This window comes from Sporocytophaga myxococcoides, assembly GCF_000775915.1.
In the GTDB taxonomy this organism is placed as follows: Bacteria; Bacteroidota; Bacteroidia; order Cytophagales; family Cytophagaceae; genus Sporocytophaga; species Sporocytophaga myxococcoides_A.
In genome coordinates, this window is the sequence record NZ_BBLT01000011.1 from 1 (window position 1) to 57,671 (window position 57,671).

41 protein-coding genes and 1 tRNA gene (1 of these 42 running past the window's edge) are annotated in these 57,671 nt (G+C 36.3%); 35 read left to right on the top strand and 7 right to left on the bottom strand.

The window, feature by feature from the left end:
- From MYP_RS20765 to MYP_RS20880, 23 genes are all read left to right on the top strand, one after another.
- Positions 1-2,560: HET-C-related protein (locus tag MYP_RS20765; protein WP_045467828.1), on the top strand; the 2,560-nt coding region annotated here is incomplete at its 5' end.
- A gap of 132 nt (positions 2,561-2,692) precedes the next feature.
- Positions 2,693-4,027, top strand: coding sequence for a WG repeat-containing protein (locus MYP_RS20770; RefSeq protein WP_045467831.1), 1,335 nt, complete (start codon positions 2,693-2,695; stop codon positions 4,025-4,027).
- Positions 4,028-4,368: 341 nt separating this feature from the next.
- Positions 4,369-7,230 (top strand): eCIS core domain-containing protein, encoded by a 2,862-nt coding sequence (locus MYP_RS26225; RefSeq protein WP_052430403.1) that lies wholly within the window; start codon positions 4,369-4,371, stop codon positions 7,228-7,230.
- A 4-nt stretch (positions 7,231-7,234) separates the two neighbouring features.
- Positions 7,235-7,957, top strand: coding sequence for a hypothetical protein (locus tag MYP_RS20785; protein ID WP_045467834.1), 723 nt, complete (start codon positions 7,235-7,237; stop codon positions 7,955-7,957).
- Positions 7,958-7,996: 39 nt separating this feature from the next.
- Positions 7,997-8,692, top strand: coding sequence for a hypothetical protein (locus tag MYP_RS20790; RefSeq protein ID WP_156140765.1), 696 nt, complete (start codon positions 7,997-7,999; stop codon positions 8,690-8,692).
- A 149-nt stretch (positions 8,693-8,841) separates the two neighbouring features.
- The gene (locus MYP_RS20795; RefSeq protein ID WP_156140766.1) at positions 8,842-9,354 is read left to right on the top strand and encodes a hypothetical protein; all 513 of its coding nucleotides are present in this window, start codon (positions 8,842-8,844) and stop codon (positions 9,352-9,354) included.
- Between the two features lie 719 nt (positions 9,355-10,073).
- Positions 10,074-10,688 carry an FISUMP domain-containing protein gene (locus tag MYP_RS20800; RefSeq protein ID WP_045467843.1) on the top strand — a complete coding sequence of 205 codons (615 nt, stop codon included), beginning with the start codon at positions 10,074-10,076 and terminating at the stop codon, positions 10,686-10,688.
- Positions 10,689-10,835: 147 nt separating this feature from the next.
- Positions 10,836-13,289 (top strand): T9SS type A sorting domain-containing protein, encoded by a 2,454-nt coding sequence (locus MYP_RS20805; protein WP_045467847.1) that lies wholly within the window; start codon positions 10,836-10,838, stop codon positions 13,287-13,289.
- Positions 13,290-13,709: 420 nt separating this feature from the next.
- Complete coding sequence (locus MYP_RS25470; RefSeq protein WP_052430404.1) at positions 13,710-17,183, top strand: eCIS core domain-containing protein; 3,474 nt, start codon at positions 13,710-13,712, stop codon at positions 17,181-17,183.
- Between the two features lie 6 nt (positions 17,184-17,189).
- A complete protein-coding gene (locus tag MYP_RS20815; RefSeq protein ID WP_045467850.1) occupies positions 17,190-17,645 on the top strand; it encodes a hypothetical protein in 456 nt (151 codons plus the stop codon).
- 261 nt (positions 17,646-17,906) lie between these two features.
- Positions 17,907-18,575 (top strand): hypothetical protein, encoded by a 669-nt coding sequence (locus tag MYP_RS20820; RefSeq protein ID WP_045467854.1) that lies wholly within the window; start codon positions 17,907-17,909, stop codon positions 18,573-18,575.
- A gap of 391 nt (positions 18,576-18,966) precedes the next feature.
- Positions 18,967-22,830 carry an eCIS core domain-containing protein gene (locus tag MYP_RS25475; RefSeq protein ID WP_052430405.1) on the top strand — a complete coding sequence of 1,288 codons (3,864 nt, stop codon included), beginning with the start codon at positions 18,967-18,969 and terminating at the stop codon, positions 22,828-22,830.
- A 51-nt stretch (positions 22,831-22,881) separates the two neighbouring features.
- Positions 22,882-23,541: a hypothetical protein gene (locus tag MYP_RS20830; RefSeq protein WP_156140767.1), complete on the top strand. Its 660-nt coding sequence runs from the start codon at positions 22,882-22,884 to the stop codon at positions 23,539-23,541.
- Between the two features lie 88 nt (positions 23,542-23,629).
- Positions 23,630-23,854, top strand: coding sequence for a hypothetical protein (locus MYP_RS20835; protein WP_045467859.1), 225 nt, complete (start codon positions 23,630-23,632; stop codon positions 23,852-23,854).
- A 60-nt stretch (positions 23,855-23,914) separates the two neighbouring features.
- A complete protein-coding gene (locus tag MYP_RS26810) occupies positions 23,915-24,040 on the top strand; it encodes a hypothetical protein (protein WP_262506809.1) in 126 nt (41 codons plus the stop codon).
- Positions 24,041-24,552: 512 nt separating this feature from the next.
- The gene (locus MYP_RS20840) at positions 24,553-25,158 is read left to right on the top strand and encodes an FISUMP domain-containing protein (protein WP_045467861.1); all 606 of its coding nucleotides are present in this window, start codon (positions 24,553-24,555) and stop codon (positions 25,156-25,158) included.
- Positions 25,159-25,230: 72 nt separating this feature from the next.
- Positions 25,231-29,061, top strand: coding sequence for a T9SS type A sorting domain-containing protein (locus MYP_RS20845; protein ID WP_045467864.1), 3,831 nt, complete (start codon positions 25,231-25,233; stop codon positions 29,059-29,061).
- Between the two features lie 11 nt (positions 29,062-29,072).
- Complete coding sequence (locus MYP_RS20850) at positions 29,073-30,287, top strand: hypothetical protein (RefSeq protein WP_045467867.1); 1,215 nt, start codon at positions 29,073-29,075, stop codon at positions 30,285-30,287.
- A 228-nt stretch (positions 30,288-30,515) separates the two neighbouring features.
- The gene (locus MYP_RS25480) at positions 30,516-32,993 is read left to right on the top strand and encodes an eCIS core domain-containing protein (protein ID WP_052430406.1); all 2,478 of its coding nucleotides are present in this window, start codon (positions 30,516-30,518) and stop codon (positions 32,991-32,993) included.
- Positions 32,994-33,004: 11 nt separating this feature from the next.
- Positions 33,005-33,997, top strand: coding sequence for a hypothetical protein (locus MYP_RS20865; RefSeq protein ID WP_045467869.1), 993 nt, complete (start codon positions 33,005-33,007; stop codon positions 33,995-33,997).
- 457 nt (positions 33,998-34,454) lie between these two features.
- Positions 34,455-37,220, top strand: a complete 2,766-nt coding sequence (locus MYP_RS25485; protein WP_052430407.1) for an eCIS core domain-containing protein — start codon at positions 34,455-34,457, stop codon at positions 37,218-37,220.
- A 283-nt stretch (positions 37,221-37,503) separates the two neighbouring features.
- Positions 37,504-38,010, top strand: coding sequence for a hypothetical protein (locus tag MYP_RS20875; protein ID WP_156140768.1), 507 nt, complete (start codon positions 37,504-37,506; stop codon positions 38,008-38,010).
- 485 nt (positions 38,011-38,495) lie between these two features.
- Positions 38,496-40,208, top strand: coding sequence for a PP2C family protein-serine/threonine phosphatase (locus MYP_RS20880; protein ID WP_045467874.1), 1,713 nt, complete (start codon positions 38,496-38,498; stop codon positions 40,206-40,208).
- 88 nt (positions 40,209-40,296) lie between these two features.
- Here MYP_RS20880 and MYP_RS20885 read toward each other — a convergent pair whose 3' ends face one another.
- The 4 genes from MYP_RS20885 to MYP_RS20900 form a co-directional block, all read right to left on the bottom strand.
- On the bottom strand, positions 40,297-40,644 hold the full coding sequence (locus tag MYP_RS20885) for a hypothetical protein (protein ID WP_045467877.1): 348 nt from the start codon (positions 40,642-40,644) through the stop codon (positions 40,297-40,299).
- A 212-nt stretch (positions 40,645-40,856) separates the two neighbouring features.
- Positions 40,857-41,414: a dihydrofolate reductase family protein gene (locus MYP_RS20890; protein ID WP_045467880.1), complete on the bottom strand. Its 558-nt coding sequence runs from the start codon at positions 41,412-41,414 to the stop codon at positions 40,857-40,859.
- Positions 41,415-41,479: 65 nt separating this feature from the next.
- Positions 41,480-42,214 (bottom strand): helix-turn-helix transcriptional regulator, encoded by a 735-nt coding sequence (locus MYP_RS20895; protein WP_045467883.1) that lies wholly within the window; start codon positions 42,212-42,214, stop codon positions 41,480-41,482.
- A gap of 160 nt (positions 42,215-42,374) precedes the next feature.
- Positions 42,375-42,716 carry a helix-turn-helix domain-containing protein gene (locus MYP_RS20900; RefSeq protein WP_045467885.1) on the bottom strand — a complete coding sequence of 114 codons (342 nt, stop codon included), beginning with the start codon at positions 42,714-42,716 and terminating at the stop codon, positions 42,375-42,377.
- Positions 42,717-42,853: 137 nt separating this feature from the next.
- Here MYP_RS20900 and MYP_RS20905 point away from each other — a divergent pair, with 137 nt between their 5' ends.
- Positions 42,854-43,198, top strand: coding sequence for a hypothetical protein (locus MYP_RS20905; protein ID WP_045467888.1), 345 nt, complete (start codon positions 42,854-42,856; stop codon positions 43,196-43,198).
- A gap of 253 nt (positions 43,199-43,451) precedes the next feature.
- Here the strand turns inward: MYP_RS20905 and MYP_RS20910 are convergent.
- The 3 genes from MYP_RS20910 to MYP_RS25490 all read right to left on the bottom strand — a co-directional run bounded on the left by MYP_RS20910 (position 43,452) and on the right by MYP_RS25490 (position 45,491).
- A tRNA-Arg gene (locus MYP_RS20910) sits at positions 43,452-43,523 on the bottom strand.
- Between the two features lie 33 nt (positions 43,524-43,556).
- Positions 43,557-44,768 (bottom strand): GTPase HflX, encoded by a 1,212-nt coding sequence (gene hflX, locus MYP_RS20915; RefSeq protein WP_197060149.1) that lies wholly within the window; start codon positions 44,766-44,768, stop codon positions 43,557-43,559.
- Between the two features lie 51 nt (positions 44,769-44,819).
- The gene (locus MYP_RS25490; RefSeq protein WP_052430408.1) at positions 44,820-45,491 is read right to left on the bottom strand and encodes a SirB2 family protein; all 672 of its coding nucleotides are present in this window, start codon (positions 45,489-45,491) and stop codon (positions 44,820-44,822) included.
- Between the two features lie 73 nt (positions 45,492-45,564).
- Here MYP_RS25490 and MYP_RS20925 point away from each other — a divergent pair, with 73 nt between their 5' ends.
- From MYP_RS20925 to uvrB, 11 genes are all read left to right on the top strand, one after another.
- Positions 45,565-46,698 (top strand): glycosyltransferase family 4 protein, encoded by a 1,134-nt coding sequence (locus MYP_RS20925; protein ID WP_045467894.1) that lies wholly within the window; start codon positions 45,565-45,567, stop codon positions 46,696-46,698.
- Between the two features lie 92 nt (positions 46,699-46,790).
- Positions 46,791-47,336 carry a dTDP-4-dehydrorhamnose 3,5-epimerase gene (gene rfbC / locus MYP_RS20930; RefSeq protein ID WP_045467897.1) on the top strand — a complete coding sequence of 182 codons (546 nt, stop codon included), beginning with the start codon at positions 46,791-46,793 and terminating at the stop codon, positions 47,334-47,336.
- A gap of 129 nt (positions 47,337-47,465) precedes the next feature.
- Positions 47,466-48,161: a polysaccharide biosynthesis/export family protein gene (locus MYP_RS20935; protein WP_052430410.1), complete on the top strand. Its 696-nt coding sequence runs from the start codon at positions 47,466-47,468 to the stop codon at positions 48,159-48,161.
- A 15-nt stretch (positions 48,162-48,176) separates the two neighbouring features.
- Positions 48,177-50,621, top strand: a complete 2,445-nt coding sequence (locus tag MYP_RS20940; protein ID WP_045467903.1) for a polysaccharide biosynthesis tyrosine autokinase — start codon at positions 48,177-48,179, stop codon at positions 50,619-50,621.
- Positions 50,618-51,355, top strand: coding sequence for a tyrosine-protein phosphatase (locus MYP_RS20945; protein WP_304627172.1), 738 nt, complete (start codon positions 50,618-50,620; stop codon positions 51,353-51,355). The genes MYP_RS20940 and MYP_RS20945 overlap by 4 nt, the downstream gene beginning before the upstream one ends.
- Positions 51,352-52,332, top strand: a complete 981-nt coding sequence (locus MYP_RS20950; protein WP_045467906.1) for an SDR family NAD(P)-dependent oxidoreductase — start codon at positions 51,352-51,354, stop codon at positions 52,330-52,332. The genes MYP_RS20945 and MYP_RS20950 overlap by 4 nt, the downstream gene beginning before the upstream one ends.
- A 139-nt stretch (positions 52,333-52,471) precedes the next feature.
- On the top strand, positions 52,472-53,878 hold the full coding sequence (locus MYP_RS20955; RefSeq protein ID WP_045467909.1) for a tetratricopeptide repeat protein: 1,407 nt from the start codon (positions 52,472-52,474) through the stop codon (positions 53,876-53,878).
- Positions 53,871-54,641: a phosphosulfolactate synthase gene (locus tag MYP_RS20960; RefSeq protein ID WP_045467912.1), complete on the top strand. Its 771-nt coding sequence runs from the start codon at positions 53,871-53,873 to the stop codon at positions 54,639-54,641. Before MYP_RS20955 ends, MYP_RS20960 begins: the two co-directional genes overlap by 8 nt.
- Before the next feature lie 2 nt (positions 54,642-54,643).
- Positions 54,644-55,294, top strand: a complete 651-nt coding sequence (locus MYP_RS20965; protein WP_045467915.1) for a DedA family protein — start codon at positions 54,644-54,646, stop codon at positions 55,292-55,294.
- On the top strand, positions 55,294-56,037 hold the full coding sequence (locus tag MYP_RS20970) for a shikimate dehydrogenase family protein (RefSeq protein ID WP_045467918.1): 744 nt from the start codon (positions 55,294-55,296) through the stop codon (positions 56,035-56,037). The genes MYP_RS20965 and MYP_RS20970 overlap by 1 nt, the downstream gene beginning before the upstream one ends.
- Positions 56,038-56,100: 63 nt before the next feature.
- Positions 56,101-57,671: the 5' portion of an excinuclease ABC subunit UvrB gene (uvrB, locus tag MYP_RS20975; protein ID WP_081990625.1), read on the top strand. The gene runs 517 nt beyond the window's last position; 1,571 of the gene's 2,088 nt are visible here — the first part of the coding sequence; the start codon lies at positions 56,101-56,103; its stop codon lies off the right edge, out of view.

A 57,671-nucleotide genomic window follows, 5' to 3' on the forward strand; every position in this document is an offset into this window, starting at 1 on the left:
GGGAGAAAAAATCGGAGCTTCTGGAGCTGTGGGTTCAGGCTCATCCTCTGAAGATAATCCGATACAAAGGTTTGAAGCACCAGGCCATGAAGCTGCAGAAAGAAAAGCTTTAACGGAGAAGAGGGCAGATGGGCAGGAGTTTAGCAGTGAAGAAGCGTCTATGACTTATTTCGGAAACTGGATGAGAGATATGAATCAGATCATGGTGCCAGCTTTTGCTGATGCCATTGGGAATGATGGAGCCTTTGCCCTTATCAAGATTCTGGCACTTAAAAAGTTTGGAAGAGAAATTAATCCTGAGTTATTCGGATATTATATTCCATCAGAGCATATAGATAACCCTGCAGGTCAGGTTCCGGGAGCAGATTATTTTACCTCTGCACCAACAGTAAGTCCTGACCTTAACAATGCAAAGGAAAAAGACAGATTCAATACTCAGGATTATCCTGCCCGGCCATCTCAATATGCAACATCACAGGAGAACACAGATCCGCTTACTGGTAGTGTGTTAGGGGCAAATATATTCTCTGTGGATGATAGCGGAGTAATGGCATATATAAGAAGAACCAATCTTCATGTAGAAAAAAGACTAGAGCTGGCCGCGCTGAAAGGAAGAACTTCTGAAGGGCTCGTACACTTTGGAGCAGCTATGCACGCTGTAGAAGATTTGTTCTCGCACTCCAACTATGTTGAGATTGCACTCAATAAAATCCTTCAGGAAAATCCTGCTTTAAAGTCAGATGGAAGTCCGGGCTTATTGCCGGAGCTTACTGGAGATAACAGGCAGGTACAGACACTTTCATCTAAGACATCAGATGGAAGGCCAACTCTGGTGACAGGTACATTTACCAGTCTTGATACACTTGAGTCTGTCGGGAGTGAAGGTGTTAAAATGCTGCGGATGGGGCTGGCTCCAACGGGAAACAAAGAGGAGAAGAAAGCCCAGGAAGCTCTTGTTAGTGCTTCATTAAAAAAAATGGAAACACTTAAGTCAAATCCTGTTTTAAGGACAAAAATGGTTAAAGCTATAAAGGAACAGCAGATCCCGATTGTTTCCGGTTTTGATAATAATACTATTGATACTGCAATTCAATATGGCAACGTCAGTGATTTGTACAATTCAATTCGTGAAATCAACAAATTGTTTCCTTTTTTAAACATACTTGGCCCTGTTCACGACCTTATAGTTTTGGCAATTAATGACACGGTTTTAAAACCTACCGCAGACAGAATTGAATCACAAATGTTGGGTGTAAAGGTTCAGGACACCCCTCTTTATAAAGGAAAGAAGGAGGTGGATGAAATTGTAAACAGTGGAGGAAATAAGTTTTCTCCCGTTCAGGAAATGACTGCTTCAATAACAGGAGTGGCGCCAGATCCAAAGAAAAACCTTGCAGATGCACAGAAACGACAAGCACTTCTTAATAATACACCATCAAAAGTTCTTGCTAATGCATCACATTCACAATTGGCAAAAGATCACACCAACAGTATATTTTTCGGTCTTGCTTTCAAGCTAGCTGTTGAAGCAGATAAAAAGCTCAGGGATAAAATGCTGTCGGTATGGGCCGGATCACCGCAGGTAAAAGACCCTCATGTTGAAGAAGCAAAGGCTTTCAGAGAGGAAGAAGCAAAGATAGCAAAAGACAATGGTATCCTCAATTCGGTGAAAAACTGGCTTGCTCCCGAGCCCAGTGATAACGTCAAGATGGCAGAAGCCAGATCTAAACAGGAATCAGAATCCTTAAAATTTGGTAAAGAAGTCTATGCAGAAGGTAAAAAACCAGGTCAGGAGTATAATCTTCAGGAGATGCGTGATGATTCTGCCAATAGGATTTTAGCCATTTCTGCTACAATAAAAGGAATTGCAAATGCCCCTGGAAATGCTAGTCAGTCGATAGGTGAACTTAAAAAAGCAATGGGTAATAATAAGATTGATAACGAGGAAGCTAATAAGGTTCTTGATAGGTCAATGAAAGAGACTAACAAGGGTCAGGAATTAATGGATAAGGATAAACTGATGCTAAAACTAAAAGAAGTGGCGGGAGATTTTGACAGAAATGCTGTATTAGTGAGAAATGCGGATACTTTAACTAAACGAGAGTTTGCTTATAATGAGTTGAATATAACTAAGAAAAAGCTTTTTAATGCTATAAAAGCAATTTCTTTGATGGATGCTAGCAAACGAGCGATTGATCTTTCATCTCTTGCCTCTTTAATTGTGTTATTAGACAGAGAAATGGCGATATTAGCTCCAGCCTACACTTCTGAACAACTCCAACTATTAAACGATCCAAGTCCAGCCAAAGCATTGCCAAGGTCAACTATAGTCCTTCCATCGCTTTCTCGAGTGGATTCATTGGCAGTGGATGATAGTAAAAAACAAGCAATCAAAGATTTGTTGCAAACATCAAGAGAAATAATAGATCATCCTTTCGATTCTACCTGGTGGAGGCAGCATGTCATAAGTTTTATAAATCAGCATCATGATCAGATACTAGAAGAAATTAAAGCAAGGAATGCTGGTTATGCCAATTTTGGAGGAGAGCATCATCATTAATAATTTGTAAAAGAGTTTGTGAGAAATTTGACGTTCCTGTATTTAATAGATCAAGTCTTGTTGGAAAAGGTAGAATTAGAAATTCAGCATCTGCTAATTCTGTGGTGAACACAATCATTTATTTTAATCTGTATGAGTAAAAAATTGGTTATTCTTTTTTTAATCTTCACCTTTTCTATAAAAGGTTTTTGTCAGGTGGTGCAATATGATAGTATTGCTTATTATACTATAAATAAAGAGAAATTCCTTATCAGCAACAGGGGTAACCAGATTTCAATTAATAGCTATAACTTCATCATTTTTAACTTTGGAAGCAAACTTATTTCAGTAACTAAGGATGGGAAAAGTGGATACATAGACAGGATGGGGAAAGTAGTTATTCCATTAGTATTTGAATATGCCTGGAGATTTTACAATGGATTGGCATTAGTAAGTGATTTTAATGGTAATGATGGATTTATAAATGAGGAGGGCAATGTATTAATTCCGATTAATAGTTCATCTTCTTTTGATTCGTTTACAGGTATTTATTCCGATGGCTTAATCCTTAAAAGTGATAACTTCATTTATGGATATGTTGACAGTATCAATAATACAAAAATACCTTTCGAATATGATGAGGCTGAAATTTTCATCGATGGGTCATCAATAGTAGGAAAGAAGGACCAGTGGACAATCGTTCTCTATGGCACTATAGACAAGAATAACAATGTTCAGATACCTTTAGAGTACAACTATCTTGAATACCAGTATAATGATCTTTATTATGCGGGTAAGTTTTTCAACTTCGGTCAACCGGATTATCATTATGCTATGGGATGTGTGAATAGCAGGAGTGAAATAGTTGTTCCCTTTAAATACGATTCCATTCAGTTAAGACAAAAGCATTTGTATATCAAAGAAAATGAATGTTATGAGCTGAAGCTTGAAAACTACATAGTGTGTGACATCAGAGAAGAAGGCTGGCGTATTGTAGATACTAAAAATGGAAAGGAGACTGCATGCTGTTATGTTGATGTGGGAGAAGTTAGTGGCGGGTATCTTGAAGTGAAGAAAGATAAATGGGGTTTGGTGGATAGCCTTGGCAATGTAAAAATTCCTTTGACTTATGATTTTGTTGAAATTTATGGTGATGATATTGTTGCAGTTAAGAAGAATAGCAAATGGGCTTACTTTAAAACAGATGGAACGCAGATAACGGATTTTGTTTATGATTATGTAACGGAGTTCAGGTTAGGTTATGCCCTTATCAAGCAAAATGGGAAGTATCATTTGATAGATAAGAAAGGAAAAGTAAAACTTGCAAATTTTCCTGTGAATGACAAAGAAGGAGCATATATTCATCACCCCGTTCAAGGTACCAATACTTTATTGTTTTGGAAGAAAGGCAAGTATGGTTTAATGAATATGAATGGAAAGATAATATTTCCTGCAAAGTCAGAAGAGGCAATACTTTTTGTGAGATGATTTGATAGATGGAAGAATTTTGAGAGATATGATTATGGAGGAAATTCTAAATCATTATAAAAAAAAGACAATGAAGACAAGGAGAGAAAGATCTTTGTAAGAAATAACTCTTGCATAAATTTTACTATGAAATTCCCTGCTTATAGTATTCATACTTATAAAGCCAGAGCCCATAATATTTTAAGTTCAATTAAATAGAATAGATTCTGACAAATGCAGCTTTTTCTGTAAGAATAATTTTAGTATGTTTCCCAATGAATCCTTTGGTTTGAGATGTCGTACTAAAAGGGTTAAACAGTAATCAGTTTTTTTCATATAGCTTTTATAGGAGTGAGTTAGCCATGGGAGAATTTTTACAAAATCGCCGTCAGGAAAATAAATCCAAGAATGCCCACCAGTCTCAGAATTCAAAACAAGGAGCAAAGGATAATCAGATTCAAAAGAAGGAAGCAGAGAATGAGCAGGACAATTCTGCGGAATCTCCGGTTTCGGAGGTATTTCAAAGGAAATGGGATAATTCTGATAGCAGTGAGGATAATAACATTCGAAGAGGTCCTGTTCCTACCATGTCTGAGGTTTCAGAAAATACTATTCAACGCAAGGGGCCCATACCATTACAGTTTTATGCTACAGATATAGAAGAAGAACCTGTTCAGAAAAAAGGACCTGTTCCAATTCAGCTTCAGGAATCTGAAGAGGATGAAGAACCGATTCAGCGCAAAGGACCTATACAAGCGATGGTGGAGGAGAAAGTAGAGGAGCCCATTCAGCGTAAAGGCCCTGTCCCTGCTATGGCAATGGAACCTGAAGTCCAATATGATATTGGCAATGATACAGCTTCAGATAAAATGCCTTCAACTGTCCAGGCCAAAATGGAAACTTCATTCGGAGAAGATTTCTCTGATGTCAGCATTCATAAGGACTCAACGCAATCTAAAAACCTTAATGCATTGGCCTATACACAAGGCAGCAACATTCATTTTGCTCCTGGTCAATACAATCCTGAATCGCAAAAGGGACAAGAGCTACTTGGTCACGAACTCACTCATGTGGTCCAGCAGCGGGAAGGCAGAGTTCTGCCTAAAGTACAAAAGGAAGGCTTTGGTATCAATGACGATAAAGGACTGGAAAAGGAAGCCGATGAGATGGGGGAGAAGGCTGCAAGGGGAATTGTACAATCATTTAGGTCAACCTCTCAGTCAACAAAACCTGCTGGTTCTATTGTACAAAAGCAAGCGGCTAATGATCCCCTGAAAGTAGACAAAGGACAAATAACATTTGATGCTGAAGGTAACAATGACTCTCAAAGCAAGTATTATTCAAGAAGAGCACACTGGCCGGGCGGGCCTTCTGGAGTAACTATAGGCAGAGGATACGATCTTGCACATAGAGGATCAAAACAACTTATAAAAGATGAATTTACATCTATAGGAATTGATTACTCTAAGTTTTCAGGCGCAATTGGACTACAAGGGGAAGAAGCCAAAGAGTGGCTTGATGACCATAAAGATAGTCTCCCGGAAATTTCGCTGGAGCAGCAGGAGAAATTATTTAACCTGAGCTATACAAGTATTGAGAACGATGTAAAAAGAATTTCAACAAAAGCAGATGTAGTTGAAAAGTATGGAGAAGTAGATTTTGAAAAACTTGATCCTACCATTCGCGACATTATTGTAGATTTGAGATTCCGTGGAGATTATTATGGGGCAACAAGGAAGTATGTTCAGGAACCGATGGTGAAGAATGACCTTCAGGCACTATACAAAGTGATGAAGGACAAATCGAAATGGAAGAATGTTCCGGAAGACAGATTTAATCGCCGTGTGAAAGCCATAGAAGCTGGGCTTGGCCTAAATGGTAATTCAAGCAAAACAACTCCAGCAGCTACTGCAATAGTTCCAGCTTCATCCGGTAATCAGTTGGGTGATGGCGAATATGTGGTTAAAAGCGGAGAATCTCTCGAAATTATTGCTGCCAAGTTCAAGACAGATGAGACAGCTATAAAGAATCTGAACAAGGACAAATTAAAACAATGGCCAACTAAATCAGGAAAGGTGGTAGAAGGTTTTGCTGCCGGAGATAAGATTAAGGTTCCTAAAATACAGGAGCCATCAGAGACAATTACCAAGTCACCATTGGCAGAAGACAAAGGAATTGTGGAAAGCTCATTTGATTTATTGAATGATGTCATTGAAACAACAAAGGATTATGTAGAAGACAGCTGGGATTCTTTTACAAAAAGTGTGGGAAGTCTCTTCAGTTCCAGTGCAAGCGTAGATAAATCAAATACGCCGATAAAAACACAGGAGACAAAATCAAGCTCTGTTTCAGCAGAGAAAACAGAAATTAAAACTGCTGCTCCTGCCCCTGCTACTCAGGAAACGGAAAAGAAAAGTATCTATTCAAGCCAAAGAGATAACAAGTATAGCGGCACTGATATTTACGGAGCTGGAACAAAGGGTGGAAATGTCTCTGCAGATAATATGTGTAACGTGACATCTCTTGCTATGACGCTAAAAAGTCATGCATCAGAACACGACCTGAAGACGAACACAATCAATATCTTAATTAACGGAGGCGGTTATGATGAAACGAAGCGTGCTGAGCTAATGGGATTTGATCTGGAAGATCTTATTATAAGAAGGTTTGTACAATTGGGTGCTGATTACTTCAAGAAAAATGTAATGGGCAAAGATTTTGAATTTGATAAAAATCCTCCTCATCAGTTTGGAGCTTGCCTTTCACATGTTGGAAAACAGATTATTTCCGGAGTTCAGAAAACCCTGGATTATTATGATGTATTTGATAAAACAAAATACGAGAAAATTGCTCCTGAGCTTGATAAAGGTAACACAGGTTTTGGAGGAACTTATCTAACAGGGGGTCATGTGGTAAACCTGGTAAAAGTCGTAGCAGACGGACTTATTATAAACGATCCATATGGATTGATACTGGGAGTTAAGGGAAGTTATTTAAAGAACGGAGCAAAGATCGCTGATAACAAACAAAAGATTACGGATAATTTAACTACAATAGAAAAACGCTTAAAATATAACTCAGCATTACTGACCCAGACGAAAGCCTATCTGACATCAACGGAAAAATTATTCCCTCATAATATGGGTGAAAATGTTTTCGTAGATTGGGATGATGTAAAAACTTTCTCCATATTCAGATGGCTTGTAATTTTAAAAGTAAAATAGAAAGATGAAAAAATATACACCATTATTCATGGCTATTTTTGTAGCCTGCTCAACTCCTTCAGAAAAGACTGAAATGAAAGACACCACAGCTTATTCAATTAAAGATACATCAGCGCCTTCTGCGATTACGGAAAATAATATTGCAAATGATCATATGACTATCCTGGCTTTTCATAAACAACTTCAGGCAACTCCTCTAAGACTTAATCATAATGTCTCATACACTTTACCGGATATTAAAGAGGAAGATGGTAAATATGCAGTATATGATCCCGCCTATGAAGAACCTGTTGACCAGGCTGTCGTTTCAACTTCCCATGATAGTATTGCATATACTTCCGGTGATTATTCAGTAAGAGCAGTCGAGTTGAAATCTTGTAAAGGACAATCCTATGCAGCACTTCTGATTTCAGAACTGATGGGAAACTTTGAATCTTATACACTCAAAGTATTCAGACTTAATAATGAAAAATTTATCGACGTGACTGATGAAGTGTTGAATCAAAGCGATTTGAATGCAATTACCACAGCAAATATTTCAAAAGATGACTTTCACTATCATATTGATAAGAATTCAATTAATGTAAAGCTGAATCCTTCTAAGCTTGGTCCATCCTTTAAAGAGTCCAATGGAGAAGACCCGATACTAAAAACAACGGAGGATGAGAGGAAAAAAAGAGTTAGACTGGAGTGGTCTTCCGATGCATGCAAATTTATCGTGAAATAAAATCTTGTCAAAATTTTATAATCAAATAACCTTAGTAAAATGTTACGTATTTCAATCCTTTTATTGCTTTCAATAATGATTTATTCATGCTCCAATGAAAAGAAAAATGATCAGCAAGAAGTAAAGACAGACAGCTCAGCTGTTATTAAAACGGCTCCCCAAAAGATGGAGGAAACCTCGACTGATTCTCCTTCAACGGGTGAAGTAGATACTTACACTTCCTTTATTTCTAAATTTAAAGAACTACCTACACCTGTGGAATTGGTCCCTAGAGACCTTGAAGAGGATCAGCTTATTGGCATTGATACAAACTATCAAATTAAATTCATAAAACCATTTACGAGTAAAATATCAGAAAACGACTATCCGTTTAATTTCAATTATCCGGATTTTAATAGCAGCAATTATAAAGCTATAGGAAAACTGACGTTAAGTGAGAACGTTACTCTTGCGGTATTTTCATTATTTTATGAGAGTTATACTTTTATTGGAGTTATAGCTTATGACAAAGACGGAAATATCCTTGACGGGAAAATGGCAGCTGAAGAAGAAGGCGGATCTCAGGTAAGAATGATATTGACGGGTACCCTAGAGAAGTCAGAGAATACAGCTGTTCTGAATACGGATTACGTTGAAAAGCATTACGATGATAAAGGAAAAGTTACAAAAAAGAATCCTATAAACACTAAATATAAATTTGATCTGAATTCAGGAAAGTTTGTAGCTGAGAAATAGTTTAAAGATCAGGTCTTGGTTAGAGAGAGGTTATTTCAAGAAGGAGGTAACCTCTTTTTATATTATATTTATTTGATTGTGCGGTTAAAGTATGGAAGGAAAGTACATTCTTATGAACTAGTTTGACAATTAGAAATTTTAAACAAGAGATGATGAGGTTTATAATCATAATAAGTGCAAGTATTATATACTTGCAAGGTTGTCACAATAAAGAAAAGAAACTATCGGATTTTCAATACCTGACTGATTCTTTATCTCAGGAAAATAACTTTTTAAAAGCAAAGCTCAATGCATCTGAGGATAGCAAGACTGGCATTGAGAGTCTGCAAGCAAACAAAAGCAGGAGTGATTCTTCTTTACAGGTTTACACCCTTGTCGGATCCTTCGTTGGTGCATCGCTTTATGATTGTTTTCATTTATCTTTCAAAGATACGAGTGGAGCTATAAGAGACTTTGATAGTCCCGATAATACCTATGGTATGGATATTTTTGATCGATCGTCATCTTTACGATTAAAGAAAGAGATTCCCAAAAAGAGATTCAGGATTTGGTGTGCGACTTTAAAAGGTATAGACTGTAGAGATGCTGACAGCTACCATCCCGATAGTCCTAAAGCTTATATTGATATGCCTACAATTATTAAGATGCAGGAACTTAGATAAGTTGAGGTGAAAAGATTTTTCTTTGCTAATTTTTAACAAAAGAATCTAATCTGAACTCAGTATAATTTGCATCAAATATATAATCTGTTTGGGTGCCTGATTTTTATTTGCATTGTTATCAGAATAAAAATTTATTCATTTAAGTTTTATTTTTTTTCTAACTCCTTGACTTTTAAATAAAACTTTTTACTTTTGATACTCATTTTCATGTACAGATTTTTTTGTACAAAATTTTTGAGTACAAGTTTGTAATTATACTACCAGCTGTTGGATAATCTGCAAGCTCACGAGTTTAACTAAAAACTCTTTCTTTATTAATTCCGGTTTTTTGAATGAGTTTTTAATGTTGGTTCCGGAAGATTAAACAGCTTTTTCATTTAACTTTTATTCAAATAGCTATGGGAGAATTATCATATAAGAACGATCAAGGTTCAAATAAGCATCAGAAATTTCAGCACATACAGCCTAAGTCATCAAAACAAGAAAGAAGCAGAACATGGTAGAGTTTTGCAATGAATTCAGTATTTCAAGGGTGGGAAAAACCTTGCAAGTGATAATGGATCTTATAAACTGGATTGCTATAGGTTTTTAGTATACATAATTATTTTGAGTTGGCGGAGCCAATTTTTAGTTTTTGAACAATAGTTCAACCATAAAATAGCTATGATGAGAATACACATTGTAAAATAAATTTTTAACCCAAACAACTTTTAATAAAAATGAAAAAACGACTCTTTTCATGGTCCATAGTTTATGCTATGGCTAGTATTCTTTTTTTGTCTTGTAAAAAGGATAAGGATAATAAACCTCAGCAATCAGCAGAATTAACATTTAAGGATCCGAGAGATGATAAGATATATAAAACGATTAGGATTGGAAATCAGACATGGTTTGCAGAGAATTTAGCTTATGAAGGAACATTTGATGTTGGCTCTTTTTCTTATCCTTATTCCAGTTTGGATTCGGTAAAGATGTATGGCATGATGTATACAGGAGATGCGGCAAATATTGCGTGTCCTGATCGTTGGCATTTGCCTTCAGATGAAGAGTGGAAAGAACTTGAAAAATATTTGGGGATGTCAGAAGAAGATTTAGGCAAAGTTAGTTTTTCTCACCTAAGGGGAAAAGATAAAAATGTGGCTTTGAAGCTACATAAAGGAGGATCTTCTAAGTTTGAATCAATGAATATATATGGATTTGGATTTTATTGGACATCCACAGTTGTTGATTCAGATCAATTTTTAAGGTCAATTAATATCCAAGCACCTGCAGTGTTTAGATCTCTAGAACCTATTTCTCGTGAAGCGTGTGTTCGTTGTCTTCAGAATAATTAAAGAGATTACTTGAATGGCATAACCTATTTAACATTAATTGGCAAATGATTATATGTAGATTTAATCTTATTAAAACGAATGCGTCTATTGCTAATTTTTATTTACCTCAATTTTTATAAAATTTTTCAACCATATAAATAACAAAATATGAAAAAACTCTTTATTACTATACTTTGTGTTTTTTCCATCACTCAAGCTTTTTGTCAATTGGGAAAGCTTGACTCAACCTTTCAGTCTTATGGCTATTCTGTTTTCCGAATTAAAGCAGCCAAAGAATTACCAGATGGAAAGATAGTTATAGCAACTGATAGGGGACTAAGGCGTTTCAATACGGATGGAACAATGGATAATACATTTTTATATGCATTTAGTTTATCCAGTAATTTATATGCAATGGAGGTTCTGCCAGATGGAAAGATATTAGTTAGTGGATACCTAAAAAATATAGATGATTCATTTTATGGTCGATTTGTTAGGTTAAATAGTGATGGTACTATAGATCTAACATTTAAAGGTGACAGGAATGCAAACTCAATTTCAATTATTAAGATAAGACAAGATGGTAAAATTTTAATTACAGGAAATTTCCAAGAATATAGTAAAATTTCCATAACAGGAATAGCACTTTTAAATAGTGATGGAACACTTGATGATTCTTTTAGAAGCCAGTTTACTCTAGAGGAAGTTTCTTTAGACAATTGTGTTGTTCAAAATGATAACAAAGTTATTCTTAGTGGAAACCTAAAATTTGAAGATGGTTATACAAAAAGAATAGCAAGACTTAATTCAAATGGATCTCTAGACAATGGCTTCAATGGCGGAGAAGGACCAAATGGTCGAATATCTAAATTGATTATTTTATCATCAGGTAAAGTACTTATAGCAGGAGATTTCTCAGAATATGATGGCCAAGAAATAAATAATTATGCTCGACTTAATTTGGATGGAACATTAGATAAAGAATTCAATCCAGGAAGTGGGTCTACTTATCCTTACTTTACTTCAGTCCATGTTTCGAGTTTAAATGAACTCCCGGATGGTAAAATTATTGTTTCATGCTTTTCTCCAGCCTATAATAATAAGAGAGCTTTAGGTCTTTTCCAGATTAAATCGGATGGAGCTTTTGATAAAAATATTACTACTGCTTCCATTAGTTATATAGAAGGAACTGAATTACTAAAAAATGGGAAATTATTAGTTTATGGTTCTTTTCAATCTGTCAATGATAAACCGAGGAACAGAATATTTCTTCTAAATACTGATTACAGTCTTGATATTGATTTTAATCCTGGAGATGGTGCTGATGCCGGGATTAGTGACTTTGTTTTACTTCCTAACGGGAAGATTGTTATTGTTGGATCATTTACTTCATATAATCAGGTCAGGACCTGGGGAATTGCTCGAATATTAAATAATGGTTCTCTTGATCCGTCTTTTAATATCGGAACTGCTTTTGAGGGCATTGGTAGTGAAACTTCTGTAAGTGCGATAGAAAGACAACCTGATGGAAAGTTTCTTATAGTAGGAGGGTTTAGCATTTTTAACGGTAAGCCAGCAAATAAAATAATAAGACTTCTTTCAGACGGTTCATTAGATGAAACCTTTAAAGAAGGAACAGGACCTGATCAAAATATAAGTTGTGTCAAAGTTCAATCTGATGGTAAAATTGTGGTTGCTGGTATATTCACTTCTTATAATGGGAAAAGTGCAAATAATATAGCGAGGTTAAATTCAGATGGTAGCCTTGATGAAAGCTTCAACCCGGGAAAGGGGCCTGATTTAGATATTTATGATATTGAAGTTATGCCCGATAATAAAGTGCTTGTAGTAGGTAGATTTAATTATTTTGATTATAATCTAGTCAATCGCATTGTTCTGTTAAATGATGATGGTAGTATAAATTCAGAATTTAAATCTGGTATTGGTGCTGCTGATGAGATTTATTGTATAACTCTGGATAAGGATAAAATATATTTGGGAGGCAATTTTGATTCCTTCAATGGCCATTCAACTAATGGGGTCGTTCGTTTGAATAAAGATGGAAGTGTAGATAAAGAATTCGGTGCTCAGTTTTTTCAGGGGAATATTTATGTTAGAGATATCACGCTACAGCCCAATGGAAAAATAATAACTACTTCTCCATTTAAAAGATTAAATTATGATGGGTCTATTGATAATGACTTTAACCTGGATAAGGTCGAGTATATTAATAAGCTTATTATCCAACCTGACGGAAAATTTTTAATAGCAGGAGCCTTCCATTATTATAAAAACACAATGATAGGTAATATCTGCAGAATTGAAGGTGGTGACATAACAACCCCTAGTGGTATTTTCTCAACAGTAGAGTTTCAGTCTTTTTCATCTGTCTATCCTAATCCTGCAACTGATATTTTAAACTTTAATGTTGACGGAACGAGTAACAGGTTCAGTCTATCAATCTATTCAATGACAGGACTGGAAATTCTTAATACTGAAATCCCTTCAGGACAATCTGTAATTAATACAGAAAAATTTCCAATGGGTATATATATTTATAAAATCAGTAATGAAGATGGAGAGTACAATACAGGGAGGATAATAATCAATAAGCAGAAGTAATAGAGTATATAATATTAATTAGGGGCCATTAGTTTATTATGGCCTCTGATTTCAATTCAAAGGTTGTTTTGAATTTTTTTGGTTAAAGATTATTTGGCCAAACGCGAGTTAGAAGATGTTCAACTTAATCGAAGGATTAACTTCATAACCTATCTTCTCAATGATTTCTTTTCCGTTATGTTTACAGCATACTTGAATTATTCTGTCAATCACTCAATAAATTTGCTTTCAATAAAATAATTATCAAAAAAATTTCAAAATTTTTCAACCTCAGTATCTCAGTTCAAACAATTTTTCCCTATTTTGGCATTCACGAAAAACCTGATTAAGTGTATTAATATTTTTGCTGGAGTGATTATTAGTTTTTCGTGGGTATACCAGTTTTTTTAGAGAATAACTTTTTATCAAATTCGCTAAGCTATGGGAGAATTTTTTCATAGGAGTCGTCAGAGTTCGGACAAGAATCAAAATCTTCATCAGTCTCAACAAACGCAATTAAAGCCATCTGAAAATAAGACAGAAGCACAACCAGAAGAAAAGTCTTCCAATGAATCCTCTTTTGAATCGGTAATGCAGAGAAAGTGGGATAGCTCTGGAGGAGAAGATGAAAGTAGGAATCAACGTAGGGGGCCAGTTCCACCAATGGAGGTAGAAGATAATGAACAGCCAATACAACGTCGTGGTCCTGTTCCGATAGAGGATACAGAGGAGGAAGAACCAATTCAAAGACTTGGTCCAGTTCCTTTACAATTCCATTCAGCGGAAGAACCTATCCAAAGGAAGGGCCCTGTGCCACCAATATCTATAGATTCAGATGATCATCCTGAACCAGCCTCTTCATCATCCGACCGAATGCCATTTTCAGTACAAAGGAAAATGGAATCATCCTTTGGGGAAGATTTTTCAGACGTGAACATTCACAAGGATTCCTCTCAATCAATGGAACTTAATGCACATGCATTTGCAAAGGGCAATGATATACACTTTGCTCCAGGCATGTACAATCCGGAATCACAAAAGGGACAAGAACTACTCGGTCATGAGCTGACTCATGTAGTGCAGCAGCGAGAAGGAAGAGTTCAGGCAACTGTTCAGAAGAAGGGAATAAACATCAATGATGACGAAGGATTGGAGAAGGAAGCGGATGAGATGGGTGCGAGGGTGGCGAATGGAGAAGTTGTTACGGAGGATTCGAATACACCATCTGAAGACAATAATGAAACTCCAAATGCAGATGAGCGACAAAGTGAATCTGGAACGACAATAATTGTCGGAGTTAATGGCAATATGCCTGTTGGAAGTCGAGAAGGAATTATGAAAATACAGTCTTCTCTTAAAGCTTTGGGATTTTATCAAGGTTCGGAGGATGGCTATATCACAAGGAAAGACGGAAATGAAAGTGACACTGTAAAAGCGATCAAGAATTTTCAACGGGAACATCAGTTAGCCGAAACAGGGAATGTTGATGCATCAACTAATTCTTTGATTGATAATCTTGTGTCTGCATTGCCTCAGGCTGATAATATTAAGGAAGTTCCGACAAGTTCTGATCAAAAGAATGATCCTAAATCTTTAGAAGTTTTTTTTGTGAATTATGAAAATTTCGCAAGAATAGAACTCAATCATTGGTATTCCAAAGACAACAGTGTCCCTAAAGACAAGAGAATTGACGCTTCCTATTTTTCTAAAGAAGCAAGAAGAATATATAGGGAGAAGGGAGATCTTAGCTATGTAGTACCAGTACAGTATGCCTTGGCGCAATTAAAACTTGAAGGAGGTTTAAAGGGAGCGCAAAGATCTGCATCTAATGTATTCAATGTTCATGCTTATGATAGTGGGGTTACTAAAGAAGAGAAAGAGATTGATACCCTCGAAAAAGGATTTTCAGCATATTATAGCCTTATGGCTGAAAGATTTTTAACTGATAAAGGAGCAGATTCCCTGCTTGAAAACGGCAAATTTCTTAATAAAGATGGAGGTGTTTATGCAACCAATCCTTTTTATGAGATTGAAATAAAATCAGAAATAGGCTTCATGTATTATAGGGCATCAGAATTTATTCTATCTGCCAGCGTGGGAGCTGGAGGAATGAATAAATCTGGTGATGTAAAAATAGTAGGGTCCTTGTTGAATAAGGCCGGTTTTCTTAGCGAAGATAAAATTGAAAATTTGCAAGCTGTCATTTCAGCTATATTGGCTTATCAGAAGCAAGAAATGGTTCCAAAGGATGAAAAATGGTTTAAAGACCGGGAGAAAGAAGTAAAAGATCAAAATGATAAGGACAATGTAGAAACTAAAAAGAATAAATTTGCTGATGGTTGCATTGGTACAAAAGGACAGACTATTGGGCTGCTCTATTATCAGACGATATTGAATAATAAAATTCCGGATTTAACTCTTGAACGAGATAAAGAGAAATTGGAAAATGGAGCTAAAAAGGAAATTGCTCATATAAATAAGGCATCTAAAAATAAGACCCCTGTTTCAAAAGAAGAAATAAAGAAGCAAACGGAGAATTCTACCAAGCCAGAGGAAAAGAGAAATCAAGGGGAAGCAGGACGAAAGTTTGAATTGCCGAAGGTATTATTTGAAAAATATGATAAGGGAGAAATAAGTTTAATTGCACTGGGTAAAGGGCTTATGCCACACACTGTAAATAATGGCAGCTTGGTTTTACAGGTATTTGAGCAGATGGGGTATTGGCAACGAGACAATCTTGCATATGTGATGACTATTTCAAGCTCTGATAGTTTTCTTGGCAGATACAATCGTGAGTTGTTGGGGAGAATGGCAGAATATTTAAGTGGCTACTTTAATACCCATAGCTGGGGAGAAAACGCAGAACAAGCGGCTAGGATAAACAAGATATTAAAGCCGGAGGTGAAGGTGTCGGAATCAAAAGTTGCTGAAGGAAGTGGTAAAACTTTAGTAAGCAGTTCTGAAGGAAGTTGGAAAGGAAAAACGTTTAAGATAAATAATACAGATGCAAGAATAAGGGATGAAAACATGTTGGAAATTAAAGATGAAAAGGGTAATCCCAAAGTAATTCCTAACGGAACAGAGATAACTATTTCAGCTGCAAAAGTAGTTTCTGGAAGTGGATATGTATTAGCGCAAGGATTTGGTTGGACCTCACGTACAAATGTTGAGGGCCAAATGGCAAACGAAACTTTTGGGGTAGAAAAAGCCAAGTATGATTCATTAGATGCGATTCATAAAACTGTTGGTAGTGCTGATGCAAGAATTAGAAAGGCTGGCCCCAAATATGAGGAGGAGAAAGGAAAGAAGATTCCTCAGGGTTCTTATGTAGTATTAAAGGAGGAGTCACAGGATACGGATCCGAAAGGAAAATTTGTTAAAGTTAGTGCGGTGGTTAAGAATTCAAATGGTACATTTACTGAAGGCGGACCTTTAGGCTGGACGTCCAAAAGTAACCTTGTTGATGGTTGGGCGGATTTTAAAGGTGAAAATGCGGAGTGGCAAAAAGGAAGCTATATTGGCCAGACAGATGTTGTTAATGTTGCAGGAACAGAAGGAATTGAGCAGATATCTTCCAAGACGTTAGAGCAATTTTTTATATTAAGAAACGCAGCAAAATTAGATGGAATAGAATTAAAGATTGGTGACGGTTTTAGGGAGTATCATAAACAGGAAAAACTTTGGAATGCAAATCCTAATCCTGAGGAAGTCGCTAGACCCGGAAGATCAAACCATCAGCATGGTCAAGCATTGGATTTAAATACTGGAGGATTTAATACAAAGGTTTACCACTGGTTAAAAGAAAAAGGACCAGAGTTTGGTTGGATAAGGACCGTGAACAATGAGCATTGGCACTGGGAGTATAGGCCAAGTGATGCAAAAGAATATGGATACAGAATGCCTAAAATAAATTAATGTAATATGAAGATTAATGTAATTAAGTTGTTTTATCTAGGAATGCTCTTAACTGCTTGTGTTGAAACTCCAGAGAGTGGAACTAAGTCCACAGAAAATTTAAATGTGGAAGATGTGTCTATTGAGGCAAAAACGGCCCAAGCAAATGATGATCATGAAACTGATGACAAAGAGTACATTTTTAAAGGTAAAAATGGCATTGTAGAAGGCACATTGGTAATAGCGCAGCAGGGAGATTATCGACATATAGCTATTAGAGACAGCCTTGGTTACTTGGCATCTTTCTATATTGGGAAAAACTCAAATATTACAGAGCAAAAGTTTTATGATATGGAAGATGGTTTGTATGATAATGAAAAAGTGAGAGTTTTCTGGTCTTATGAAGATAGATTTATTAAACAAGTTGGAAAGAACGAAAAAATTGTAGTTGTTGATAAGATAGAGTTTTTAAATAGGGAATAAAAAGGATTGGGCTCTATTTTCAATCGTCGTTATAATATTCAGGATTCCACGTTTAAAGAATAGTTATGCATAAAATTTATATTCGCAGTTTTGACAGAAGCAACAGTATTTGGCTGTATGCTTTAAGGATAGTAGATGCTAATTGTTTTTAATTTTAGTCTCGTAAGATCTGCACCTCGATTGGCAATTGCATTTTGAATAAACAGGTTAGAGTGTCCTCAAGTTTGCAAGAGGTTATAGAACAAGAAAAACGATAAATTCATGAATAAGATTGTAATTGTTATAGCAATTTTAGTTGCAGTTGCGTGTTCAAATATTAAAGAGACAAATGAAAATGTTGTTCACCAAAATGTTAAGTCGGAGGAAGGAAAAAGAAGTGATACCTTACTGGTAGAGGAAGTGATCATTATTGATACCCTAAATGCTATGGCAATAGTGCATGAATTACTTCAATCAAGCGCATGGTTTTATAATGAAAGAGAATTGTGGATTCTAAATTGGCAATCAAAAGGAGATACTATGAAATCAATTGTCCTAAACAAGGCATTAAGTTCAGATTTATTCTCAAATGATATGTATAAAACGATTTGTCTAAATGCTGAGAAAAAGGAAAATATTGAAAATTTGGCATTGCATTTTGGAAATTATTTTCATAGCACAAAACTTTTAGGAAGACTTTTAAAGTCATTTTGTAAAAAGGATACAAATGAAATAATCAAGAATCTGGAAATAAAAGGGGATTCGGCAAGATATACTACGGAGTTTTACAATGTATTAAATGAAGCTCCCTATAATGTAGATGGGTTCGAATGGATGTCAGAAGTTGGTGAGCAAGGTGAAAAGTGGCTTTTTGCAGTACATTTAGTTAAAGAAGATGGAGAATGGAAGATAGACAAGGTAGATAAGCACTTTGGGCTATATAAGGAATAGGCAATAAGCAACAATCAGTTTGTAAATAGAAGGCAAAGAGAATTTTTCAAAACTAAGAGATTCTAACATTGTAGGTTAGGAGCTAATAAGGTTTGTTATAGGTGATTATTATTTATTGATGAGACAATTGGAATCTTCTCCCGACCACACACCCCTAACCCCTTTGCTTTCAAAAAATTAATTTATCAGAAAATTCTCAGAATTTTTCATCCTGAGCATAGGCGCTCGGATATTTTTCACGTTAAGCTGTTGATTTTTAGAAACTATTCCCTATTTTGGCATTCCGAAAAACTTGATCAAGTGTATTAATATTTTTGCTGGAATTGATTATTTGTTTTTCGAGGGTATACCAGTTTTTTAAAGATTAACTTTTTATCAGATTCGCTTAGCTATGGGAGAATTTTTACACAGGAGTCGTCAGAGTTCAGACAAGAATCAGAATCTTCATCAGTCAAATAATATACAAAGCAAGGGTGTAGCGCAAAAGCATAAAACCCAGGAAGCACAGACTGACGAAAATATTTCAACAGAATCCACAACCACCGAAGTATTGCAGAGAAAATGGGATAGCGCTGAAAGTGGTGGTGATGAAAGAAATAAGCGTAGCGGTCCTGTTCTTCCTATTGAAGAGGAGGAAGAAGAACCTGTTCAGCGAAAGGGACCTGAGCCATTGCAGTTGTTTGAAGCAGAAACGGAGGAAGAGCCGGTACAGAGAATGGGCCCTGTTCCAATACAGTTTCATGCAAGTGAAGAGGAAGAGCCGATTCAAAGACTTGGTCCAGTTCCTTCGATGGTAGCAGAGGACCATGAAGAAGAACCAATTCAAAGAAGAAGCCCTATACCATTGCAGTTTTATGCAACCGAAACAGAAGAAGAGCCAGTTCAGCGTAAAGGGCCTGTTCCGCCGATGTCAGAGGAGTTTGAAATAAGCAATGAACAAAGTCATGAAATAGCCTCAGATAAACTTCCACCGACAGTACAAGCTAAAATGGAGAACTCATTCGGTGAAGATTTCTCAGATATAAGTATACATAAAGATTCATCACAGTCCAAAGACCTCAATGCGTATGCCTATACACAAGGCACCAATATTCACTTTGCCCCAGGTCAATACAATCCGGAATCGCAGAAAGGCCAGGAGCTTATTGGACACGAACTGACTCATGTGGTGCAACAGAAGGCAGGTAGGGTTCAGCCAACCGTACAGAAGAAGGGAGTTGGAATAAACGATGATGAAGCTTTAGAGAAGGAGGCGGATGAGATGGGAGCGAAGGCGGCGAAGGGACATATTGTAGCTACATCTGGAAATACCTTAGGAGGTAATTCATTTCCCGGAACGATCCAGCAGTCAGAAGATGATGATCTTATAAATGAAAAGATAAAGATTTACAATGAACAGATAACTGAAGCCAGTTTGTTATATGGAATCTCTGAGGATCAAATTCGATTACTAATAGCACAGTGTTCAAAAGGAGAAAAAGATTTTACGGATGGTCAATCTTTCGGACTGTTGGGCCTTACTGAGCCTTTATGGAGTGAAACCAAAGTTAAATTCCCGGAACTTGCAAACTATGAATTCGGGAGCTCCTGGAATGATGCAAGAGCAAACATTTTATTGGGCGTAGCTGCGTATAAACTTCAATTAGCCAATACACCTAGTGCAGAAGCTCCTGTTGCAGAAAAGCAGACAAGTGACACAAGTACTTCAATTCTTGCAAATCCAACTGACTCCCAGAATGACAGTACATCTGCTAGTGATTCTTCACCTGCTCAGGATAATTTAAATGAGCAAGGGCTAAATTCAGGGCAACCAATTGCTGCATCTGGTGATCCTACGAAAATTATTGTGGGTGTTATTGACGATCTCCCAATAGGGAGCAAAGAGGAGATCATTAAGATTCAAAGCGCATTAAAAGCACTTGGCTATTATTCTGGTAATGCAGATGGAATGATAACCCGAAAGGATAAAACGGAAAGCGGTACAGTAAAAGCAATAGAGGATTATCAGAAAGACAACCACCTTCCTCAAACCGGTAATGTCGATGTTTCTACAAACGAACTTTTAATAACTGCAGTTTCTGTGCTACCTGCTCCTCCTGCTGAATCACCTGTCGTGCATAAACCAAAAGCTCCAACAAAACCTAAAAAGGTGGATGCTGAAAAGATTCCTCAAAGCCCTAAAGCAGCTGTAAAGGCAGTCTCCGCTCCTACTCTAACGTCAGAGCAGATCTATGCTAAGCACAGGGGTGAAATGCTTGCCATAGGGAGAGAACTATTACCTTATGCAAAGTCACATCCGGATGCGATAATAAAAATGCTCGATTACCTGACCTGGAGTGGCGACAATCTTGCTTATAATATCAGCTCCCATCTTTCAGAGGCAGATCTTCCAGGCTTGAGCAAAGATCTTATCCAACGTCTTTATGATGAACTTGATTCAGGTTATACATCAGATCTCGAGCAATTGCAAATGCAGAAACTGAATAAGTTTTTGTCAGTGAATATTGAAACCCTTTCAGAGTCAAAGCTTCCGACAAATCCCAAAGACATAGAAGAATACTTTGTTCAGTATGAAAAATTGGCTAAGAGAGAATTGGACTATTGGTATTCAAGTTCAAATAAAGGTGTGCCCGAGAGTGACAGAGTGAAGCCTGATCTGTTTGTGAAAGAGGCTCGCAGAATTTATGCAGAGAAGCATGATCTTAAGTATATAGTTCCGGTGCAATTTGCTCTTGCCCAATTAAAGATAGAAGGAGGTTTGGTAGGAGGGCAAAGAACGGGGGGAAATGTTTTTAATGTTGGTGCAAAGGATAGTGGAGTTACAAATTATGAAAAGAGTATTACCACAATGGAAAAAGGATTTAAAGCATATTACTCAATTATGGCAGACAAATATTTGTCTGGCAAAGGGGCTAATGAGTTGCTTAACAAGGATTCCTTTAGGCATGATACAGGAGTATATGCTACAAATCCATACTATGAAATGGAGATAAAGTCGGAAATTGGCCTGATGTATTACCGTACCTCACAATATGCATTATCAGGTACTGTGGGGAATAAAGGAAATAATAATGCTAAGGACATCGCTATTGTGGGTTCTCTGCTTAATAAAGTGGGTTATCTTAAAAAGGAAGATATAAGCGATTTAAATAAAGTGACAGAAGGAATAAGGAAATTTCAACAAATTGAAATGTCTCCTAAAGATGAAAAGTGGTTTAAAGAAAGGTTAAGTCATGTAGAAAGGGCAGATGACAAGAAGAGCATAACAAGTAAATCTGAAAAATTTGTAGATGGAAATGTATTGTCAAATGGACAAACAATAGGGTTGCTTTATTATATGGCAGTTTTGAATGGTAAGATTCCAAATGGTGGTGTAATAGTAGATAATAAGGGTGAATCAGCTTCAAATTCTAAAAGTGAGAGTAATATGAATAATCATAAAGGGAATGGTGATCTTATATCCATAGGTGACGAGATATTCAGAGCTATAGATGGATTTGGAACAGATGAGGAAGCTATATTTGTTGCCCTAGCCAAATTGAATCATAATCAAGGAATGATTGATGAATTAAAAAAATCTTATTCTTCAAAGTATAAAGTTTCTTTAATTGAGGATTTAAAAGGGGACTTGTCGGGGAGTGATCTTAAAAAGGCAATGCAATATTTAAATATTATGGATAAAGATGCCAAAGAGGGAGAATTTGAAGATAAATCTAAGAATGCTTCCTATTACATAAGTAAAGTCAAGTTTTCAGGAAATGCTGATCCATCAATTGTAAAAGACGATATAAGGTATATACTTGGATGTTTGGCTGACGCTGCAGGGTTATCCAATGTCGTAGTTACAGGTACAGCCAGAACAGCTTTAAAACAAGCTCAAGTGATGTATTATTATCTTAGTATAGGTGATGATATGGGTTATAAAGCTCCTGGTGAACGTGTTCAACAAGTTTATTATAAGATGAAAAAGGAAGGAAAAAAGGAAGAAGAAATTATAAATTCAATGTATCAAAAAATTCTTGAAGAAGGGCCTGAGAATGTTTCTGCTCATTGTGCAGATTATTCAAAAAAAGTTACTGTTGATTTAGGTTATGGATCGAACGAAATGACAGCAGACCAAGAGAAAAAATTTATAGCAAAAGTAGGAGAGTTAATGAAGAAAGGAATAATTTTGGACATTCAATGGAAAGCTAACAATAAAAAGGAGCAGGCATATCATTTAGTTATTGATGTAGCTAAAAGCAAGAGGGATTAAATAGTAATTATTAGATCAGATATGTAAAAACTGACTTTTGTCATAGATATTATGAGGGCATTTATTTTATATTGTTGTTTTGTTTCATGTTCAATTATGTTTCCCATTTTATTGGGTTGTACTAGTGGAAGTATTTCAAAACTTGAAACTAATATTGATTCATCTGATTCAAAGATTGCTAGTTATGGTCATTTGGATATGTTAGGTTCTGAAGCTGTTGCTAATGAAAAGTTGTTTGTTTCACGTAAAATTTTTGATATATCCACACATGAGAAGGACAAAGAGTTTAAATCTTTCAAAATATTAAAGGATACAAATGGTGAAATTTACTATACCGCAGTAACTCAGAGAGATGATTCAATTAATGCTGAAATTTTTAGTGAAGAGGATCTTCATACATTCCATGCTTCTATTATTTGCAGAAGCATGATCGATGCTAATGTTAGGCAGGACAGTGTTTCATACTATATGGATGAGATTTTATATTTAACAAAAATTTTTTTTAAAGATACTATCCCATATAACCTAATAAAATGTTCCGATAATAAGGAATTTAAATCTGTTAATGGCCAGAATAAATTTAAAGTATTCGCATTTGGAGGAAATTTGAATGAAATTTCTGTGGTGGTAAATTCGTCATCCGATCATCAAAAAATCGAATATGCGGTACGTGATATTGGAGATCTAGCTCCGTATAGAGATTGTGAATAGATGCCTTTGTATTTAAGGAGGCTAAAAACAAAAGGTAAACCTTAATTAAAGAAATACTTTTATGAAAATTAAATTTTCCTTTTGCTTTATGCTACGTATAATTTCTAGTTGTCAGAAGGTTCAGAAAAAAAGTGATTATTCTTTATCAAAGAATTATGAAAATGGTGCTAAAGGAATCACTAGGAATTTTGCTGGAACAAATGATGCTGATTCTATAATTAAATTAGATACTTCTGGAATCGTTTTTGGGTCATTTGATGATGCTGATCAAGGAGACGAAGGTGGATACATTTTCGTTATTGACACAACTTGAAATATTAAATCATATTCTCTTGGACTTAAAACTCCTATCGGAGAAAATGCATGGAATGATATGCTTAACGGAAGGTATAAAGGTAAAGAGATTAAGGTGCATTGGAAAATGAAAAGAACTTATATTGAATCTATAGGTGAATACAGAGATTTTGAAACAGCTGAAGAGATTGAGTTTATTAAATAATAGTATTGGATTTAAGTTCTATTTAGTAAAATTTCCAGATCCGGTTCATGGCAATATGTTTGGCTAGTATCTTTTTAGTTGGAATCTAATCGATTAGATGAGACAAAATCTAAAAATCTACTTATGCAAGCAAAGGATCTATTTTTGTTGAATGTCTGCTAAGCTAAGGAATCCGTTTTTTGATGCTAAAGATCAGAAGCCATTGTAATTGATACGAGAAAAGGAATCTCCTATCCATCCCCTAACCCCTTTGCTTTCAAAAATTTAATTTATCAGAAAATTCCCAGCATTTTTCATCCTGAGCATCCTAATTCAGATATTTTTCCTCATAATCACTTGATTTTTAGAAACTATTCCCTATTTTGGCATTCCCGAAAAATTTTAGAGTTGAAGATTACTATTTTTACTAAAATTGGTACATTTGGGGAGTTCATTAAGTTGAATATCTTTTGAGTTTAAACATCTATTTTAATCGACCAATATATTTTTGAAATAAAAACTTCTTATAGAAAATGAAAAAACTAATGCTTTCCTGGACCCTGGTTTTAGCTGTTGCGGGTCTTTCTTTAATGTCTTGTGGAAAAGATAAAGATGATAATAAACCTGAAGATCCTGCAGAGTCTACTTTTAAAGATCCAAGAGATAATAAGGTATACAAGACAATTAGAATTGGTAATCAGACTTGGTTTGCTGAAAATTTAAATTACGATCTCCCATCAAATATTGGAAGTTCTGCATGCGCAAGTGATAGTTGTGATAAATATGGTAAAATGTATCCCGCAGATGCAGCACTTTTAGCCTGTCCAAAAGGTTGGCATTTGCCAAGTGATGCTGAATGGAAATTACTTGAACATAACTTAGGTATGACGGATGCAGATACAGCAAAATCTGGAAGTGAATCACGAGGTGTAGCTGAAGGTGTTTTAAAGAAAATGACAATAGGGGGGACTTCAAAGTTTGACATTGTTTTAAATGCTGACAAAATTGCTGAATATTGGACCTCAACAAAGCTTAATGGAAGTCAATATTCAAGGTTCTTTAGTGGAAATAGCAAAAATATATATAGGGAGCTTCAAGGACCTGGTGCTTATAAGTCTGTCCGTTGTTTGAAGGACTAACTTTTAAAAATCTTGGCAAAAGCATTGTATGCTTTTGCCAGAATTGCCTTACAAAACTTTTAGGAGATAAATATGAAAAAATTTTTATTTTTGCTTTTTATAATCGGTGCAGTTCAAAAGGTTTCGTTTGCACTGGTGACGTTATCTGACCCAACGCCTCCACCTCCAACTTTATCTCTTTCTCTTAATCAATCAAGCGGATGTATACATAATGGAAATAGTAAGGTTACAGTTTCTTTTTCAATTGCAAATAAGGAATCGGGTAAAGAATATGAAGCTATAATTCACTATGTAAGCAATGGAAATGATATCGTTGTACAAAAATTAGGAAGTGGAAATTGTGATCATTGGACATCTCAGTCTGGATATTTTTATGGAGAACTTGTGATTAAAAATACAGCAACCCCAATCCTTCACACAACAGGTCATTATGACTATACAGTGAATTTGGTCGAAAAACCAAACTTACAAAAAAATTACTATGATGTATGTGTGGGAATCGGTAATGACATCACTTTTGATATAACTATAACAAATGCAAGTAATAAAGTAGACTATAGTTTACAGGGCGGCTCTAGCGGAAGTACATTTACGTATGTTGGAAACGGGGGAAATCCTAACAATGCAGTCTATTCGTACAAAGGAAAGACCACAGTGGATGACAATACAGACATTAAGTTTAAAGTCATTGCAAAAAGTAAAGCAGATCCGAGTTGCGATATTGAGTCGGATGAAATAACAGCTAAGGTACATAGACCACAGACACTTCAGGAGATTGGTGGTTCGTATACAATTTACCTTTCTTCACCGACTCCGAAAAAGCTAAAGGAGTTGTTTGTAAATCTTCCCAGTAATGTAAATTTAACTTTTGATACAAAAAAGGCTAAAAAATATGTCTATAAAAATAGTTCGAACGAATATGTTTTTGATCCATCCGTAGCAGCTCCTTATACAGGAAGTTTCAAAGACTCAATCGTATATACAGTTGATTATGGGACATGCGGTAAAGTTACTAACATAGATCTTAAGACAGAGATCATAATTGTAAACGATAAGGAAAGCTTACCTTCCTTTCTAAAGTCAGTGGAACCTCTCCCTATCTGTAATAATTCAGAAAATTTTTCATTTATTGCACTTATTAAAGATGAATGCCAGGATCCAGACCCTTGGCTTCCAACCATTTCAGTTATTGCAGATAATGGAACATTTCCAGCGAAAGATATTAAGAGTGAAGGAAGGGATGATTTGACTGGCGCTTATAGATATAGGTTTACCATTGAACCTCACAAGTATAAAGTTAGCAACAATGGTGTAGTGAAAGTAGAAATAAGTTCTATTTGTGATCTTAAAATACTGCCAATTATTGATTACATGCCCTATAGGACAGATCTTACATTAACAGTACCTCCAAAAACTTTTATCAGCGGATTTCCTTCAGAAGTGAATGGTATTGTAAGTTTATGTAGTTCTTCCTCAGATACAATTTCTATTCGTGGCATTCCATCAGGAAGTTCGGGTAAGTATGTAATTGAAAAAGGTATTTCACTAGGAGGCAATAATTATAAATTTGAGCCTACTGAACCAACTGCTTTGAGGTATGCTGGGTTTGCATCGCCAGAGAGCGATCCCACTCTTGAAAGGTTTGTTCCAGCACAGGTTTTTAATAATGTTATATCATCAAAGTATGATAGTGTAATAAGGATTACGTATTGGTCTCCCAAGCCTTGTTCTGATTCTACGTCGATCATCCTTAAGTTTTTACCTCCTGCTGATATTAAATTTACATATCCAAATGATACTATATGTTTTGGAGATGAGTTAATGCTTAACGTTAAAGGTAAAATTAATATAGGGGATAATTTTTTGTGGAAATTTGGAGATGGGGGAAGTTTATCATCACCAGATTCAAATTTATCTTACGTTTATGAGAGACCCGGAAGGTATTTTCTGAGATTTCAGACAAATATTAAGGATCTGAACGAAGTTGAGATGTGCAATAATGACATTATTGATACCATTTATGTCGGCGCTAAACCAACCGCATCCTTTGACATATACAACAATTATTTAGGGGAATCAGTCCGTTTAGAATCAAATTCTAAAATTCTGGTTCCAAATACACCAGAAGCAAAAGATACAATCTTCGCATGGAATTGGAAGTTTAGCGGAGGCCTGACAGATTTGCAAGGGGATTCAGTTTCTTTTGGTTCCCCTGGTGTAGAAATAGACCCATATCAAGTCCTTCATATCACGACTGCATCATGGGGTTGTTCGGACACGGCTATTTTAAGTATGCCAATTTTTCCCGTTCATACTGTTTCACCTGATGAATTCGATAAGGAACAATTCAATACATCATCAAAAAATGGCTGGTATCACACCGGTCAATATTATAATGATGAAACTCTTTCGAGCTGGAGGAATGTGCCTCCAAACGGAGCCCATATAAAAGCAATTTCTCCTGGGGACGCAGCATGGTTTACCAGCGTTTCTGGCAAAGGTGGATATAATGCAGGTGAAAAGTCCTGGGTTGAAAGTCCAGTTTATGAAATAGGAAACTTGCAACTTCCAATGTTATCTATGGATACCTGGACTGACATGAATTACCCATTTGATGGGGCTTCTGTTCAGTTTGCTTTTGTCGATACCACAGCATTTGGAAAGGAGAAATGGCAAACTCTGGGAGAAATGGATGGTGAAGGACTTAACTGGTATAATTTTAATTCGGTTAGCGGAAAACCTGGCAATGAAGAACAAGGCTGGACAGATAATAAATCCGGTAGGTGGTCCTTATCAGCCTATAGGCTTGATACAATCCTTAAATTATCTGCTCAGGATCCTGTTAACAGAAAGCGCGTCCGTTTCCGGATTGTTCTTGGTACTACAACGATAGGACAAAATATGGATGGCTTTGCTTTCGATAATTTCTTTGTAGGTCAAAGAAACAGAAAGATCATTGTAGAAGAATTTTGTGATCATGAAAATAAAATTGAGAACCCTGATGAACTCTTTATAGATCCTCAGGCTTTGAGGGTTCAATATCACCTAGCCGATCTTGTTGACGATGATGAGATCAATATTCAGAATCCCTACGAACCAAGTGCGAGAGCGTTGTTGTATGGTATTGGCAAGACTCTTCCAAGAATTGTGCTTGATGGTATCTTCTTTGAAAATGATAAAGCGTTTGGAACTGAATATGTAAAATGGTCTCAGAAGTCATTGCTTGAGCGTTCATTGATTACATCACCTTATAATATCAAACTGAACTCTAATAATAATGGAGATAGTCTTAAGATTGAAGCCACAATTGAGAAATCTTCAACAGTTACAGAGGACAAAAATTATGTAGTACAAGTTGCCATAATTGAAAAAGTTGTGCAAGGTAATGGTAAAGAGTTTACCAATGTGCTTCGCAAGATGCTTCCTAACTCTGCTGGTCACCGCATAGATAAGAATTCTGTATGGACCTCTACCACTATCAACACTAGTTGGAAGCCTACGATAAAGCCTACAAGCGATATTTATATTATGGCTTACCTCCAGGATGAGGATACAAAAGAGATTTATCAGTCGGACTACTTACCAGTGGCATTGGCAGACTATCAAAATCTTTATTCGGGAGCCCGTCCGGGAAGTCCTTCTGCTAAGGGCTCTTTCAGTGATCTGACTTTAAGTCCGAATCCTACCTCTCACGACCTGATGGTAAGATTCGACGGAGTCCTTAAGGATGATTATACCTGGTCCATCATAGATGTTCTGGGCAATCAGAGAAACGCAGGCTTAATGCTTTATGGTACAGAAGCTAAAATACTCAGTACCGAACAACTAGGTACAGGCATGTATTACCTGAAGCTCGAAGGAGAGGGTCGCAGCTTTATTAAGAAATTTTCAGTAGTTAAGTAAGGAAAGCAACAATGAAACACTTTTTATCCACTACATTTTTGGTCCTTATCGGATTGTTATTTCTGTTGCCGGGCTGTAACAAAAATGAGAATGTAAAACCTGATGAATCAGGGATGTTTGTGAAGTTTTATGGAGGCAGCTATGACGATCATGGCTACTCTGTAGTTGAAGCTCCAGATGGCGGTTTTTATGTTTCCGGAAGTACTTATCGTGCAAATCAACCCGGAGCGGATACAAACATATTTGTCGTGAAAGCAGATCGCAATGGAAATGCTATATGGACAAGATACTACAATCTTGGAGATGGATTTGATGAGATTGCCCGCGATATGATCATCGATAAAGATGGTAATGTTGTGATTGCAGGATACAAACGTAATAAGAACAAAACAACGGATGTATTACTGTTCAAACTGAAAAATGGAAATCCCCTTGATACATCGTTTGTTACCTTTGGTGACACTGCTACAGATGAGAAGGGATATAATCTGGTGCAAACATCGGACGGAAATTATATTGTATATGGAAGTGCAGAAACAAAATCAGCACTTTTAGATATGTACTTGTTGAAAACAGATTTAACAACTGCCCTTTGGAAAAGACAAATGGGTACATTAGACAGAAATGATTTAATTGGCTCGTTTGATATCGTGGATAATAAGCGTCTTGTATGGTGCGGAACAACAGAAAGAAATGGTGAAAGAAATATAGCAGTTACAACTGCAGATGATTATGGAAACTTCCTGTGGAACCTAACCTATGTCCCACATAATGGAATCAATGAGTATGGAAGAAGTATTGTAAAGACAACAGAAGGATATGTTATTGCAGGCAGTAAGAACAGGACAACGGATGCTACAAGTTTAAAGGATGTTTATATTGTAAAGACCGACTTTAATGGTATATCAGGTGTTAATGATAAATTTGTTGTGCCGGGCAATTATAGCTCAGAGGCTAATTCTATAGTAGCATTAGGCAATGGTGTTTATGGAGTTACTGGTTATATCAGAACAGCAGCAGGAGACAAGAATATCTATGTAGCCAAAGTCACTGAAGAAGGAAAAGTGCTGGCATCAGCAGAGTTTGGAGGAGCAGGAGATGATGAAGGTAAACACATCATCTATACTAAAGATGGAGGTTTCCTTGTTATAGGTTCTATCTATGCAGTTAATAACTCCATGATGGCTGCCTACAAGATGAGCTCTGATTTGAAGCTTGTCAAATAAGAAAGCATACAAATATATCAAAGGCAGCCAGCAAATGGCTGTCTTTTTTTACATCATTTTTTTAGTTAAAAGATTATTTAAAACAGCTATGGAACATGCACTCAAATTAATGCTAAAACTTTTTTTTGATTTATAGAAATCTATTGGATATAGAGATTGTACAATAGTAGAAAGGCTATTTGTGCAGGTAGTTTTTTGTTTTATCTTTTTAATTATACTGATTTAGCTATGGGAGAATTTTTAAATAAAAGTCGTCAAGGGGGTGGCACCAAACCAAACCTTCACCAGTCACAACACTCGCAATTAAAAGCAAATGATCAAAAATCGTCTCAAAGCATAGAGGAAAAATCAGAAGATAAATTTTCTAAAGATTCTTCATTGGCAAAAGTATTACAAGGAAAATGGGATAGCTCAGAAGGAGGAGAGGAAAATAATCAGAAGGGAGGCCCTGTACCTCCCATGCTGATGGAAGAAGATGAAGAGCCTGTTCAGAGAAAAGGACCGGTGCCATTGCAGTTTCACGCAGCAGAAGAGGAAGATATTCCTGTTCAGAGAAAAGGTCCAGTGCCTCCTATGTCAATTGAGAACGAGGAGGAACAACCAATTCAAAGAAAGGGGCCAATTCCTTTACAGTTTTATGCGATTGAAGAAGAAGAAGAACCGGTTCAACGGAAGGGCCCAGTTCCTCCTATAAGTTTTGATCAAGAAGAACTGTCTCAAAGTGGTTCTTCATCATCTGATAAGATGCCTCCATTTGTTCAAAGGAAAATGGAATCGTCATTCGGGGAAGATTTTTCTGATGTTAATATTCATGCCAACTCATCCCAATCAAAGGATCTTAATGCCCATGCTTTTGCCAAAGGCAATGACATACATTTCGCTCCGGGTAGGTACAATCCTGAGTCGCAAAAAGGGCAGGAACTTTTAGGTCACGAACTGACCCACGTTGTTCAGCAACGGCAGGGAAGAGTGCAGTCAACTGCTCAGAAGAAGGGCGTGGGGATTAATGATGATGTGGGATTGGAGAAGGAGGCGGATTTGATGGGAGAAAAGGCAGCGAAGGGAGAACAACTATTGGTTGGCAACTCTTTATCAACTCAAAGTTCAGACAAGATGCCAATTCAGAAGAAGAAAAAGGAAGACGTCTTAAAATCTGTCAGCGATTATAAGGATGATATTGCTAGTGCTTGTCAGCAATATGGGATTGAAGAAAAACAACTCAAAGCTATTATTGCAGTTGAATCCGCAGGAATAAAGGATGCAACGAGTGGATCTGCATTTGGATTAATGCAATTGACGGAAGAGACATGGAATGATACAAGAAAGAGGTATCCTGAACTAAAGGCTTATGATTTTGGAACATATTGGAAAAATCCGAAAGTAAATATCATGTTTGGTGCAGCTACTTTCAAATTAAAGTTGAAAAGTGTAGGGGTAAACTCACAAGATAAGAACTTTGCAGCCATTGCAATTACTGCTTATAATGCGGGTGAGGGAACAGTTAAAAAAGCTATAAATTATGCTTCTGCTGCAGGATGTAAAGATCCATATTCGGAATGCTTTAATGCTCAATATTTAAAACCAGCCATTAAAGATACTGGGATTTATAAATACTACTTAACGGGAAAAGGAAAGAAAAGCAATAAAACAGGAAGTATTGAAGAAGCTATAGAATTAAAATATAATGAGGTTCTTGCTTATCCTAATAAGGTTAATGAATATCTTGATCTTCAGAATGGGAAAGAAAATAAGGATCTTAGCAAGCAAATTGCTGAAACCTCAAGCTTAAAAAAAGGGAATAAGGAAAGTGTTGTCAATATGCCAGGTATACAAAGTTCAGGAGCTACATATGTTGTGAAAAAAGGAGAAACTTTAGATATTATTGCAAATAAAAATTCAGTTTCCAAAGAAGATTTGATAAAGTGGAATTTAAAGAAATTGCGAAAATGGGGAAATATTGAGGGATTTGAAGCTGGGGAAGCAATTTTAATTAGGAAAGATAAACTTCAAAAGGAAGAAGTTAAATCAAGTACACCTGAACCAGGTATAATGAATGTTTTGTTTAATTATTTTGAAACATCTAAGGATATTGTTAGCGAATTGTATAATGAAACTTCAGAAGGAATCTCAAGATTTTTTTATAATATGCTCTTTGACAATGAAACAAATGCTGGAGCTCAGGATAAAACTTCACAAGCCGCTGATAAGCAAAAATTGTCCCCTACAGCTTCTAATGACAAATTAAACAATTTAAAAGCTAATTCTGTCATTAATCATATTGATAGGGTTGCAGCAGCAAGGGGATTGGTTAGCATTCCATACAAGCAGGAAACTGATAGTGGGTTGAGAACTGGGGATTCAAAAGATGCTAAAGCGTTTATGGACTGTTCTGAGTTCGTATGTAGAGTGCTATATGCAAATGGTGTTACTGATAAAGTAGAACAGTTAAATTCGGACGGATTAAAAAACTTATTATCTAATAATAAGAAATTTGAGCATAGTAATTCTGCGAAAGCCGGAGATATAGCATTATGGGATGGGCATGTTGGAATTGTTTCCAGTGTTGAAGGGGCAAAAATAAGGTTGATACATGCAAGAGGAGAGGGTAAATTATCTTCTGAAAACAAATATCATATTTTACCATCAGAATATAGAACTTCGAAATTTTACGGATATTACAGTCCGAAACAATTATTGGCAAATTAAAATCATTTTGTATGAGCGATAAATTATATATTATTTTGTTCCTTTTTATTTTTTATGCTTGCTCGGATAGACATGAACAGAGATCTGTAAACACTAACGTAGGTACGATGGATACATTGATAAAATCATCATCTAAAATGCCTGAAGGGAATTTTGATCCAAATGATAGTATACAATTACGTTATAAATTTATTAAAGAGGTTCCCACACAATTTAAAATCAATGATTCAATTATATATTTAGGGAATGGTAAATGTATAGTAGGCTTTGATTTGAAAGGGGAAAAAGTCTCAGAGATAAAGATTGCACAAGAAATATTAAATGGAATACCTTTTTCAGATTTTGAAGCATCTGAGGTATTTAACAATATGTATTATCTCTTGATAGGAGGAAAATTTATTCTTGTTGATGCTAATGATTCTCAGCAAAAAATAGTCTTCGAGTATAATGCCGGTGGAGATAAAATTTTTAGTGCAGGTAAGGATAATTTTTTTATCCCTTATCAAAGTCAAAGCTCAGATGGAGGTATAATTAGTAGTTTAAAGAAGTATTTTGATAATGAAAATAAATTGAATGATTTTAAGTCTAATGTTGATTTTTCGGGCGAAAGTTTTTTGGCATCGAATGGAGTTATTTATTTCATCTCGGAAGGTAATGAATTGCATTTAGTTAGTTACAATGAAAGGATAGAGACAGATATAATACAACTTGAGGGAATGATCGACAATAGAGCTTGGGTGCTGGGTTTTCAGAATGACAAATTGTTGGTTAAGCAGGTTTCTGATTCAGGAAATGATATAATTTATGAATTAAATAAGAATAATTTTAAAGTTGAAAAAAGTAATTTGTTGGATATTGATTATTCTGATATTAATCAAGAACTCCTGGAAGATGAAGATTTATTTTTAGATAATCCAAACAGGATTTTTTATGCGAGCTATAAAAATTCTATTAAGGTGCTTCGTATTGGGAAATCGGGCAATGCTATAGTTTACTCATTATGACCTTAAGATGGAAGAATTATAATGACTCGAATTTTCTGAATTCAAATTGGGGTCCTTGGTTTTGGGCTAAATTATTTGTAGGAGGGTCAGACCTATATTCTTTATGCAAGATATGTTTTTTGAAGTTGTTAAAACACAATTATATATAAGACTTGAATGGTAATTTCAAGCTTGTCTTAGAAGCAAGACAAGATTCCGTACCAAATTTGATTTAGATCTTTTTGAAATTAATTCCCTTTGCTACTTCTTCTAAAAATCCATTTAAACACTTGATTTTTAAGTCAATCTTGTTATTTTTGATAAGATTATCTTTTAACAGCAGTAGGATTTTTTAGGAATGTCAGAATGTTTCCATTCAAGATATAAAATGTTTGAGGCATTCTGATTATTCAGGAATAAGATATTCTTTCCGTATAAGTATGTTTTTCATTTTATCTTGTATTACACTCATTCAGCAATGAGAGAATTTTTACATAAAAACCGTCAAGGAAATGATAGCAACCGAAACCTGCATCAATCCCAGCAGAAGCAGCTAAAGGCTGTTGATCAAAAATCTTCACAAAATCCAGAATCTGAAGAAGAGCAATCTAAAGATTTATCATTTCAAGATGTCTTGCAAAGAAAGTGGGATAGTTCTGAAGGAGGTGAAGAACATAATCAAAGAAGAGGTCCTGTACCTTCAATGATGGAGGAAGAGGAAGAAGAGCCATTACAAAGAAAGGGACCTGTGCCATTGCAGTTCCACGCAGAGGAAGAAGAAGAATTGCCAATGCAGCGCAAAGGCCCTGTACCTCCTATTAGTGATGATTCAGGTAAGCTCTCTCAGAGTGACTCTTCTTCATCCGATAAGATGCCGCCTTTAGTACAAAGAAAGATGGAGACCTCATTTAGCGAGGATTTTTCTAATGTAAATATTCACAAGAATTCTGCACAATCTACAGATATGGATGCCCATGCGTTTACTCAGGGCAATGACATACACTTTGCACCGGGACAATACAATCCTGAATCTCAACAGGGGCAGGAATTGTTAGGTCATGAACTTACTCATGTTGTCCAGCAGCGGTCCGGGGTGGTGAAACCTACTACTCAGATGAAAGGTGTTGGGGTCAATGACGATGCTACTCTCGAAAACGAAGCTGATGTCATGGGTAAAAAAGCTGCGGAAGGAAAACCTGCAGAAGTGGAGGGGGCAGGATCTGGAATACAAAAGGAAACGGCTGAAGGAAACCTTTCTGAATGGAGAAAGAATGGAAAGTTAAAAGGCAAGGTCCCTGTGCGAGATGAAAATTCTGTACCTGATGCTAATGTTTCTGAAGAAGAAAGTACTTATCAGGCATTGCTGGCGGAGGCAGAAAAGTTGCAAACTCAGCAAAGGGACAGGGCAGATAAGATGATCGTTAACAGGGAGGTAACAAGCTTTAATTACTGGTTTGCAAAAGTATATAGCCTGGTTTCAAAACATGAAATCGAATATGTAAAGGCGGGGGCTTATTATTATCCATCCTATGTGTTAAGATGTGTTCTTTATTTCGAAAGACTTTATAATGATAACTTAAATGCACAAGCTTCAGGAGGGAAAGTAGAAGATCATTGGAAAGTTGCTTTTGATAAAGCAAAGGATTCAAAAGCTAAGTTTGATATGTTTGATCAGGATCAGAAGACCCCGTCTGTTGGTCCTGTTGGCGAACCTGGAGAAAGGGCCGCAAGAGCAGGCCAATTTATGAGTAACGAAGCAAATAAAGCAATGGCAGTTGTCGCTTCTCTTGTTGCTTCCATGTTGGCGCATATTCGTTTCGATCTTCCCAGAGCAGAAGCCTGGGTTTATAATACCTACTACAAATCTCAGACTCCCACAATAAAAACATTCATGACTGACTTTATGACCATGGGAGGTGTTTTCGATAATGCCGGAAGAGAGATGCAGGCTGTTATTGCCCAAAAGGGAAGTGGGCTTGCTGGTATTACACCGAAGATGGCTCAGGATATGTCTATGAGATATTTATATGGAGCTGATATGACTAAGGAGCGTGCAGATACCTGGAAAAGAGCAGAGGAGCTTTCCTTGTTGCCTCAGTCAGATCAGGCTGCAGATCCTTATGAAAAGGGAATAGGCGATGTTGGGAAGGACCCGGCTTCCTATACAGATTGGTTGAATAAAATCTCAACTAACCCAAGTATGAAGGATACGGAGACTCCTCCTGTAAAGAATAGTTCAGAGATTTTAAGTAAGACTGAGCAGGAGCTGGCAGCTCTCCCTTTAGTGGAGAGAATAAGAATGGTAGCGCAAATGCTTTTTGCAACAACAATGGATGGGGCGGAAGATGCTATAATGAAAATTCTTTTTGCAACTCAAAAGTTTAAAACATCTGAAACCATAACCTTAATAGATGGAGTTGATCCTTATGAACTTCTGCACGATTGTGACGGCGCCCAGTTTATGACACTGCGCTTTTTTCTGAAAAGTTATTATTATTCCAATGCACCAATGGTTTCAATGGTAAGGCTCCAGAATACATTGATCTCTGTTATAAAAACCTTCAATGAAAGCTGGGAGGGGGATATAATGCTGGATATGCTGGAGAAAAGACCTGACAGAAAAAGTATTGTTACTGCAGCAGGTGTTTTCCAGCCTGGTCCTAATACAGGTCCGGACAAAACATTCTGGGATGGCTTTGATATTTTATATAATAATATAATGAAAACGGAATTCCAGAGATCTCAACTTTGTGCTTTATTTGGAATTCCTTATTTGAATTCAGGGGGAAAAGGTGTTCCGAGACCAGTTACTAATGACCCCAATAAGCAATCAGAAAAGGGAGGCAAAGAGACGCAAGGACATGCAGGTAACGCTGAGAAAACTTCTGATTCCGGAGGTAAAGGCCAGCAAACTGAAGAGCAGCAGAAGTATCTGAATATTGATATTAAGAAACAGGACTATCAGGAAATTAAAAACCCTACAGGTGCTGTTTCAATAGGTATTGTTGAAGCAAGGATCCTGGAGAGAAAACCAGATGGAGTAAAAATTAAGGTGAAATTTAATATGAATGATGGGAAATTTATTTTAGTTGGAAAAAATGAAATAGAACTAAAGGGACATTATAATGCAGCAGGAGATATTATTGAGACGGAAGCTTTTACAATTCCTGTAAATTATGATGGTAAGCAAATGATTATATCCTTTAAAAAGTTACATGTTCCAGTAAAAGATGTTAAAAATTGATTTTGCATGAATAGAGACTTTATAATCTTTAACTTGGAACAAAGTGAAATATAGGCTGGCATTATTCTTATTGTTTTCTTTATCGTACATGCAAAGTTGTAGTAGTCAGGACTTGCGTTTAAAGTTTCATGGATTTTGACAAAGACATTTTGAAATTAAATGTTGTATGTCCTTAAGGTTGTAGTTAATTAAATTTCCCTTTGCAGAATAATTGCGGTATGCTTTTATATATTTTAAAATGAATATTAAATCAATATATTTTTTACTACTGATTATATTAGGTATGGCAAGCTGTAACGCGCAAGAGTCAAAGTTGAAGTTCCCGGCCTTTGATGATAATGGTTGTTCTATAACTATTCCTATTGATAAAGGCTATGGAGAGTTTATAAAAGAGAATGACGGATTCTTAGATATTGATAAATCTGAGTTTAAGGACAGCACTTATATGCTGTATTTACCACAAAGTAAACTACCTTCATTGATGATTACAGTGGAGGGTTTAAATATAAAAAAGACGCATACGCCACTCGACTTTTCGAAGGCAATAATAAAGCAATATCAAAATTCGATTCATAAGGTAGATGATATAAAGTATAAAGATTTTCAAGTTGATGAAGTTGGAGTTGTGAACAAAGTAAGTTATAAGTTTGTCTCTAATGAAATGTATGCAGTTTATTACTCTTTTTTTCATAATGGAAAAGCGTTAACCCTGGGTTATACATTTATGGATAGTAAAACTGCCAAAGACCCTGATGAAGATATAAAACGACTTGTGTTGTATTGTCCATAAATTTTTCAAGAGCATATTAAAACCGGTGAAAATAGTCTGGTTAAAAAGCTGACTGTTTCAATGGAATTTATAAAATTTTTCTGCTCATCAAATACCTAAAATGCAAGGGAATACAAAATTCCATCGTACGATTTTATCTCCAGATTTAAGGCCTTAGAGACTTTTAAAAATAAAGTCGGAGGACAATAATTTCCTGACAATCAATATAAAGGATGTAAATTCTCTTTTTACGTACAACTTTACTTATATAGCATTCGTGCGGCTCTCATTGCTTCCTGGTCAAGTCAAATAACTTTCCCTTCTGAGTCATGATCTCTTTATCAATGGGATTGTATTCGTTTGAAAATTGCACAGAACTTCCCGGATTTATATAATCTTTTTTTTAAAGGGGCTTGATTAGTTAAATCAACCTGATTTTTTTTCATCAGTAGATTGGTAATGTTGATTGGATATAAAATCCTCTTTATGTGTAAGGCATAGATTTTATGCCTGTTTCATTAAAAATAATTTTTCTTTACTATATCAATAAACCTTACAATGGGTCTCTCTGCAAATTGCATTTTCGTTTAAATACTCTTATAAGTGCAGCATTACTGGTAGCATTAACGACGACATTGTATATGAGGAACATAGGTTCATTCATCTTTCTGATAGCTATTTTCTTCTTTCATTCTGTGGAAGGAGCTGGTAAAAAAAGTAGTTCAGGAAAAGAAGTAGAGGATAAACGATCTGTTGTAATAAAAGCAATAGAATCAGCTGAATTATATGACAAATCCGGAAAAACAAAAAGGGCAATTACGGAACTAGAAAAAATCATTGAGACGGCAAAGATCTGTGGAGATGAAAACCTACTGGCAAAGACTTATGAACTATTGATTCAGTTTAATCATAAAACCGGTGCTCGCAAAAAAGAAGAAGAGTATACCTATTGGCTGAACTTAATTAAAACGGCAGCGGAAAAAAAGCAGCTGGAAAGGCAATCAAGGAAAAATGAATTAGAAATAACCAAGCTACGAAAACAAAATCATGAAGCTGAAATAGATAAGCAGCAAACCGAAGAAGAGCTTAGTAAACAGACTGACGAATTAAAAAGAGCGAAAGATTCTTTAGATTTCCTTGATTTAAAGAATAAAGAACACCTTGCTCAGATAGACTTATTAAAAAAAGAAAGAGAGATTGAAGATTTAAAAATTAAAGAGCAGGAATCAAGATTAAAAAATCAGGAACTTGTAATAAAGGAAAAAGATGCTCGACATAGGTTCATTACAGCGATCATCGCTTCCTTGATTTTAGGTATCATTACCCTTTCTGTATTAGCTTATGTAATTTATAAAAACTTACGTCAGAAGAGACTTTACAGTGAACAGATTGAAAAACAATTGGGTGTAATTAAACATCAGCACGAGAACATTACCAATTCAATCAATTATGCTCAGAAAATTCAGAATGCAATGCTACCAAATGAGAGTGATTATCAGCATTTATTCGAAGATTCTTTTATCTTATTTAAGCCCAAAGATATAGTAAGTGGTGACTTTTACTGGTTTTTTAATGTAAATGAGGGGGATCGTGGAAATGAGGCAGGTACAGAAATAAGTAATAGAGTTATAATAGTAGCTGCAGATTGCACAGGTCATGGTGTTCCCGGAGCTTTGATGTCAATGGTTGGATACAACTTGTTAAACATGATTGTATATAATAAAATTTATGAACCGCATTTAATACTCAGTGAACTTAATAAAAATGTAAGGTCTGCCCTTCAGCAGGACAAGAATGATAATAAAGATGGTATGGACATGGCCTTATGTGTGATTAATCGTGAAAGTAAGACTATTGAATTTGCAGGAGCCAAGAACCCTATTATTGTCATTAAAAACGGAGAGATCGAGCATTTAAAAGGTGACAAACATCCGATAGGCGGCTCTCAGGGCGAGGCTCACAGAGATTACACCAAACATACAATTTCTTACGATGGTGATACGCAGATCTATATGTTCTCAGATGGATATGTAGATCAGTTTGGAGGACCTGAAAGTAAGAAATTTATGATAAAGAATTTAAAAGATCTGTTGTTGAAAATTCATAGGGAGCCATTCAATAAGCAAAAGGATATCCTGAATAAAACTATTGAAGAATGGAAGGGAACTAAGGAAAAGCAAATAGATGATATTTTGGTAATGGGCATGAAAGTGAACTAAAGTAAAAATCCCAATAATACTATTTTTAGGAGTATCATTGGGATTGGGATATTCCACTTATTAAACGAATACCAACTTAAGGAAAACTTCACCTCCTTGAAAGGGAGAATCTTATTGTAGCAAAAATTCCAATTACTTCAAAAGCTGCAATTCCTGCTACAGCCCACCAGTATTTTTTAAGAAGATGTTTTGCTATTGGTACAATTACTTTTTTTCCTTCCTCAGTTTTAAGAAAAGCAACAACTGCATTAACTGCTGCATCTGTTCCCATTGCCGCTATTGGGCTAACTGCATCTGATAAAGCCCCTTCAGCTTGCTGAACCAGTTTGCCTTCTTTTGAGCCAACGTCTTTTGTAACATCCACAGTTTGTTCTACTGCGGAACCTTTTTGAGTCACTGATTCTCCTACATTCTTAATTGTATCTGAAATGCCCATTTTATATCTCCTCCTTCCTCCTGATATTTATTTCTTATATAACAAAATTGGTAAGGGTATTAGTTGTGTTTGCATCATGTATTTCGATTAAATCAAAAGTTCTTGGGAGGATAAAGTTAATGGGTATCGTGACCAAGAGAAGAGCGTAAAAAAGCAAGAGTCCGAGCAACAGCAAAAAACTTCTCTTGCTCAATACTCAGACTCTTGTTGTATCAGGAGCGCTTCAAAAGCTCAGGCTCATATGTAAATTGTACAACTCCTGATCTGAAAACATCAGTCTTAATTAATCTCAAGTTGATGCGTTCTTTTAAATTTTCAAATAAAGGCTTTCCACTACCTAAAGCTACAGGATGAATAGAAATTTTATAGATATCAATAAGTCCTGAATTTATAAATGTCTTTATGAGGCTTGCTCCTCCGTATAGCCAGATATCTTTTCCCTCCTGCTTTTTTATCTCTGCTACTTTATTTGCTATGTCGGAAGTAATGAAAGTTGCTTTTTCACTTTGTCTGTTTTGGCTTGAAAAAACAAATTTTTTCTTGGAATGAATTCCTTGCCACATCGCCACTTCTGCCGGGCTTGTATTCTCGTCGGGTTGAAAATTTCCCCAGGCATCATAACTCACTCTACCATAAAATATCGTGTCAATGGTTGATATGAAAGCATCAAAGTTCATATCATCATCCATTATACACCAATCAATTTCTCCATTTGGGCCTTCAATAAACCCATCCAGGGTCATTGCTAGATTTAAAATTACCTTTCTCATATAAACATGTTTTGAGTAAAATTAAAGACTAGCGAGTTCCTGAACTTTGGAGAAATGCGACAAAATTAAAGTTGAGATGGAGCAAGTCCGGTGTTCCTTTTTATTTCATTGGTAAGATGAGAATGGTCATAATAACCGCATTCAAAGGCAATGTCTAATAAGCTTCGTTCCTGATCAGAATTTCTAATTATTGACATAGCATTTTGAAATCGAACGATATTTGAATATTCTTTTGGCGTAATGCCTATATGAGTTTTAAAATTTCGTTCTAGTTGTCTTACTGTTGTATTGTTTCTTTTTGAAATTTCATAAATACTAAGTTGGCCATTTGATTTATGAATATCTTCAATAACTGATTGGAGAGGCTGGTGGTTAATTTTAGTCCTATCAATAAAAAATCTGTTGAGATAATTTAAAGGACTCTTACTGATTTTTTCGAAGCTAAAGGATTGTCGAGGATCAAGCGCTATTGTAGAATTTGTCAATTCACATTGAGGGGCATATTTATAAAAAACTGAAAATGCAGCTGGTTTCAAGCATACGCCTACTAGATGAGTGTTAGCATCAATAAAGCTATCCTTAAAGGAAGTCATAGCCCCTACGGCATATGTTTTACCATAGTCCATAGAAACCAGGCCATTGTCAGTTCTGCAGGTATCTCCTAAATTAATAACCAGTCCAGAGCATCCATCAGGATAGGTGCGTTCCCACTGACCATCGTTAACTTCTCCCTTCAATTCCCAAAAGGAGTGAATATAAGGCGCTAATTCTATAGAAGGTTTAAGGTTTTGATATTTCATTGCTCTTGAGAGTAATTTTTTATTCTTACTTCTAAAGATTATATAAACGTAGTTTCATTAATTTAATTGACATTAAACCTGGTGGGGAGAGAAATTAAAGAAAAACAGATAGATGATATATTGGTGATGGGATCAAGCCTTCATTAAAATTATGAAGGCTTTATTTTTTCAGCTTCTTTTCCATCTCTGCAAGCAGTTTCTTTTGGAGTGATATAATTTCTTTATCCTTTGCCCTTAACTCCTTTTCTTTCTCCTGTAATTGCTTTCGGCACTTCTCCAACTCAGAAACAGAGTCAGACCCATAGGTGAGAATTTCAATAACAGTTACTTCTAGCACTTTTGCAATTTTTTCCAGATCCTCAATGGTAACACTTGTCTTATCTGTTTCAATTCTTGTATAGGTAGCCTTAGAGATTTCCGTTTCATATACAACATCATCCTGTGTAAGCCCTTTAGACTGACGAATTGCTTTTAGTTTTTTACCTAGAGATAAATTTTTCATGGGTCTGGTAAAACTAGCAGCAATTTTGCGCTGATATAAACTCAAATTTGATAACTAAATAATCAAAATTGATTATTTATGTTTGCAAAGAATATTTAAATAATTAATTTAGCAATCTATTTAACCAGCTAAATATCATGGAAGAAAAGCCAACCAGAGACACCTACAGTTACTCAGAGATCAAAAATCTCAGAGCAAAAATTCATTACCTTGAAGTTCTTGTCATGAACCTAAACAACGAGGTATTAAAATATGAAACCAAATTCATTACTAAAGCAGAGCTAAATCTTAATCTACTTGTCCTGCTGAATAAGATTGAAAGAGAAATACAGATGATTGGAAGTATAATGGCGTTAAGGTATGATAAAAGCTATAATTTTTATCGAGTTGATAATAAAACTCATGATTTAGTTCTTCTCGAAACACTCTATCCGGGAGAAGAGCTAATTGAATTATCAGGAGAGTTAATAGTGTTCATATAAAAAATTATGAAAGGCCTATGATTGTACTTCTTTGTATTGAGGAGGTTTTAATTGACTGCATGGACTTACTCACAGAAATGAGCGTTTAAATACTACAATAAGCCATTGAGTTTAGATGATCTAATTGAGATATCCCTGGTATAATAAAATCCTTCGAAAACTCATAGGTGGGCTTAATAAAAAAGCAAGAGTCCGAGCAACAGCAACAGAAGGAAAATTTCTCTTGCTCAATACTCACCCTCTTGCTGTTCAGTAGCCTCGACAGGAATCGAACCTGTATCAAAAGTTTAGGAAACTTCTATTCTATCCATTGAACTACGAGGCCTCAAAAATGAGGGTGCTAAAATATATATTTTCCTCAATAAATCAAATAATTCGGGTAGATCATCAGGTGTTTTTCTTTGACCTTCTGACCTATGATCTCCCTTAATTCATCAATATTCTCTCTCTGAGTAGCGCTTATAAAAACCGTCGCAAACTGATTTTTATTAAGATAACTCGACTTCAATTGCTCCAGGGATGCCTTTATAACCTCTGCCTCACTTATTTTCTCTCCATCAAGCTCACTTTGCTCGACTTCTGGATGATATTGATCTATTTTATTGAATACAAGTATTACAGGCTTATCAGCTGCTTTGATATCAGCCAGGGTAGCATTTACAACTTCAATATGTTCTTCAAATGATGGATGGCTAATATCCACTACATGAATCAATATATCCGCTTCCCTTACTTCATCCAATGTTGATTTAAAACTCTCAATCAGCGTTGTCGGCAATTTTCTTATAAAACCTACTGTATCAGACAGCAAATATGGAATATTCAGATAATTGATCTTTCTGACAGTCGCATCAACGGTTGCAAAAAGCTTGTTTTCAGCAAATACATCAGATTTGGAAAGCAGATTCATAAGGGTTGATTTACCGACATTGGTATATCCTACCAATGCAACCCTTACAATATCCGTTCTGGATTTTCTCTGAGTGGCATTTTGCATGTCAATCTTTTTCAGCTTCTCTTTCAGAAGCGTAATCTGGTCACGAATAACCCGCTTATCGGTTTCAATTTCTTTCTCTCCAGATCCCCCCCTGGTTCCGGTACCTCCTCTTTGTCTTTCAAGGTGTGTCCACATTCTTGTAAGACGAGGGAGCAGGTATTGATAACGGGCGAGCTCAACCTGAGTTCTGGCCTGAGCAGTCTGTGCCCTGTTCATGAAGATTTCAAGAATAAGCAGACTGCGATCATATATTCTTACCTTAAGCTCATTCTCAAGGTTTTTTAATTGAGAAGGAGAAAGGTCATCATCAAAAATAACCCTGTTTACAGAATGAGCGGTCACATATGCCTGTATCTCTTCGAGCTTTCCTTTACCTATAAAAGTACGACGATCAGGATGGTCTACCTTTTGGGTAAACCATGCAAGTGTCTCTACCCCAGCAGTGCTGGCAAGAAATGCCAGTTCTTCAAGGTATTCCTTAGCCCTGTCCTGAGGTTGTCTTTTATGAATAAGCGCTACAAGTATCGCTGTTTCTACTGCCTTTTTTGTCTCTTGTCCTGTATTTGTTTTCATCACGTAAAAGCAACAATATTTTTTTGCATCTTATTCACAGTAAAGAGAAAACTATTTCTTCAGTGTATTAATATAAAGAACCAGATTATCTATTTCCTGTTCAGACAATCTGCCTTCATAGCCGGCCATCACACCTCTTCCCTTTAGAATCATTTCTTTTTTCTGAGCATCAGAAAGCTGGGAAGCGGTAAGATCTTTTGCACCTGCAAGGCCTTGTTTCCCATCTATACCATGACATCTTGAACATTCCTGCTCATATATTGCTTTCGCATTGCTTAGAGCATTGTCAGCATTTTCCTGAATTATTCCTTCAGATGCTGATGAAGATTCATCAGATACAGCTGCCGGAACTTCGATTTTCTGCTTTGTCAGTGTTATGCTTTTTGTAAGTGCAATACCTAACACGTAAAAGAAGCCCAATAAAGCAATTACGGTTAAAGCTTTGTTTTTCTTTTTAAGACCAACAATTCCTAAAGGAATACAGGCCAGCACAATTACAATTTTAGCAATAATATAAGGTTGAGTATTTTTCGTTGCGTAAAGTAGATATCCTCCTGTGATCAGGATAAGTGCACCCATAATCATCTCCAAAACCTTGGTCTTTTCCCTTATTTTGTCGAGTTGCTCGTATCTATTTAACAGTAAAAGAACCGTTTTAATAATAAATGTAATCAAGAAGATTACCACCACAAGATTATGTGTGTGCAAAAAGCCTTTGGTCATAAAATTATATTTGTTTCAACCCAAAATTAATTTTTAGTTTGTAAAAAATCTAATTTATATAGGTAACGGTATAATGAAAATTGCTATTTCTGTCAATTCTAGCTGGAACATTTTCAATTTCCGATTGGGACTTGCCAGACATTTAATGAATTGCGGATTTGAAGTATATGCAATTTCTCCGGAAGATGAATTTTCTCCAGAACTTATCAGTGCAGGCCTTGGATATTTTCCAGTCAACGTTCAGAGCAAAGGCAGCAGCATGTTCCATGACATCCGATACATGCTGAAGCTCAGGTCAATCTATAGAAGAATTAAACCTGATCTCATCTTACACTATACGATTAAGCCCAATATTTATGGAACCCTAGCTGCTGCAAGCCTTGGAATTCCTGTGATTAATAATGTATCCGGGCTTGGAACTGTTTTTTTACATGATAATTTTTCCACAAAAATTGCCAAAGCGCTTTACAGACTGGCATTCAAATTTCCCCAGAAGGTATTTTTTCAGAATGAAGATGATAGAAGCTTATTCGTCAGAAAAAATCTGATTGCTTTCAATAAAACTGCTTTGATCCCCGGATCTGGCGTTGATACAGAAAAATTTCGCCCCAATGAAAGAAAGAGTTTTAAGAAAGGAGATCCTTTTAGGTTTTTGCTTGTTGCAAGGCTGCTCTATGATAAGGGAATTATCGAATACATAAAAGCAATAGAGTTAATCAGGTCAAGAACAGATGCTGTATTTATGCTTGCCGGGAGTCTTGATGAAGAAACAAAGCTTGGAATTCCCGCTTCTCAGCTGGAAGACTGGATAAACAAGGGCTTAATTGAATACAAAGGTTTTGAAAAGAATTCTCTCAAATTGTACCATGAAGCAGATTGTGTAGTCTTGCCAAGTTATAGAGAAGGCACTTCCAAAAGCCTGCTTGAAGCTGCATCGTGTGGAATACCGATAGTTACGACTGATGTGCCAGGTTGCAGGGAAGTTGTTGAAGACGGGATTAATGGATTTTTGTGCAAAGTCAAAGACCCAAAGGACCTGGGAATGAAAATGGAAGCCTTGTACAACTTGCCGGAAGAAGCATATTCAAAAATGTCTATTAAATCGCGGGAAAAAGCTCAAAAGCAATTTGATGAAAAAATAGTTATTAAAACTTATGAAACTTCAATTAGGCAAATTTTAGAAGAGAAAATTGCTCAAAAACTATAATTTAAGAGAAAATAATACATTTCCTCTTTCATTTACCCTTATTTCAAATTTGCAGTTAAAAATAGTTGAAAATCTTTACTAAATTTGATCATATGCACTTTAGAGAATCTTACATTAAAGATCTTTTTGAAATAACTCCAAGAGTATTCAAAGACGACAGGGGTTTCTTTTTTGAATCCTATAATTCAAAAGTTTTTAAAGACAATGGACTAGACCTCACATTCGTTCAGGATAACCAGTCTTATTCTATTCCTGGGGTTGTAAGAGGGCTTCATTTTCAGAATGCACCATATGCTCAGGGCAAACTCGTAAGAGTAATAAAGGGTAAAGTTCTGGATGTTGCTGTAGACCTGAGGAAAGATTCTCCTACATTCGGTAAATATGATACCTTCATCCTGGATGCTGAAAAATGCAATATGGTTTACGTGCCTGAAGGGTTTGCTCATGGATTTTCAGCACTGGAGGAAAGTATTGTTTTCTACAAATGCACTAACTTATACCACAAAGAATCGGAGTCTGGTATCGTCTGGAATGACCCCACTCTGAATATAGACTGGATGGTAAAAAATCCTTTGGTTTCCGACAAGGACCAGATTTTAAAACCGTTAAAAGAATTATTCTCCCTTTCGTCATTATAAAAATTCATGGGAAAATTACTTTCCCATGAATGCGTTCATAGTATGAGTATTCAAAGGCTACTTCTTTATTTTATTTGTATTCAGTTGACATTCGGTCTCTTTTCCTGCAGAATGTTTAACCATAGCAGGATGTTCAAAACAGAAACTGAAATTGTCGTGGACTCAGTAAGGCAAATTCTTAAAGAAGGCACCCCTACTTATCTCATACAAAAGAATGACTTTCTTGAAGTCCAGATACATACCAACGGAGGAGAGCGTCTGGTGGATCCCAATAATGAAATGATGATGAATCAGAATAATTATCAGAACAGATTGGAAAAGCCAAAATATCTTGTCCGCCAGGATGGTAAAGTAAGACTTCCAATGGTTGGAGAAATTTTTCTGGAAGGAAAAACCCTGAGAGAGGCAGATAGTCTTTTAAGTCTTCAATATTCAAAATTTTATGAAGATCCTTTCGTTATTACCAAGTTTGGGAATAAACGCGTAATAGTTCTTGGTCCTCAAGGAGGCAAAGTTATTCCTCTGGAAAATCAGAAATTAAATCTGGTAGAGGTAATTGCTCTTTACGGTGGAATTCTTGAAAACGGAAAAGCCTTTAATATCAGACACATCAGAGGAGATTTAAAAAATCCGGATGTAACAATTGTAGATTTATCAACCATTGAGGGAATGAAAAAGGCAAACCTTCAGGTTGAGCCTAATGATATCGTTTATATTGAACCTGTAAGAAGAGTTTTGAGCGAATCTGCCAGAGAAATTGCTCCGATTATTTCCGTTCTGGGTACTTTAATTACTTTGGTTGTATTAATTACTACCGTCAAATAATTTTAATTCATTACTATGTCTTTATTGGAAGACGAAGATAAAAGGTCTCTAAACGGATCGGGCCAAAGAGTAAGCTTTGCAGATGATAGCGAAGAAGAGGATGATGTATTCGGCGATTTTGATTTTGCCAAACTTCTTGTAATAGCTAATAAAAGTCTTGTATGGGTAATTCTTCTGGTTGTACTAAGTATTACAGGAGCATTTTTATATGTCCGATATACTAAACCTGTATATGAATCCTCTTCCATTCTGAAATTGGACCTAAAAAGTGAGGCCGGTGTACTCGGGCTTAACAAGTTCAATGATGAAAACATGCCTGGAAATAAACTTTCCACTATTTCCGGAGAAATCGAATTCCTTAAATCCCGTTACCTTTATGAAAAGATAGTTGACAGAATGAAAATGAATGTCAGCTATTTCGCTTATGGGAATATTCTCTATGAAGAAAGATATAACAATTCCCCATTTAAGGTTATAGGAGAAATAAAGCACCCTGATTTCCTGGATTTTAAATTTGATATTACCTTTCTCGATAAAGACAAATTTCTTCTTTCTTATAAAAAAAATGACGAAGAAATTAAGTCCGAACACTATTTCGGAGAAAAGATTTCTACAGATAATTACTCATTCACATTATATCCAACTACTTTTTGGTCTACAAACGAGACTGGTGCAAAATATTTCTTTACAATGAACAGTAAAGAAGCCCTCGTCAAAAACCTGATGGATAACGTTTCAGTTTCTATTCTTAATCTGGATGCCAATACAATTCTCCTTTCGTATAAAAATCACAACTATTCAAAGGCTACAGACATTGTCAATACCATTGACTCTGTATATCTGGAACAGACACTCGAAAATAAATCAAAGTCTCACGAACAGACCATCAAATTCCTTGAAGCATCTCTGCTTAAAACAGAAGAGAATCTTGCAAAAGCAGAGAAAGACCTGGAAACATTCGTTAGAAACAACAGGACAGTTGATGTAAAACAAGACTTTGGTAAAAGTGGCATTAAGATCGAGGAGCTGGAAAAGGAAAAGCAGGTGCTGAAATCAAGAATTTCAATGCTTGGCGAATTAAAAGACCTAATTCTTGGTGATCAGGAAGTTAATAGTTTCATCCCAGCCCTTAGCCAGGTTGAAAACCCGCAGTTATCTGCAGCAATCAATAGCCTGAATACGTTGCAGGAAGAAAGAAACAGGCTTCTTAATTCTCAAAGAGAAAATACGCTTGTGGTAAAAACCAAGAACAAGTCTATTGAGCGTATAAAAGAAAATGTCCTGGAGCTGATAGATATCAACAAAAGAATTCTGCATCAGCAAACTGCTGAAATCAACGCCAAAATGGTGCAACTGGAGCAGGAAGTATTAAGCCTTCCGTCTAAAGAGACAGAATTTACCAGGCTTAAACGTTTTTATTCCATTTATGAGAAATTCTACCTTCTTCTGATGGAGAAAGAAGCGGAATTCGGAATCGCCAAAGCCGGTACTATTCCTAATTTTGTAATACTTTCTCCTGCTTTGAACAATCCGAATCCTATTTATCCGAAGAAAATATTCATATACATCAGTGGGCTTGGTATAGGCATCTTCCTTGGAATATCTCTCATTGCGATCAGATACCTTCTCAATGATACAATTTCTACTCAGAAAGAGCTGGAGCGCTCCTTGCATGCAAGTATGCTTGGTGGTATTCCTGAATACAGCAAAGAAAAAATGGAAGTATCTAAACTTGTTGTCGATAAGAATCCGAAATCAGCAATAAGCGAGGCCCTCCGATCCATAAGGACGAATCTGGAGTTTATTTGTCCTAATAAAAAGAAAAAACTGATAGCAGTAACCTCTACTGTCAGCGGTGAAGGGAAAACATTCGTAGCATCAAATCTCAGCGGAGTTATAGCACTGTCAAATCAAAAGGTAATACTCCTGGATCTTGATATGCGTAAGCCAAAGGTACACCTTGCTTTTGAGAAAGAGAATTTTAAAGGCATGAGTACAGTCCTTATTGGTAAGCACACCCTTGAAGAATGCATTCAGTCGACAAGTATCTCCAATCTGTCATTCATTTCTGCAGGACCAACACCTCCTAACCCTTCAGAATTGATACTGAGAGAGGAGTTTGACATGTTAATCAAGCGCCTTTTTGAAATCTACGATGTAGTCGTGATTGATACACCTCCTGTGGGCCTTGTTACTGACGGTATACTTATACTTCGGAAAGCGGATATTCCTTTATACGTAGTGCGCACTGATTATTCGAAGAAAAGTGCAAAACGTAACATTAACAAACTGGTGAAAACCATCCCAAAACTTTGTGTATTAATGAATGCATTGAAAGCGATCAATACTTATGGCTATGGTGGCTATGGCTATGGTTATGGATATGGTTATTATGAAGGGGAGACTGAGAAGGAATCAATTATTTCGAAAATAAAAAGTCTCGCAGGAGTTAAAGCATGATGTTTGGCCTTTTTAAGAAAAAAGATAAAGCTACAGTAGCAGAAGAGCCATTATTCGTGGATATGCACTCTCACGTCCTTCCCGGTATTGACGATGGAGCGGACTCTACTGAAGATGCTCTCGAACTGCTTAAAGCTTTTGAGCAATTCGGATACAAAAAACTGATTGCTACTCCACATATTATGGGTGATTTTTTCAGAAATACTCCAGAAATCATCACCGAAAAACTTCAAGTACTTCAATGTCTTATTAAAGATAATAACTTATCTATAAAATTAGAGGCGGCCGCAGAATACTACCTTGACGAATGGTTTATGGACAAGTTAAGATCAGGAGAAAAATTGCTTACATTCGGCAGCAATTATCTGCTTTTTGAAACTTCATATATCAATGAATCTGCTTTTCTGGACGAAGCTCTGTTCTTAATGAAAAGTCAGGGTTACAAACCTGTTATGGCCCATCCGGAAAGATATACCTACCTTTATTCTGATTTTTCTTTGTTCAGAAAAATTTACGAAAAAGGAGTATTATTTCAGGTAAATATCAATTCGCTAAGCGGTTATTATTCAAAGGCGGCGCAAGTATATGCAAGCAAGCTGATTGACAACTGTATGGTAGATATGCTTGGCTCAGATTGCCACGGTATACGACATATAGATGCAATGAAAAAGGCACGTACTTCAAAGCATTATAAAAAGGCACTTCAACTCAATCTCCTGAACAACTACTTATGATTTTTATAACCGGAGCTACAGGTCTGTTGGGCAGCTTTCTGGCAAAAGAGTTTATCAAAACAGGTCACAAGGTAAAAGCAATGAAAAGGGAATCAAGCTCTTTCCATTTACTTGGAGAAGATGCTCAGAAGATAATCTGGGAAGAGGGGGATCTGTCTGATATAACAGGGCTTGAAAAGATCATCGAAGGAGTAGATACCATTGTTCATTCTGCGGCTCTTGTTTCTTATCAGCCACAAGACAAAGAGCTACTCTTTGAAACAAATGCGAAGGGAACAGCCAACCTTGTAAATGCAGCATTAAACAAAGGAATTTCAAAATTTATTCATATAAGTTCCATAGCGGCGATCGGAAGATCAAAAAATGAAAGTCGGGTTACAGAAGCCACTGTTTGGGAAGACTCTCCTATGAACAGTAGTTATGGCAAAAGTAAATACCTCGCAGAACTTGAAGTGTGGAGGGCATTTGAGGAAGGATTAAACGGATTTATCGTAAATCCTAGCATTATATTAGGCCCGGGAGACTGGAATTCAGGGAGTAGTCAGTTATTTAAGTATGTTTGGAAAAATAATTTGTTTTACTCCGAAAAGGAAATGAATTATATAGATGTACGTGATGTTACCCAAATTGTAATTTGTCTGCACAACAGAAATATTACGGGAGAAAGATTTATTCTGAACGCGGGGACCACATCGTATAAACATTTCTTCGATATGGTAGCTGAAAAGTTTGGTAAGAGAAAACCTCCGTATAAAGTAACTAAATTCATAGGAAATATAGCCTGGAGATTTGAGTATCTTCGCTATAAGCTTACCGGATCAAAGCCTTTGATTACTAAGGAAACAGCCGGTTTGTCAAAAAGTGATGTGATTTACAGCAATGAAAAAATTAAAAACCTGCTCAATTACAGCTTTATTCCCTTTGAAAATACCGTTTCCTGGACCTGCGAGCAACTATTACACAAGGTCGAAAAATAATCAAATCTTATTTCTTCCTTTAAATTTCAATTGTTAAATTGTAGGAATGAGAATCCTTTTGGATTTCTGTCCCATATCATAAAATCAGCTATTTGCACATTTTACATAATTTAGTTATTAATTCAGTTCTATCTCTTAAATGAAAAGGAAATTCAGAAAGAACCAACAGGGAAAAGACCTGATTCGGAAGTTTGAAGAGATGCTGAAAAACGGCGAAAGTATCTTTTTTGATATTAGTGCCTATGAGTACATTATTCAACACTATACGGAAGTCGGGAAATACAAAAAAGCGCTGTCGGCATGCCAGATCGCGATTACTCAATTCCCTTTTTCTGTTGAACTTCTTGTTGCCAAGGCTGAGCTGCTTGCCAAAAAGCAGGATTTTAATGAAGCCTTGGAGCATATTGAAAAAGCAGAATTGTTTCAACCTAACGATTCAGATATCATATTCCTGAAAGCCAACATTCTTATTCAGCAGGAAAGGTTTGAAGATGCAATTGAATTACTTCAGCACGCACTCGATATAATTGAGGAAAAAGATGATATGTATTATGGCCTTGGTCTTGCCTATCAGGAATGGGGAAAAATGGACATTGCCATAGAATTTTTCAGGAAAGCCATCGAGGAAAACCAACACCATGAAGAAGCTCTTTATGACCTGGCGTTCTGCCTGGATCATACTGGCAAGCTTGAAGACAGTTTGTCTTTTTATGAGAAATTCATAAACCAGGACCCTTACTCTTATTTTGCCTGGTACAACATGGGTATTGTCTATTTCAAATTAACCGATTATGAAAAAGCAATTCATGCTTATGAATTTTCTTTGGCTATTAATGACAATTTTGCTTCTGCGTGGTTTAACATGGGGAATTGCTATGTCCAGATGGAACAGCCAGAGCGTGGACTTGAATGCTATAATAGAACACTCGAACTTGAAGATCCGGATCCGGAAACCTATTTAAGTATTGCCACTTGTTATGAAAAACTTAACAAACCTGGCCAGGCAATAGAATTTTACAGAAAAGCATCAAAACTGGATTGTTTTTGCAGTGAGGCCTGGTACGGTTTAGGAAAATGTCTGGACAGTCAGGAAAAATCATATGAGGCGATCCATTTTTTTAAAAAAGCCATAAAGTTAGAAAAAGAAAACCCTGATTATTGGTCTGGTCTTGCCAAAGCAGAATATAAAACAGGAAATATAGTGTCCTGCCTGGAAGCTTACGAAGAAGCATGTTTCCTGCGTCCGGACGACCCGGAGCTCTGGCTGAACTGGTCATTTATTCACTACGAGCAGGGAGATAATCCGAAAGCTATTGAATTGATTAAAAATGGTATAGAAGAGATTCCGGAAGAAGCATTATTGTACTATAGAGCAGCCGCTTATTTAATTAATGCAGGTAATTACAAAGAAGCCTTTAATTATTTAGAAAATGGTTTAATTTTGAACTTTGAAAAACATATTGTCCTCTATGAGTTTTTCCCAAAACTGGAAACTCAAAAGGCGCTGTATAAAATCATTGATCAGTATAGAAAAGAAGATGTATAACAATTTTGTGCTTTCCAAGATCCCTGAGAGGACTAAAAAACCGAGAGAATACGGCTTTACAATGGTAATGGATAAAGGTCTAAGTATCAGGGAAACGGAAGATTTGATTGAAGTCGCAGGGAATTATATCGACATCATTAAGCTTGGCTGGGCAACCTCTTACGTTACTCCAAATCTTAAAGATAAACTTGACATTTATAAGTCAGCAGGCATACCGGTATATTTCGGCGGCACTCTTTTCGAAGCTTTTATTGTAAGAAATCAATTTGAGGATTACATAAGAATTCTGGACAAATACAATATGACTTTTGCTGAAGTCTCCGACGGAAGCATTGAACTAAATCATGATGTTAAATGTCAGTATATCAATCGTCTTTCACAGCAAGTAACTGTATTATCTGAGGTAGGATCAAAAGACGTTGAAAAAATTATTCCACCATACAAGTGGATTCAATTGATGCAGGCTGAACTTGATGCAGGTGCCTGGAAAGTAATCGGAGAAGCCAGAGAAGGGGGAAATGTTGGACTTTTCCGTTCCACTGGGGAGGTTAGATCAGGTCTTGTAGAAGAAATTTTAACTAAAATTCCTTTTGAAAAAATAATCTGGGAAGCCCCTCAGAGAGAACAACAAGTTTGGTTTATCAAACTTCTGAGTTCAAATGTTAATCTCGGAAATATTTCTCCAAATGAAGTTATTCCATTAGAAACACTTCGTTTGGGACTCAGAAGTGATACATTTGATTATTTTCTAAATAAACTTTAAAAATGACGGACTTAATAAAGGGCTTTATTGACCTATTCCTACACCTCGATCAGCATTTAAGCCAAATCATTACTGATTATGGATTTTGGACTTATTTGATTTTATTCATGATCATTTTTGTGGAAACTGGCCTTGTAATTATGCCTTTTCTGCCGGGTGATTCACTGCTATTTGCAGCAGGAACCTTTGCTGCTTTGGGCAGTCTGAATCTTTGGTTGTTAATTTTTCTTTTGTTTATTGCAGCATTTCTTGGCGATACACTGAATTACTTCATTGGCAATTTTATTGGTCCGAAAGTCTTTAGTAAAGATTATCGTTTGCTAAAAAAGGAACATCTTATTAAAACGCAGCAGTTCTATGAAAAACATGGTGGAAAAACCATCATTTTTGCCCGTTTTATGCCTATTATCAGAACCTTTGCACCATTTATAGCAGGTGTAGGTACCATGAACTATAGGAAATTCCTTAGTTATAATATTATCGGAGGCATTTTATGGATAGCAGGATTTACCCTGCTTGGGTATTTATTTGGAAATATTCCAGCTGTTAAAAAGAATTTTACTCTTGTAATCTTTGGAATAATTCTTTTATCTATGACACCTCCACTTATAGAATATTTAAGGAGCAAGTTTCAGAAAAAAACTGTAGCTTAATGAATGTATATGGATTAATTGGGTTTCCGCTTACCCATTCTTTTTCCAAACGCTATTTTACTGAAAAGTTTGAAAAAGAAGGAATACAAAATTGTAAATACGAACTATTTGAAATAAGGGAAGCCACTGAGCTTCCCTCTGTTATTTCATCCCAGCCTCAACTTAAAGGCCTTAATGTAACTATTCCTCATAAAGAGGCGGTGATAGAGATGTTAGATGAACTGGATCCTGCTGCAGAAAAAATCGGCGCTGTTAATGTCATCAAAGTAATAGAAGGAAATAAGCTTAAAGGGTATAACTCCGATTACTACGGATTTAAAAATTCACTTATTAAATTTCTTGGAGACGAAGATCTGAAATCTCTTAAAGCATTGATTCTTGGAACTGGGGGCGCTGCTAAAGCTGTGATAGCTGCATTGGACGACCTTGCTATTCCTTTTAAAATGGTTTCCAGGTCCGGAAGTCAATATCTTTTCAGCTATGAGGATGTGAATGCTGAGGTGCTTGCAGAATACAGACTTATTATTAATACATCTCCTCTTGGCATGTATCCAAAAGTCGATACCTGTCCCGCAATCCCTTACGAATTTATTACAGAAAAACATTACTTGTTTGACCTTGTTTACAACCCCGAAGAAACCCTTTTTATGAAAAAGGGAAGTAGGCTGGGGGCTAGAACAAAAAACGGTCTTGAAATGCTGCATCTCCAGGCTGAAAAAGCCTGGGAAATATGGAACAGTTAGCAACTCGCTTATGTTACCGAGGTTGTGACAATGTTTTTATAACCTATACCAAAAGGAGCTCAATTGTTTAACATAACATCACATTACAGGCCAACTGGCGATCAGCCTAAGGCAATTGCAAAACTTGTAGACGGAGTCAACAAAGGTGAACCTGCTCAGACTTTGCTTGGAGTTACTGGTTCAGGGAAAACGTTTACCATAGCTAATGTTATTCAGGAAGTGCAAAAACCTACCCTGATCCTGAGCCACAATAAAACCCTGGCAGCTCAGCTTTATGGTGAGTTCAAACATTTTTTTCCTGATAACCTGGTCGAATATTTCATCAGTTATTACGACTACTACCAACCGGAAGCTTATATCGCTTCATCTAATTTGTATATAGAAAAAGATCTCTCGATAAATGAAGAGATTGAAAAGCTCAGGCTTGCCGCCACTTCGGCTCTCATGAGCGGACGAAGAGATATCATTGTAGTAGCCTCGGTTTCTTGTATCTATGGTATCGGAAATCCTGAAGAGTTTGGCAAAAATATCGTAACAGTGGTACAAGGCGAAAAAGTCTCCAGGAATAAGCTTCTTTACGCTTTTGTAGAGATTCTTTATAACAGAACTACTGCAGAATTTAAACGCGGTACTTTTCGTGTTACAGGAGATACAGTAGATGTGTTTCCTGCCTATGCCGACTTTGCCTATAGAATTATTTTCTGGGGCGATGAGATTGAAGCTATTCAGAGAATTGATCCTCATTCAGGAAAAAAATTAAATGATGAGAAGTTTTTTAACCTTTACCCGGCAAACCTTTTTGTCACCGGTAAAGACGCTTTAAAATTAGCCATAAGCGAAATCCAGGATGATCTGGTAAAGCAGGTGAAGTTATTTGAATTTGAGCAACGCCATCTGGAAGCCAAAAGAATACAGGAGCGTACCGAGTTTGATATGGAGATGATGAGAGAAATTGGTTATTGTTCAGGTATAGAAAACTACTCAAGGTATTTTGACAGAAGAAATCCGGGAGACAGGCCATTCTGCCTGCTGGATTATTTCCCTTCCGACTTCCTGATGGTTATAGATGAAAGCCATGTAACAGTTCCCCAGATCAGAGCCATGTGGGGAGGCGACCGTTCCAGAAAGGTAAACCTTGTTGATTATGGTTTTCGGCTGCCTTCTGCGCTTGATAACAGGCCGCTTACTTTTAATGAATTTGAAAATATGGCTCCTCAAACTATTTATGTAAGTGCAACCCCTGCTGACTATGAACTGAGAAAATGTGACGGAGTCGTAATAGAACAGATTATCAGGCCGACTGGACTGCTTGACCCGCTTATTGAGGTAAGGCCAAGCGGTAACCAGATTGATGACCTTCTGGACGAAATTCATGAACGGGTGAAAGCCAATGACAGAGTGCTTGTAACCACTCTTACGAAAAGAATGGCCGAAGAACTTACCAAGTTCCTGTCAAAGGTAAATGTTAAATGTCGTTATATTCATTCTGAAGTAAAAACACTGGACAGAGTAGAAATATTGAGAGAACTACGCCTGGGGGTTTTTGACGTGCTGGTCGGTGTCAACCTTTTAAGAGAAGGTCTGGATTTACCTGAGGTCTCTCTGGTAGCCATTATGGATGCAGATAAAGAAGG

Bases quoted from the DNA above. Each gene is read 5' to 3' on its own strand.
- MYP_RS20950 (WP_045467906.1), top strand. From the start codon at position 51,352: ATGATTTTTATAACCGGAGCTACAGGTCTGTTGGGCAGCTTTCTGGCA.
- MYP_RS20820 (WP_045467854.1), top strand. From the start codon at position 17,907: ATGAATAAGATTGTAATTGTTATAGCAATTTTAGTTGCAGTTGCGTGT.
- MYP_RS25480 (WP_052430406.1), top strand. From the start codon at position 30,516: ATGGGAGAATTTTTAAATAAAAGTCGTCAAGGGGGTGGCACCAAACCA.
- MYP_RS20965 (WP_045467915.1), top strand. From the start codon at position 54,644: ATGACGGACTTAATAAAGGGCTTTATTGACCTATTCCTACACCTCGAT.
- MYP_RS25475 (WP_052430405.1), top strand. From the start codon at position 18,967: ATGGGAGAATTTTTACACAGGAGTCGTCAGAGTTCAGACAAGAATCAG.
- MYP_RS20805 (WP_045467847.1), top strand. From the start codon at position 10,836: ATGAAAAAACTCTTTATTACTATACTTTGTGTTTTTTCCATCACTCAA.
- MYP_RS20770 (WP_045467831.1), top strand. From the start codon at position 2,693: ATGAGTAAAAAATTGGTTATTCTTTTTTTAATCTTCACCTTTTCTATA.
- MYP_RS20785 (WP_045467834.1), top strand. From the start codon at position 7,235: ATGAAAAAATATACACCATTATTCATGGCTATTTTTGTAGCCTGCTCA.
- MYP_RS20945 (WP_304627172.1), top strand. From the start codon at position 50,618: ATGATGTTTGGCCTTTTTAAGAAAAAAGATAAAGCTACAGTAGCAGAA.
- MYP_RS20905 (WP_045467888.1), top strand. From the start codon at position 42,854: ATGGAAGAAAAGCCAACCAGAGACACCTACAGTTACTCAGAGATCAAA.
- MYP_RS26225 (WP_052430403.1), top strand. From the start codon at position 4,369: ATGGGAGAATTTTTACAAAATCGCCGTCAGGAAAATAAATCCAAGAAT.
- MYP_RS20850 (WP_045467867.1), top strand. From the start codon at position 29,073: ATGAAACACTTTTTATCCACTACATTTTTGGTCCTTATCGGATTGTTA.
- MYP_RS20795 (WP_156140766.1), top strand. From the start codon at position 8,842: ATGATGAGGTTTATAATCATAATAAGTGCAAGTATTATATACTTGCAA.
- MYP_RS26810 (WP_262506809.1), top strand. From the start codon at position 23,915: ATGCTTAACGGAAGGTATAAAGGTAAAGAGATTAAGGTGCATTGGAAA.
- MYP_RS25470 (WP_052430404.1), top strand. From the start codon at position 13,710: ATGGGAGAATTTTTTCATAGGAGTCGTCAGAGTTCGGACAAGAATCAA.
- MYP_RS20970 (WP_045467918.1), top strand. From the start codon at position 55,294: ATGAATGTATATGGATTAATTGGGTTTCCGCTTACCCATTCTTTTTCC.
- MYP_RS20955 (WP_045467909.1), top strand. From the start codon at position 52,472: ATGAAAAGGAAATTCAGAAAGAACCAACAGGGAAAAGACCTGATTCGG.
- MYP_RS20800 (WP_045467843.1), top strand. From the start codon at position 10,074: ATGAAAAAACGACTCTTTTCATGGTCCATAGTTTATGCTATGGCTAGT.
- MYP_RS20845 (WP_045467864.1), top strand. From the start codon at position 25,231: ATGAAAAAATTTTTATTTTTGCTTTTTATAATCGGTGCAGTTCAAAAG.
- MYP_RS20960 (WP_045467912.1), top strand. From the start codon at position 53,871: ATGTATAACAATTTTGTGCTTTCCAAGATCCCTGAGAGGACTAAAAAA.
- MYP_RS20865 (WP_045467869.1), top strand. From the start codon at position 33,005: ATGAGCGATAAATTATATATTATTTTGTTCCTTTTTATTTTTTATGCT.
- MYP_RS20880 (WP_045467874.1), top strand. From the start codon at position 38,496: ATGCCTGTTTCATTAAAAATAATTTTTCTTTACTATATCAATAAACCT.
- MYP_RS20840 (WP_045467861.1), top strand. From the start codon at position 24,553: ATGAAAAAACTAATGCTTTCCTGGACCCTGGTTTTAGCTGTTGCGGGT.
- MYP_RS20885 (WP_045467877.1), bottom strand. From the start codon at position 40,644: ATGGGCATTTCAGATACAATTAAGAATGTAGGAGAATCAGTGACTCAA.
- MYP_RS20900 (WP_045467885.1), bottom strand. From the start codon at position 42,716: ATGAAAAATTTATCTCTAGGTAAAAAACTAAAAGCAATTCGTCAGTCT.
- rfbC (WP_045467897.1), top strand. From the start codon at position 46,791: ATGCACTTTAGAGAATCTTACATTAAAGATCTTTTTGAAATAACTCCA.
- MYP_RS20890 (WP_045467880.1), bottom strand. From the start codon at position 41,414: ATGAGAAAGGTAATTTTAAATCTAGCAATGACCCTGGATGGGTTTATT.
- MYP_RS20940 (WP_045467903.1), top strand. From the start codon at position 48,177: ATGTCTTTATTGGAAGACGAAGATAAAAGGTCTCTAAACGGATCGGGC.
- MYP_RS20835 (WP_045467859.1), top strand. From the start codon at position 23,630: ATGCTACGTATAATTTCTAGTTGTCAGAAGGTTCAGAAAAAAAGTGAT.
- MYP_RS20925 (WP_045467894.1), top strand. From the start codon at position 45,565: ATGAAAATTGCTATTTCTGTCAATTCTAGCTGGAACATTTTCAATTTC.
- MYP_RS20790 (WP_156140765.1), top strand. From the start codon at position 7,997: ATGTTACGTATTTCAATCCTTTTATTGCTTTCAATAATGATTTATTCA.
- MYP_RS20895 (WP_045467883.1), bottom strand. From the start codon at position 42,214: ATGAAATATCAAAACCTTAAACCTTCTATAGAATTAGCGCCTTATATT.
- MYP_RS20815 (WP_045467850.1), top strand. From the start codon at position 17,190: ATGAAGATTAATGTAATTAAGTTGTTTTATCTAGGAATGCTCTTAACT.
- MYP_RS25490 (WP_052430408.1), bottom strand. From the start codon at position 45,491: ATGACCAAAGGCTTTTTGCACACACATAATCTTGTGGTGGTAATCTTC.
- MYP_RS25485 (WP_052430407.1), top strand. From the start codon at position 34,455: ATGAGAGAATTTTTACATAAAAACCGTCAAGGAAATGATAGCAACCGA.
- MYP_RS20935 (WP_052430410.1), top strand. From the start codon at position 47,466: ATGTTCAAAACAGAAACTGAAATTGTCGTGGACTCAGTAAGGCAAATT.
- MYP_RS20830 (WP_156140767.1), top strand. From the start codon at position 22,882: ATGAGGGCATTTATTTTATATTGTTGTTTTGTTTCATGTTCAATTATG.
- hflX (WP_197060149.1), bottom strand. From the start codon at position 44,768: ATGAAAACAAATACAGGACAAGAGACAAAAAAGGCAGTAGAAACAGCG.
- MYP_RS20875 (WP_156140768.1), top strand. From the start codon at position 37,504: ATGGCAAGCTGTAACGCGCAAGAGTCAAAGTTGAAGTTCCCGGCCTTT.